The organism is Methylorubrum suomiense (genome assembly GCF_022179765.1).
Classification (GTDB): Bacteria; Pseudomonadota; Alphaproteobacteria; order Rhizobiales; family Beijerinckiaceae; genus Methylobacterium; species Methylobacterium suomiense.
In genome coordinates this window covers 114,503-171,823 of record NZ_BPRE01000007.1, presented here as the reverse complement: position 1 = coordinate 171,823, position 57,321 = coordinate 114,503, and the positions used below count along the sequence as shown (strand labels likewise).

Genomic DNA, 57,321 nt, shown 5'->3' with positions numbered 1-57,321 from the left:
CCCACGCCGAGGCCAAGGACGTGCTGGCCGGCGCGATGCTCAAATTCGCCCGCGGCGAGGCCGAGCAGGGGCCGGTCCAGGCGCCCCGCGGCGGCCGGTCCGAGCGCCCGAGCGTGGCGCTTCTCGGCGAGATGTTCCCGGCCGATCCGGTGGTGATCGGCGGCCTCCTCGAACCGCTCGGGCTCGCGGCCGGGCCGGTGGTGCCGACGCGCGAGTGGCGCGAACTCTACGGCGCCCTCGATGCCGGTGCCGTCGCGGCGATCCATCCGTTCTATACGGCGAGCATCCGCGAATTCGAGGCGGCCGGCCGCCCGATCGTCGGCTCCGCCCCGGTCGGCCATGACGGAACCGCCGAGTGGCTCGCCGCCATCGGTCGAGCCTGCGACGTGCCGTCGGAGACGATTGCGGCAGCGCAGAACCGGCTGCTGCCGGCCATCCGCGGCGCGCTCTCAGCCATGCCGATCAAGGGCCGCATCACGCTCTCGGGCTATGAGGGCTCCGAGCTTCTGGTCGCCCGCCTCCTCGTCGAGAGCGGGGCCGAGGTGCCTTACGTCGGCACCGCCTGTCCGCGCACGCCCTGGTCCGAGCCGGACCGGGTCTGGCTTGAGGCGCGCGGTGTCACCATCCGCTACCGGGCTTCGCTCGAAGACGATCTCGCGGCCTTCCACGAATTCCGGCCCGATCTCGCCATCGGCACGACGCCGGTGGTGCAGCATGCCAAGGAGCGCGGCACGCCGGCCCTCTACTTCACCAACCTGATCTCGGCCCGCCCCCTGATGGGGGCCGCCGGTGCCGGCTCGCTCGCCCGGGTGATCAACGCTGCGCTCGCCAACAAACCGCGCTTCGACGCCATGCGGGACTTCTTCGAGGGCGTCGGCACCGGGCACGCCGCCGGCATCTGGCAGGAGATCCCGACCCGCAAGGCGTCGCCGAAGGCCGCCGCGCCCCTGAAACCGATCGGGGAGATGGCCTGATGCTCGTCCTCGATCACGACCGCGCCGGCGGATATTGGGGCGCCGTCTACGTCTTCACCGCGATCAAGGGGCTCCAGGTCGTCATCGACGGCCCGGTGGGCTGCGAGAATCTGCCCGTCACCTCGGTGCTCCACTACACCGACGCGCTGCCACCGCACGAATTGCCCATCGTCGTCACCGGTCTCGCGGAAGAGGAACTCGGCCGCCACGGGACGGAAGGCGCGATGAAGCGGGCGCATGCCACGCTCGATCCGGGCCAGCCGAGCGTCGTGGTCACCGGATCGATCGCCGAGATGATCGGCGGCGGCGTCACCCCGGAAGGCACCGGTCTCCAGCGTTTCCTGCCGCGCACCATCGACGAGGACCAGTGGCAAGCGGCCGACCGGGCGATGTCCTGGCTCTGGCAGGAATACGGCGCGAAGCGCTTCGCGAAGAAGGGCATTCCGGCCCGGCCCGAGCGAAAGCGCGGAGAGAAGCCGCGGGTCAACATCCTCGGCCCGGCCTACGGCACCTTCAACATGGCCTCCGATCTCGCCGAGATCCGCCGCCTCGTCGAGGGCATCGGCGCCGAGGTGAACCTGACCTTCCCCCTCGGCTCGCATTTGGCCGACGTGCCGAAGCTCGTGAATGCCGATGCCAATATCTGCCTCTACCGCGAGTTCGGCCGGATGCTCTGCGAGAGCTTGGAGCGGCCCTACCTGCAGGCGCCGATCGGCGTGCTCTCGACGACCAAGTTCCTGCGCTCGCTGGGGGAGATCCTCGGCCTCGACCCGGAACCGTTCATCGAGCGCGAGCGGCACACGACGATCAAACCGGTCTGGGACCTGTGGCGCTCGGTGACGCAGGATTTCTTCGGGACGGCGAGCTTCGGCATCGTCGCCACCGAGACCTACGCCCGCGGCGTACGGCACTTCCTCGAAGTCGAGATGGGGCTGCCCTGCCATTTCGCGTTCAGCCGAAGCGCCGGCACGAAGCCGGACAACGCCGCCGTGCGCGAGGCGATCCGCACGAACCCGCCGCTCGTCCTGTTCGGCTCCTTCAACGAGCGGATGTATCTCGCCGAGGCGGGCGGGCGGGCGGTCTACGTGCCGGCCTCCTTCCCCGGCGCGATCATCCGGCGGCACACCGGAACGCCGTTCATGGGCTATTCCGGCGCGACCTACCTCGTTCAGGAAGTCTGCAACGCCCTGTTCGACATGCTCTTCCACATCCTGCCGCTCGCCCGCGACATGGATGCGGTCGAGGCGACACCCGCGCGAAGCCATCGCGAATTGCCGTGGGACAGTGCGGCGCGGGAAAAGCTCGAAGCCCTGGTCGAGGCGCAGCCGGTGCTGGTGCGTATCTCGGCCGCCAAGCGCCTGCGCGACGCCGCCGAGCGGGCCGCCCGCCGGGCGGCGGCAAGCCACGTCGCGCCCGCCCATGTCGAGCGGGCCCAGGCCGACCTCACGATGGGGCCGCCGCGTGAGCGCCGCTTCCCCCCTCGCATCCCCCTTTCACCGTCCGGCGCCAGCCAATCCCGGACCCATCGCGGAGAGCCCGTCCATGCAACGCTCCCTGACCGCTCCGTCGCGCCAGCACAGCGAGGCGATCCAGTTCCGGATCATCCTGGCGGCGACCTATCCGTTCTTCCTCGCCGCCGCCCTGGTGCAGCGGGTACTCCCGGGTCACGCGGAGCCGCGGCGCGGCCTGCCCGCGATCCGCCGCTCGGTCTTCAGCGAAGCCAAGGCCATGGCGGTCTCGGCGATCCCCTTCGCCTTCATGGGCTAGCCGCATCGGCCAGACGATCCGACGGGCGAAACACACTTCCGTGCGGTGTCACGGGGGATCCTACGCCGCGATGTCATCGAGTTGCGGCGTCACCCGCTGCGTCCCTCAAGGGCGCGGCCCAACCAGCGGAGGTTCAATCGATGGCCAACGGAGTGACCACCGAAAGACCGAGCAGCCTGTCGGGGCTGACGGAACCGGAAGCCAAGGAGTTCCACGCGATCTTCCTGACGAGCTTCATCATCTTCACGGCGATCGCCGTGGTCGCCCACATCCTCGTCTGGCTGTGGCGCCCCTGGCTTCCCGGGCCGAAGGGCTACGCCATGCTCGACGGCGTGACGCAGGCCGCGCACGGCTTCGTCTCGATGATCGTCTGAGGAGGCTCGCATGCACAAGGTTTGGCTTCTGTTCGATCCGCGCCGCACGCTGGTGGCGCTCTTCACCTTCCTGTTCATCCTGGCGCTGCTGATCCACTTCATCCTGCTCAGCACCGACCGGTTCAACTGGCTGGAAGGCCCGAAGGACGCCAAGGCGGCCGCCGCCCACAGTCTCGTCCTCCCGACCATGCCGGGCTGACACGACACCTCCGCCGCGGACGGGCCTCGCCTGCCCGCGGCATTCCCTCTCCGACCACCCGGGAGGAACCGCCCCATGGCGATGCTGAGTTTCGAGCGCAAATACCGGGTCCGCGGCGGCACCTTGCTCGGCGGCGACCTTTTCGATTTCTGGCTGGGCCCGTTCTACGTCGGCTTCTTCGGCGTCACGGGGATGTTCTTCACGGTGCTCGGCACCGCGCTGGTCATCTACGGCGCCGCCATCGGCCCGACCTGGAACATCTGGCAGATCAACATCGCCCCGCCGGACCTGAAATACGGATTGGCGCTGGCGCCCCTGAAGGAGGGGGGCCTGTGGCAGATCATCACCTTCTGCGCGGTCGGGTCGTTCTCGTCCTGGGCCCTGCGCGAGGTCGAGATCTGCCGCAAGCTCGGCATCGGCTACCACGTGCCGTTTGCCTTCTCGGTGGCGATCTTCGCCTACGTGACGCTCGTGGTGATCCGTCCGTTCCTGATGGGTGCCTGGGGCTACGGCTTCCCCTACGGCATCCTCAGTCACCTCGATTGGGTGTCGAACACCGGATACCAGTACCTGCACTTCCACTATAACCCGGCGCACATGCTCGCGGTGACGTTCTTCTTCACCACGACCTTCGCGCTGGCGCTCCACGGCTCGCTGATCCTGTCCTCGACCAATCCGCCCAAGGGCGAGACCGTCAAGACGCCGGAACACGAGGACACCTATTTCCGCGACACGATCGGCTACTCGATCGGCACCCTCGGCATCCACCGGCTCGGCCTGTTCCTGGCCCTCTCGGCGGGCTTCTGGAGCGCGGTCTGCATCGTCATCAGCGGCCCGTTCTGGACGCAAGGATGGCCCGAATGGTGGGGCTGGTGGCTCAACCTGCCGATCTGGCGCTGAACCGACCTCGTCGGCCGGCGTCCGCGCCGGCCGCTTCATCCGTGGAACGATCGATCGACGGGCACGAGGGTCACCTCGGGCGACCGTAGGTCCAGGGAGGGAGAACCCGTGGCCTACTATCAGAACATCTTCACCGCGGTTCAGGTGCGCCCGCGCGAGCCGGAACACGGCATCCCGGTGGCCGTCGACAACCGCGTCGGCCGACCGTTCAACAGCTACCTGTTCGGCCTCATCGGCAATTCGCAGGTCGGGCCGATCTACGGTGGCTATCTCGGGGCGCTGTCGCTGACCTGCGGGCTCATCGCCTTCGAGATCATCGGCCTCAACATGCTGGCCTCCGTGAACTGGGACCCGATCCAGTTCGTGCGTCAGCTACCCTGGCTGGCGCTGGAACCGCCGCTGCCTAAGCACGGGCTCAAGGTACTTCCGCCGCTGAACGAAGGGGGATGGTGGCTGATCGCCGGCTTCTTCCTCACCGCCTCGATCCTGCTGTGGTGGGTGCGCATGTACCGCCGCGCGAAGGCGCTGGGACTCGGCTCGCACACCGCCTGGGCCTTCGCCGCAGCGATCTGGCTCTATCTCGTGCTCGGTTTCATCCGCCCGCTGATGATGGGCTCGTGGAGCGAGGCGGTGCCCTTCGGCATCTTCCCGCATCTCGATTGGACCGCTGCGTTCTCGCTCCGTTACGGCAATCTGTTCTACAACCCGTTCCACATGCTCTCGATCGCGTTCCTGTACGGATCGACGCTGCTCTTCGCCATGCATGGCGGGACGATCCTCGCGACGAGCCGCTACGGCGCGGAGCGTGAGATCGACCAGATCGTCGACCGCGGCACGGCCACCGAGCGCGCTGCGCTGTTCTGGCGCTGGACCATGGGCTTCAACGCCACGATGGAATCGATCCACCGCTGGGCGTGGTGGTTCGCAGTGCTGACGACGATCACCGGCGGGATCGGCATCCTGCTCACCGGCACGGTGGTCGACAATTGGTACCTCTGGGCGGTCAAGCACGGCGTCGCACCGGCCTACCCGCAGGTCTACGGGCCGATCACCGATCCGCTGAGCACGCCGGGAGGGACGCCATGAAGACCCTGCTCCTCGTCGCGGCGGCGGTGGTCGCCGCGTTCCTCACCATCGCCCAGTTCGGCACCGCCGGCTGGACCCGACCGCCGATCCTGGCCCAGCAGCACGGCTTCCGCGGCACCGGCATGGATCAGATCCAGACCAAGGCGGGGGCGGCCGCGCTCAAGGCCGCCAACGTCGCCCCGGATCCGGCCGAACCGGTGGAGCAGGGCAGCGAGAAGGCCGGGACGACCTACGAGAACGTCCAGGTGCTCAAGGACGTCAGCGTCGAGGAATTCAACCGGTTGATGACCTCGATGACCGAGTGGGTCGCGCCCGAGCAGGGCTGCACCTACTGCCACAACACGGAGAACATGGCCGACGACAGCCTCTATCAGAAGAAGGTCGCCCGGCGCATGATCCAGATGGTGCAGCACATCAACACCAGCTGGAAGGAGAAGCATGTCGGCGAGGCGGGCGTGAACTGCTACACCTGCCACCGCGGACAGCCGGTGCCGAAGAACATCTGGTTCGAGAACCCGGGTCCGAACTACAAGACCGCGTTCACGCCGCGCAACAACGGCCAGAACATGGCGTCACCTTCGGTCGGCCTCGCCTCGCTCCCCTACGACACCCTGAGCGAGTTCTTCGGCAAGAAGGACGTCGACGAGAACCTGATCCGCGTGAACGCCACGACCGCTTTGCCCGAAAGCAAGGGCAAGCCGATCCAGGCCGCGGAGAAGACCTACGGCCTGATGATCCACATGTCGTCGGCGCTCGGGGTGAATTGCACCTATTGCCACAACACCCGGGCGATCTCGAACTGGTCGCAGAGCACGCCGCAGCGCACTCTGGCCTGGCACGCGATCCGGATGGTGCGAGACCTCAACGGCAACTACATCGAGCCGCTGACCTCCACCTTCCCGGCCAACCGCCTCGGACCCACCGGCGACGCGCCGAAGCTCAACTGTGCCACCTGTCATAACGGCCAGAGCAAGCCCCTTGCGGGTGCCCACGTGGTCGAGACCTACCCGGAGCTCACGCAGGTGACGGCCGATGCGGCGGCGACCCAGGAACCCGGCAAGGCTCCCGCCCAGGAGCCGACAAAGGAGCCGTCTCCGAATCCGCCGCAATAGGCAATTCGGCGAATTGAACCAGGCACTCGTTCATTGCGCCGCCGGCCCGTCTCCTCGGGCCGGCGGCATTTTTCATCACACCCAAGCCGCGAAGGCAGACAACTTTCCGTGTTAAGTGGCCACGTGTCACATCACCCGGATCTGTTCAATGGCTTCCTATAGAGCATAAAATCGGTGGACAGCTGGATCGCACTATCCGAATACATAGATCTTTGTTTTTGTTACAAATAAGTATATTTTTTCCAATAGATGTTATCACCAGATTATTGCATAGTCGTGGACGTTCATTGACATATGAGATAAACTAAGACCCTTACACTATATGAAATTATAGAACTCCGCCAAATCAGCTGGATATTTCTATATACAATAAGAATTGTGCCGGTGTGCGCAAGCCTTGATCGCGGCAACATTGCTCATCGGCGCGATACGCAGAGCCATCGCTTAAATTTGGACGCATTTACGAATATGAAGGCTGGACGTCCGAAGCATTTGGGCGGCGCATGCCACGACGGTGGTGGGGCGTACGCCGGAGGACGGGGGGCCAGAGCGGTGAATCGAGGGCGCGACCACAACGAGATCGCTGCCGCATTGAGGCAGTGCAAGGCGGCGTTCATCGGCGTCGCCGTGATGAGCGGCCTCGTCAATATCCTGTACCTCACCGGCTCGTTCTACATGCTGGAGGTCTATGACCGCGTGATCCCGAGCCGCAGCGTGCCGACGCTGATCGGCCTCAGCGTACTCGCCCTCGTACTGTACGGCTTTCAGGGCGTGCTTGAGGCGATCCGCTCGCGCATCCTCGCGCGGATCGGCGCTGCGCTCGATGAATCGCTGAGCGCGAGGGTCTTCGACATCATCGTCCGCGCACCGCTGAAGGGTGCGATACCCGGCGACGGTCTGCTTCCCCTGCGCGATCTCGATCAGATACGGAGTTTTCTATCGGGAACCGGCCCGTCGGCGTTCTTCGACCTGCCGTGGATGCCGATCTATATCGGCATCTGCTTTCTGTTCCATCCCTATATCGGCATCGCGGCGATTGCCGGCTCGCTGATCCTGGCGGGCCTCACGTTCCTGACCGACCGGGCAACCAAGGCCCCGACCCAGGCCGCTACGGGACACGGCCTCCGCCGCAACGGGCTCGCCGATTCGAGCCGTCGCAACGCCGAGGTCTTGGCCGCGATGGGCATGCAGCAGCGCCTGGCTGCCCGCTGGGCCCTCGCCAACCGCGAATACCTTTCCGCCAACCAGACCGTGGCGGATGTCGGCGGCGGATACGGTGCCGGCTCCAAGGTGTTCCGCATGGCCCTGCAATCGGGCGTGCTGGCGCTCGGCGCTTGGCTCGTCATTCATGCCGAGGCCACCGCCGGCATCATCATCGCCGGCTCGATCCTCGTCTCCCGCTCCCTTGCGCCGGCGGAACTCGCCATCGGCAATTGGAAGGGGTTCGTTGCCGCCCGTCAGAGCTGGCGCCGTCTCACCGATCTCTTCGCCAAGCTGCCCGCGACCGAGCAGCCGCATACTCTGCCGGCTCCGACCCAGACCATGGCGGTGGAGGGTGTCAGCGTCGCTCCGCCCGGCACTCCGCGCGTCGTCGTTCAGGATGTCAGCTTCACGCTGGAAGCCGGCCAGGGCGTTGGCGTGATCGGCCCGTCGGCCTCCGGCAAGTCCTCCCTGGTGCGGGCGATCGTCGGCGTGTGGCCGCCGATCCGCGGCAAGGTGCGCCTCGACGGCGCGGCGCTCGATCAGTGGTCGAGCACCGACCTCGGCGTCCATGTCGGCTTCCTCCCGCAGGAGGTGGAGCTGTTTGCCGGAACCGTTGCCGAGAATATCGCGCGGTTCGAGCCGAACGCGCCGTCCGAACTCGTCATCGCCGCGGCCCGCGCCTCCGGCGTCCATGACCTGATCCTGCGCCTGCCCGAGGGCTACGACAGCCGCATCGGCGAGGGCGGAGCCGGCCTCTCTGCCGGCCAGCGCCAACGCATCGGACTGGCGCGCGCCCTCTACCGCGACCCGTTCCTCGTGGTGCTCGACGAGCCCAACGCCAACCTCGACAGCGAGGGCGAGAACGCACTGACCCAGGCGATTCTCAGCGTCCGTCAGCGCGGCGGCATCTGCATCGTCGTCGCCCACCGTCCCAGCGCCTTGGCGGCCGTCGATCTGATCCTGATGCTGGCCGATGGGCGCGCCCAGGCCTTCGGGCCGAAGGACGAGGTGCTGAAGCGCGTGTTGCGTCCGGCGCCCGCGCCGGTGGCGGCACCGGTCGCCGCGCAGCAGGTCGCCAAAGGCAACATTCCCGGCATGCAGGAGAGCGCCTGATGTCCTCGAGCCTCGCTCCGATGGTCGGCCTCAATCCGGCTCTGCCGCGACCGACCGCTCTGGGTTCGATCCGCCGCCATCTCGCGGTCGCCCTCGGCCTCGGCGTCGCCCTCGTCTTCGGCATCGGCGGCTGGGCGACCTTCACCCATGTCTCGGCCGCGGTGATCGCACCGGGTCAGCTCGTCGTCGAGACGGATGTGAAGAAGGTCCAGCATCCGACGGGGGGCGTCGTCGGTCAGCTCCTCGTGCGCGAGGGCCAGAAGGTGTCGGCGGGCGATGTCCTGATCCGCCTCGACGAGACGCAGACCCGAGCCAATCTCGACATCGTCCTGAAGGCCATGGACGAACTCGCCGCCCGCCAAGCCCGGGACGAGGCCGAGCGTGACGGCCACAAGACCATCGCTTTCCCCGATGAACTTCTCTCGCGGCTCAACACCGACCCGACAGTCGCCCGCCTCATCGACGGCGAAACGCGGCTGTTCGTCTCCCGTGTCGCCGGTCGCGAGGGCCAGAAGGCGCAGCTGCGCGAGCGCGTTCAGCAGCTTCGCCAGGAAATTCTCGGCCTCACCGATCAGGCGGCGGCCAAGGACCGTGAGATCGTCCTGATCGGCCAGGAACTGAAGGGCGTGCGCGAGCTCTATTCCAAGAATCTCGTGCCGCTGTCGCGCGTCACGGCGCTGGAGCGCGACGGCGCGCGGATCGAGGGCGAGCGCGGCCAGCTCATCGCTTCGACGGCCTCGGCCCGCGGCAAGATCGCCGAGACCGAGTTGCAGATCTACCAGATCGACCAGGAGATGCGCACCGAGGTCGGCAAGGATCTGGCCGATATCCGCGGCAAGTGGTCGGAACTGCGCGAGAAGCGTGTCGCTGCGGAGGACCAGCTCAAGCGCATCGACCTGCGCGCACCCCAGGACGGTTACGTCCACCAGCTGACCGTGCACACGATCGGCGGCCTCGTGACGCCGAGCGAGCCGGCCATGCTGATCGTCCCCACCGCCGATCAGCTCCTCGTCGAGGTCAGGGTGCAGCCCCAGGATATCGACAATGTCCGTGTCGGACAGAAGGCGACCTTGCGCTTCTCCGCGTTCAACATGCGCACGACACCGGAGGTCGACGGACAGGTCATGCGCGTCTCGGCCGATGTGACCACGGATCCCAAGACCGGGATGAGCTATTACACCGCCCGAATTCGCATCGACGACGGCGAGAAGAACGCTCTCAACGGTCTCCGGCTCGTGCCCGGCATGCCGGTGGAATCCTACACGCAGGTCGGCGAGCGCTCGGTATTGTCCTATCTGGTGAAGCCGCTGACCGACCAGCTGGCGAAAGCGTGGCGCGAGCGCTGAGGCGACACCTTGCCTGCGAAGGCTTTTGTCTGATATGGCGGCGGCCTTCCCGCGATGTCATGAACCGCCATCGCCGGAGTGCCGTCCGCGGCGCTCCGTTCCGAGAAACACTTTCTGACAACAGGCGGCCGGTCTCGATCCGTGCCGACGTGAGACCGATGAAGATTCGCAACTCGCTCAAGTCGCTGCGCGGCCGTCACCGCGACAACCAACTCGTGCGCCGCAAGGGCCGGGTCTACGTGATCAACAAGACCCAGAAGCGCTTCAAGGCCCGCCAGGGCTGATCGGCCGCGCCGCCGCCCGCTGCGGGCGCGGCGCCCGGGCGCGTTGACGCCCCCGGCGACCGGGTGGATGCTGGCGACATGCCTGCCCACCCGCTCCCGAGCCTGACCCTCCTCCTCGCCCTGATCCTGGCGGGGACAAGCGCGTCGGCCGCGCCGGCCAATCCCGAACAGGGCAGGCGAGAGCAAGCGGAGAAGGAGCGCAAGGCGCCACCTCCCGTCAGCCTCGACGATCTGTACAAGCGCTTGAAGGAATCGGACGACGAGGCCGAGTCCAAAGCCATCGCCACATTGATCGAGCGCCGCCTCGGCCGCTCCGGAAGCGCGACGGCCGACCTCCTCTCCGACCGCGCCCGCCAAGCCATGGCCGGCAACGAATTGCCCCTCGCCGTCGAATTGATGGACCGGGCCGTCGCTCTGGAGCCCGACTGGGCCGAGGGCTGGAGCCGTCGGGCCACGTTGTTCTGGCGGCTATCCGATTCGGCGAGTGCCATCGCCGATCTTCAGCGCGCCCTCGTGCTGGAGCCGCGCCATTTCGAGGCCTGGGCGGCCCTCGGCAAGCTCTACCTCGCGGCGGACGACAAAGGCCGGGCCATGGACGCCTTCCGTCGCGCGGAATCGCTCTATCCCCGCTGGGACGTCCTCAAGAAGGCGATCGACCGCTTGCGGCCCGAGGTGGATGGTCGCGACCTCTGATCCGGTCGCCGTGATCCGTGTCTGACCCCTTCGTCATCCTGCGCTTCGCCGCCGGCTTCCTGGCCTTGGCCGCCGGCCTAATCATCCTCGTGCTCGGTCTTGCCGCTGCCGCAACGCTGCTGATCGCCGCCAGGGTCGAAGCGCGCCATCCGCCGGCCGTGCATCGGATTCCCGTTCCAGGCGGGTCGGTCGCTTATCTCGAGGATGGCCCGCGAGACGGCCCACGGGCAACGATCGTGCTGCTGCACGGCGCATCGGCCAATGCCCACGACCCGATGGAAGGCGTCGGCCGGCACCTTGCCGCTGCCGGATTCCGCGTCGTCTCCTTCGATCGTCCCGGCTATGGCGGCAGCGATCGGCTTGCCGGGGCCGAGGCCGCGACGCCGGCCTTCCAGGCCAGAATGCTGGCCGACGCCATCGACCGGCTCGGCCTCGGACCGGTGATTCTCATGGGCCATTCATGGTCCGGGGCACTGGCTCTGCGGATGGCCCTCGATCGGCCGAAGGGCATCGCCGGTTTGGTTCTCGTCGCACCGGTCGCCATGCCGTTCCCGCCGATGCCCCTCCCGTGGTGGGCCGACCTCGCGCTGAAACCGCCGGTGACATGGCTGCTGACCCACACAATCGCGGTACCCCTCGGCCTGTATTACCTGCCCGGCGTTGCCCGTGGGGTGTTCCGGCCCGAGCCGCCGGTGGAGGATTATGTCGAGAAGAGCCGCGCCGCGCTGATCCTCAGACCGGGATCAGCGCTCGCCAACATCCAGGATCTGGCCGGCCTGCCGGCGGCTCTGGCGCAGCAGGCGCCGCTTTATGCCTCGCTCCGAGTACCGACCGTGATCGTGACCGGGGAGGGCGATCCGGTCGTCGTCACGGCGAAGCAGGCGGAGCCGTTGAGCCGTGCCGTGCCCGGCGCGCGCCTCGTGGTGCTGCCGGGCGCAGGGCACATGATCACCTACACCGCCCCCGACGCCCTGGTACGGGAGACGGAGGCGCTGCTCGAGCGGCAGTGAGGTTTACGCCTGTTCGGCGTGCTCCCGGGTCACAAAGGCGATGCGCACCATGTTGGTCGCGCCGGGAATGCCGAAGGGCACGCCCGCGACGACGATGACCCGGTCGCCGAGTTCGGCAAAACGTTCGCGCACGGCGAATTTCGCCGCCCGGAACGCCATGTCGTCGATGTCGCTCGCATCCTTGGTGACGATCGGGTGCGTGCCCCAGACCATGGTGAGCCGGCGGGCCGTCTCGCGCTTCGGCGTCAGCGCAATCACACTGGCATTCGGCCGCGAGCGGGCGAGGCGCTGGACCGTCGAGCCCGAATGGGTCCAGGCCATGATGGCGCGCAGGCCCAATGCTTCGACGATCTGGTGGGCGGCCGCCGCGATGGCGTCCGAGGCGGTCGGCTCGGGGGCGGTGCGCTGCGCCGTCAGGATCGACCAGTAGAGCGCGTCCCGCTCCACCTGCTCGGCGATGCGGCTCATGGTGGTGATCGCCTCGACCGGGAAGGCGCCGGCTGCGCTCTCGGCCGAGAGCATCACGGCATCCGCGCCCTCGTAGACGGCGGTGGCGACGTCCGACACCTCGGCGCGGGTCGGCACGGGCGCGGTGATCATCGATTCGAGCATCTGCGTCGCGACGACGACCGGCTTGCCGAGACGACGGGCGCCGCGGGTGATGCGCTTCTGCACGCCCGGCACCTGCTCCAGCGGCATCTCCACGCCGAGATCGCCGCGGGCGACCATGATGCCATCGGAAATCTCGATGATCTCGTCGAGGCGTGTGAGCGCCTGCGGCTTCTCGATCTTGGCCATGACCAGGGCGCGGCCAGCAGCGACCTTCTTGACCTCGGCGACATCCTCGGGACGCTGAACGAAGGATACGGCGATCCAGTCGGCACCCGCGGCGAGGCCGGCTTCGAGGTCCGCCCGGTCCTTGTCCGTCATCGCCGGCACCGGAATGACCGTCTGGGGCAGCGACACGCCCTTGCGGTTCGAGATGCGGCCACCGACCTCGACGCGCGTGACCGCACGGCCCTCGCTGACCTCCGTCACGATCAGGCGCAGCTTGCCGTCGTCGATCAGGATGGTGTGCTCGGGCTCGAGCGCCGAGAGTATCTCCGGATGGGGCAGGAAGACGCGGTGCACATCGCCTGGGGTCGGATCGGAATCGAGCACGAAGCTCTGCCCGTTCTCCAGCTCGGCCGCGGTATCGACGAAGGTGCCGAGCCGCAGCTTCGGGCCCTGGAGATCGACCAGGATGCCGATCGGCCGCTTCGCTTCACGCTCGATCGTGCGGATCACCTCGATCCGCTCCGGCAGCTTGGCGCGGTCCAAGTGGCTCATGTTGATGCGGAATACGTCCGCGCCGGCCTGGAACAGCTTGGTGATCATCTCCGGCGTGTCGGAGGCCGGCCCCAGGGTTGCGACGATCTTGGTACGGCGCGAGCGCTTCAATCCAGCCTCCATGACCCGCTGGACCCGCCGGTCGCGGGAGCGCGAGGGCGGGAACGGCCCGGCTGCCGCGCGGCGAGATGGGGCGCTGGCGGCCGGACGGGGGCTTCCGGCGCCAGAAGCATCCCTGAGCCCTACAGGTCAAGGTCGTCCTGCCAAGCGCAACGGCCGCCCATTTTGCCAGTCATCGGCCGCCGACAATCGGCAGTCGAAACATTCGAATGTTCAGCGTCCTGGCCGGTGGGACCGGCGTGCACCGCAACAAGAGGCAGGCGGTCGCTGCGTGTTGCTTCGTTGCCATAGGCAGCGTGGCCGTAAGGCTGCTACGGTTACGCTACGATATCAGCTCTGCAAGGCGGCACCTCGTGATCAAAGCTTTCCTCCTCGGCGGCGCAGCGGCGCTCGCGACCTCCGCGGCCCTGGCTGCCGACCTGCCGCGCCGGGCCGAGCCGCCGCCGGTCTTCTCGCCGGTTCCGGTCTTCACCTGGACCGGCTTCTACGCCGGCCTGCATACCGGCTACGCCTTCACCGACAACCCGAACATCCGCACGGTCGGCAATCAGGCCGGCACGGCTCTGAACGTTGCCAACAACTTCCGCCCCGCCTCGCTCAAGAGCGAAGTCGACGGCTTCTCGAAAATCGGCGGCGGCTTCGGCTATAACCTGCAGTTCACGCCCGGCTCCGGCTTCGTCGTCGGCGCGGCGTTCGACATCACGTGGACGGATCTGGAGAAGAACCGCGGCTTCCTCGGCTCGCCGAACACCGTCGGCGGCCTGTTCCCGGCCACGCCGAACGCCAGCGTCTACACGCAGAACCTCGACTATCTCGGCACCGTGAACGGCAAGATCGGCTACGCCTTCGATCGGTTCCTCGTTTACGGGACCGGTGGTCTGGCCTTCGGTCAGGTTGCCTACGGCGCCTCCTTCTTCGGCACCGCCGCGCAGGGCCAGCCTCTGCAGTTCGTCGGCGGCTACGACAAGCAGTTCGAGACCGGCTACAACTACGGTGGCGGCATCGAATACGCCATTCCGGCCGAATCGTTCCTCAACTACTTCGCATTCGGTCGCTTCCTCGGCATCAAGTCCGACGTGACGATCAAGGCGGAATACATCCGCTACGATCTCGGCGGCCGCAGCATCGTCGTGCAGGGCGTCCTGCCCGGCAACGCCGCCACCAGCTACACCTCGACCTTCAAGACCGAAGGCAGCCTGATCCGCGCCGGCTTCAACTACAAGTTCAGCGCCTACTGATCGGCTTCCGCTTATTCAGCGAGAACGAACGGGCGCCCCTCGGGGCGCCCGTTCGCGTTTCAAGGGGACTCGCCTGGATCGAACGGACAGGGTGAATTCGCGCGCCCGTCGATGGCAAGGTCAGCGCCGTTTGTCCGCTGAAGCTATCCCGAACAGCGTGCCTGGGGCTTCGGCGCCGCCATCCCTCATGGCTTCTTCTTCTTGTTCTTCTTCTTGGCGCCGTCCTTCCGTTCCTTCTTGCCCTCAGCCTTCGTGTCCGCGGCGGCAATCTTCGTCTCGACCGGCGCATCGTGATCCACCCCGTCCCACGTCGCGGCGAAGGGGCGGCTCACGAGGGCCCTGGGTGGCGGGGCCGGAGGTGAGGTGGGCTCGGTTGGAGCGGTCTCGCCGCGGCGCAGCGGTGCTTCCCCGGCCGCAAGCGCGGCGAGGCGACGACGGTGCCAGCCGGGCGTTGCCTCTTTCAAAGTCGGATGATGGGGATCGAGGCGGGTGACCACCGCCTTCACCTCCGCATCGGTCAGGCCGTCGGCGATCAGGGCGAAGGCTTCCGTACCGATCACGTCCCGGATGAGGCGAAGTGCCGGGACCTTCAGGGTTCGGGCCTTGAGCTGACGCATCACGAGGGAACGGGCGGCCTTCGGCACCTCGGCGCGGATATCGGGGAAGGCTTCCGGTGCCGAGGCCATGGCCTGCAACACCGCGTATCCGTCGACATCAAGCGCCATGGAGGATGTCCTTCACTTCCGCGACGAGGGGGATCAACACGTTCGGCACATGCGCGCCGTACTTGGCCGAGAAGGTCGGCGGCGTCCCGCCGACCGGGACAAGGGCATCGGCGAGTGCCGCAGCCTGGGGTATGCGGGTATCCAGCAGGCGAAAGCCTGCATCCGCCGCCGCCGCCTCGGCGACGAGCCGGGCGAGCGTCTGCTGATGCTGGCGCACCTGCGCCTGATAGCGGGTGACGAGCACATATGGCTCGCTCTTGGGGCGGATATGGCTGCCCTGGCGTCCGCTCCGCCGCCAGATCGTCTCTACGAAGGCGTTCAGGCCGTAAGTCGAGAGGAAATCGGGGATCGATGTGACGAGGACGAGGTCGGCGGCGCGCACCGCGACCTCGGTCATCGGCGAGATGCCGGGCGCACAATCGAAGAAAACGTAATCGTAATCCTGAACCAGCGGCGCGAACTCGTCCTGGAACAGCGTCCAAAGCCGAGCCTCGATGTCGTGCATCGAGAACTTCCGCTCGGTCAGCTCGTACAGGATCTCCCGCTCGACCAGTCGCAGATGCGGACCGGAGGGTAGCAGCGCGAGTTCCAGCGGCCGGTTCTTGTGCATGGTCAGGCTGACGCCGGGCTGAATGCGGGCGCGCAGATCGGGCTTGTGCCGGGTGATGAGCTTGAGGGCGAGATAAGCCTCGAGCGTCCGCCCGCGGCCGATCATCTGCGCCAGCAGGTCGTCGCCCGCGAGACAGACCGAGACGGAGGCCTGCGGATCGAGATCGACCACGAGAACCCGGGCCCCGTCGGCGGCAAGCGCCTCGGCCAGCATCACGACCGTCGTCGTCTTGCCGACGCCGCCCTTCATGTTGGCGACCGCGATCAGCTTGCCGCTCACGAACGCGCCCTCCCACGTTTCTCGGTGCCGACATCGGCGCAAGGCAAGACAGACATATGTCAGCCTTCGTCTTCACGCAGCGATGCAGAGCCCGACCGATCTCGATCAATCCACAGCGGCATCCCCCCGCGACCGGCGCAGATCAACACGTTGACGTGCGCAGGCGGGGGGGAACTACTGAGACCGGGGCCGATTGGTGCCGTGATCGGCATCTTGGCCGAATCGCGACGGAGACCGACGCCTGTGATCTTTCCGGCCACCACCGCCTTCTATGCCGGCCTGCTCGGCCTGATCTATGCCGGGATGTCCGGCTGGGTGATCGGTGGACGGCTGACCGGCAATGTGTTGTTCGGCGATGGTGGACAGGACAGCCTGCAGCGGCGCATCCGCTCCCACGCCAATTTCATGGAATACGTGCCGATTACCCTTCTGCTGATCGCCCTCTACGAGGCGGGCGGGGGCGCGCAAGGTTGGGTACGCGGCCTCCTGATCGTGCTGGTGATCGCCCGAATCCTGCACCCGATCGGCATGTTCGCCGCCGCGAACACGCCGCGCCAGTTCGCCTGCCGCGGCGTCGGCATCCTTGCAACGCTCGCGGTCATGACGGTCGCTTCGATTCTGCTGTTGCTGCGGACCGCCTGAGGCTCTCTCGGTCTCGCCCCTGCCATGCTGGGCTGAGAATGACCGCGGCTTTCGTGCTGCCGCCTGGTCCGCGCGCCTCGCTCGGCCAAGGCGTCACGCAACGCGTCTAGGCAAGATCGCCGGCGGCGCCTCGTCGGTAGTCAGGATCAGATCGGCCTTCGCCCCAATCCGGTGCGAGGTATGATCGCCACCCGACAGCTTAGGCGTGAGTTGCCCATCCTGGCGGAACTGTTCCGATCAGCGACGGGCACTGGAGACGCTGACACCGAACCAGGCCGCCGTCGAGCGGCTTCCGCTGGCTCATCCAGATCGTCTTCGGCCTGTCGATCGCGTTCGCGGCCAGCTCCTTCTTCCTGTCGTTCTTCTTGTTCGGCGATGGGGCACTGATCTGATGGCCGGCGCGGTGCCGGGTTTCGCCGTCCCCGTCCACCGCGCGCTGACCGAGCATATCCTGCTCGGCGGCTTCTCCGCGGACTCGCCATCCTCAACGGAACACCGGGGGCGGCGCTCGGCCTGCGCCGCTGGCTGGTCGGCCTTGCCGTCTGGGCGGGGTCGGCCATGTCGCGGCGGTGTGGGCGGGAAAGCGCGACCCGTTGTTCGTCGATGTGGTGCGGCGGCATCTCCACATCCCCGGCTATCTCGGGGGCTAACCATGCTTGTCTTCGATCACGCTTGCCGGTCGCGTTCCGGTAACCTCTACGAACCGCAAGAGGTAGCCATCGGGGTCCTGCACGAGCACTTCGATCTGACCGTGCTCGATGTCGCCATCGCGATACCAGGCTTCACTGGCTTCGCGGAAAGGGCGGATACCGGCAGCTTCCAGACGACCGAGAATCGCAGCGATGTCCGCTACCTCGATCTGGAGGTTCAAGCCCCTACCGAATGGGGCATGAAGGGGTCCCGTGATCCAGCACTCCGCATGCCGCTCTTCAAGCATGAGTTGCGCGCCGTCGAGATCAAGATAGACGAAACCATCCTCCGGTCTGGCGAAGCGAACCGAGAACCCGATCAGGTCGCAGTAGAAATGCTGACTTCGCGCGAGGTTCTCGCATATGAACTCAGGCACCAAAGGCGCCCATCCCTTATCGTTCACGACCACTCCCCGTCCCACGTGGGGAGCGGAGTATGCTGAACCTGCGGGAGCTCCGAAACCGGGCACAGCGCCTCGCCAACTTCCTTCCTTGGTTGGCGCTAGAGCTGCACCCGAGCGTGTTGGGGCGGCTCGGGGTATGACGCATACTTCAATCCCATCGAGCAAATCTTCGCCAAGTTGAAGGGCCTGCTCCGAACCGCTGCGGCCCGCCCTGGCCCAGATCTGTGGTACACCATCCAGCAGGCCTTCACTCACTTCACAGCTGCCGAATGCCGCAACTGCATCGCTGCCGCCGGTTACGATACCGACTTGGCCTTTGCTACGTGAGCGGGCACGGCTCTAGTGGCTTGACCGGGGTCGTCGAGTTGCACGTGGCAATGAGATCATCGTTAGACCGCGGGTTCAGAGAGACGGCTGACGGCCCGCCCTACTCGGCGCCAGCGAACATCTCGTCAAACGAGTAGCCGGACCCGCGCACGGTCCGAATCGGATCGCTCTGGCGGGGACGGTTGATCGCCTTGCGCAGGCGGCCGACATGCACGTCGACGGTGCGCTCGTCGATATAGACGTCGTGGCCCCAAACGCCGTCGAGCAATTGCTCCCGCGAGAAGACCCGGCCGGGGCTCTGCATGAGATATTCGAGCAGCTTGAACTCGGTCGGCCCGAGATGGATCTCGCGCCCCTGGCGGCGGATGCGATGGCTCACCCGGTCGAGCTCGATATCACCGGCGGTCAGCATGTCGGCGACGTGGGTGGGCTTGGAACGGCGCAGGAGCGCGCGCACCCGGGCGAGCAGTTCCGGCACCGAGAACGGCTTGACCACGTAATCGTCGGCTCCAGTCGACAGGCCGCGCACCCGGTCGGCCTCCTCGCCGCGGGCGGTGAGCATGATGACCGGGAGCCGTTCGGTCTCGCGGCGGGCACGGATGCGCCGGCACAGCTCGATCCCCGACAGGCCGGGCACCATCCAATCGAGCAGCACGAGATCGGGGGTGGTCTCGTGCAAGCGAAGATCGGCCTCCTCGCCGCGGCTCGCGACATCCACCACGAAACCTTCGGCTTCGAGGTTGTAGCGCAGAAGCGTGGTCAGCGATTCCTCGTCCTCGACGATCAGGATGCGCGCGCTCGTCATCGCCCGTCTACCCATTCGCATGCATCGCCTCGGGCCTTGTCCGTCACCGTGACGGTGCCGGAGCGGCGCGCGGGAATCCAGTCCCGCCGCAGGGTCATGCCCTGCGAAGACGATTCTTGCCTCATTCTACATTCCAACCGGTCGCGGGTTCAGGCGCCCGGCACGACCGTCGCGTAGTTCGACGCGTCATTCTTGGGTCGCTCACCGGCGGGGGCCTCGCCGGTGGCGAGATAATGGATGGTCTCGGCGACGTTGGTGGTGTGGTCGCCGATGCGCTCGACGTTCTTGGCGCAGAACAGCAGATGCGTGCAGAACGAGATGTTGCGCGGATCCTCCATCATGTAGGTCAGGAGTTCGCGGAACAGCGAGTTGTAGAGCGCGTCGATGGCACCGTCGCGCTCCCACACGTCGTGCGCGGCGGTCGTGTCTCGGCTCGAATAGGCATCGAGGACGTCCTTGAGCTGTTCCTGCACGAGGTCGCTCATGTGCTGGACGCCGAGCACGATCTTCTGCGGCTGGGCCTGATCGCTGATCGCGACGACGCGCTTGGCGATGTTCTTGGCGAGATCGCCGATCCGCTCCAAGTCGGCGGCGACGCGGATGCCGGAGATGGTCTCGCGCAGGTCGATGGCCATGGGCTGACGCCGGGCGATCAGCAGCACCGAACGCTCCTCGATCTCGCGCTGCAACACGTCGAGGCGCTTGTCGGCGGCGATCACCGCCTGGGCGAGGGCGGTATCCCGGCGCACCAGCGCCTCCGTGGCCTCCGAGAGCATCTTCTCGGCCACGCCCCCCATCTCGGCGATGGAGCGGCGCAGGTTCTCGAGGTCGTTGTCGTAGGACGAGACGATATGTTCGGACATCTTCGGACTCTCCGGTCGGGCGTTGCCGCCCGTCGCCTGGTCGATGGGTTGCGCGGGCGGGCCGGTCAGCCGAAGCGGCCGGTGATGTAGTCCTGCGTCTGGCGCTTGGCCGGGTTCATGAAGATCTTCGAGGTCGCGTCGAACTCGATCAGCTCGCCGAGATACATGAAGGCGGTGAACTGTGAGATGCGCGCGGCCTGCTGCATGTTGTGCGTCACGATGACGATCGTGAACTCGGACCGCAATTGCTCGATCAGCTCCTCGATGCGGCCCGTCGAGATCGGATCGAGGGCCGAGGTCGGCTCGTCGAACAGGATGACCTCCGGACGCTGGGCCACGGTGCGGGCGATGCAGAGGCGCTGCTGCTGACCGCCCGAAAGGCCCATGCCGGACTGCTTGAGCTTGTCCTTCACCTCGTCCCACAGCGCGGCCTTCCGGAGCGACTGCTCGACGCGCTGGTCGAGTTCCGCCTTCGGCAGCTTCTCGTAGAGCCGAAGGCCGAACGCGACATTGTCGTAGATCGACATGGGGAAGGGCGTCGGCTTCTGGAAGACCATTCCGACCCGCGAGCGCAGCTCGTTGAGATCGATCTTGGGGTCGAGGACGTTCTGCCCGTCAAGCAGGATCTGACCCTCGGCCCGCTGCTCCGGATAGAGGCTGTAGATCCGGTTGAAGGTGCGCAGCAGCGTCGACTTTCCGCAGCCCGAGGGGCCGATCAGCGCGGTGACCTGCCGGTCGCGGAAGTCGAGATTGATGTTCTTCAGGCCGTGGAACTGGCCGTAATAGAAGTTCAGGTCCTTGACGGCGATGCGGACCGCCGCGGCGTGATCGGCCGGGTTGCGGCCGTCGAGCTGGCTGCGGATCGCGGGGGAGGCGCTCATCGGAGGTCTCTCGTGGGGTAGGAGGTCGGGACTGTGGCCGCGCGACGGTCAGCGCTGCCGCTGTTCCTTGATCACGAAGCGGGCCGTCACGGAGAGGGCCAGGATGGTGACGGTGATGAGCAGCGCCCCGGCCCAGGCGAGACTCTGCCAGTTCGGGTAGGGCGAGAGGGCGAACTGATAGATCATGACCGGCAGGTTCGGCACGCCGCCGAGCAGATTGGCGTTGAACCACGAATTGTTGTTGAGCGCGGTGAAGAGCAGCGGGGCGGTCTCGCCGGCGATGCGGGCAAGCGCCAGGATGATGCCGGTGACGATGCCCGCGGAGGCCGCCCGCCAGGTGATCGCCCGGATCACCAGGGAGCGGGGGGCACCGAGCGCCGCACCGGCCTCCCGCATCGGACCCGGCACGAGGCGCAGCATATCCTCGGTGGTACGGACGATGACCGGCACGGCGATGATGGCGAGCGCCACCGCGCCGGCCCAGCCGGAATAGGTCCCCATCGGCCGCACCATCAGGGTGTAGACGAACAGGCCGATCAGGATCGACGGTGCCGAGAGCAGCACGTCATTGAGGAAGCGGATGACGTCGGCGATCTTTGAGGTCTTGCCGTACTCGGCCAGGAACGTCCCGGCCATCAATCCGATCGGCGTGGCGATGACGATGCCGATGAAGGTCATCACGAGGCTGCCGAGGATGGCGTTGGCGATGCCGCCGCCTTCCGAGCCGGGGCCGGGGGTCGGCGCGGTGAGGAGGGTCGGGGTGAAACCCTTCACACCCTCGACGATCAGCATCAGCAGGATCGAGCCGAGCACGACGATGCCGAGCAGGGTGGCGAGGGTGCTGGCCACGATCAGGATCCGGTCGGCGACCCGGCGGCTCGAGCGCACACGACTGACGGCGGGCGTCCGGCCGGTCGCGGTGATGGGGTTGGTGGCGTCCATGGTCGGCGCTCGTCCCGCTTGAGGCTCAGGCGATATCGGTTCAGGCGACCTTCGCGCGCCGCACCAGCAGGCGCGCAATGATCAGCACGAAGAAGGTGATGATGAAGAGCAGGCAGCCGAGCGCCATCAGCGAGGAGAGCTGCAGGCCGTCGGCCTCGTTGAACTCGTTGGCGATGCGCGAGGCGATGGTGGAGCCGGGATCGAAGATCGAGGCGGAGAGGCGGTTGGCGTTGCCGATCACGAAGGTGACCGCCATGGTCTCGCCGAGCGCACGGCCGAGGCCGAGCATGATCGCGCCGATGATCGACACGGAGGCCTGCGGCACGAGGACGTGGCGGACGACCTCCCAGGTGGTGCAACCGATCCCGTAGGCGCTCTCGCGCAGCACGGTCGGGATCTGATCGAGCATGTCACGGGTGATCGAGGCCACGAAGGGCACGATCATGATGGCGAGGATAATGCCCGCGGTCAGCACGCCGACGCCGGAGGGGATGCGGGCGTAGAGGATGGTGCCGACGATCGGCATGCCCTCGACGAGGTTCGACACCGGAACCTGCACGAAGCGGGCGAAGAGCGGGGCGAACACGAACAGGCCCCACATGCCGTAGATGATGCTCGGCACCGAGGCGAGGAGCTCGATCGTCATGGCGACGGGCTTGCGCGCCCAGCCGGGGCAAAGCTGCGTGAGGTAGATCGCGATTCCGAGGGAGATCGGCACGCCGATGACGAGGGCGAGCAGGGCCGCGGCCACGGTGCCGATGATCGCGGGCAGCGCCCCGAACTGCTCGGTGCCGATGTTCCAGGCCGACGAGGTGAGGAAGCCGAAGCCGAATTCCGTGAAGGCCGGCCACGCGCCGTAGATGATGGAGCCGAGGATGCCCGCGAGCACCAACAACACCAGCAGCGCCGAGGCGTAGGACAGCCCCTGAAAGAGCCGGTCTCCGGTCTTGCTCGGGGCGGTGCGGGGGGCCACGCCGCTCTCGCGGGCCAGGGCGACGGATTGGGTCAAGGCGGTCATCCGCGAATGCTCATCGAGTGCGAGGCGTGTAGCGCGCTCGTGGGCGCGAGGCGAGCCGGCGCGAAAAGGGCCCCTTGGAAAGGGGCCCCGGTGACGCCTCACATGCTGCCGAAGACTGGCTTGCCGTCCTTGCCCTTGATGGTCTTCCACTCCTCGTGGATCAGGCCGACGACGTTGTCGGGGAGCGGCACGTAGTCGAGCTCGGTCGCGAGCTTGTCGCCGTTCTTGTAGGCCCAGTCGAAGAACTTGAGCACGTCGGCGGACTTGGCCGGATCAGCGGGCTCACGGTAGACCAGGATGAAGGTCGCGGCCGTGATCGGCCACGCGTCGTCGCCGGCTTGGTTGGTCAGGGCGATGCCGAAGCCGGGGGTCGACTTCCAGTCGGCGCTGGCCGCGGCGGCTTGGAAGGCCTTGTCGTCGGGCTGCGGGAACTTGCCGGCCTTGTTCTGGATCAGGGCGTAGGCCAGCTTGTTCTGCTTGGCATAGGCCGACTCGACGTAACCGATCGCGTTCGGCACCTGCTTGACGGTGGCGGTCACGCCCTCGTTGCCCTTGCCGCCCTGGCCGACCGGCCAGCTGATCGTGGTGGCGGCGCCGAATTCCTTCTTCCAGCTCTCCGAGACACCCGAAAGGTAGGTGGTGAAGATGTTGGTCGTGCCGGAGGCGTCGGAGCGGTAGATCGGGGTGATGTTGGCCTCGGGCAGCTTGAGGCCCTCATTCAGCTTGGCGATCTTCGGGTCCGACCACTTCTGGATCTTGCCAGCGTAGATGTCGGCGACGATCTCGCCGGTCAGCTTCAGCTTGCCGGGCTCGAGGCCGGCGATGTTCACCACGGTGACCACACCGCCCATGACGGTCGGGAACTGGACGAGACCGTCCTTCTCCAACTGAGCGGGCTTGAGCGGAGCGTCGGTGGCGCCGAAATCGACGGTCTTGGCCTGAATTTGCTTGATGCCGCCGCCGGAGCCGATCGACTGATAGTTCAGGCCCGTTCCGCTGTCCTTGCGGTAGGCCTCGGCCCATTTCGAATAGACCGGGAAGGGGAAGGTGGCACCGGCGCCGGTGATGTCGGCGGCGAGCGCCGAGGTCGCGAGCTGAGCGGCGGCGAGGCCGACGGCCAGGGCGTAAGCGAAGGGTTTCACAAGCATCTCCGTAACGGGTCGGGCGCTGCCGGAGGCGGAGAGCGATCCCGGGCGTCCCCACCCGTCAAGAACCGGCCTCCCGCCACGACGGAACAGCCTTAGCCAGCCGACGCGCCGCCTCTATGACGGCCACATGACGGGGACATGACAGCGCCGGCCACTCCCATGCCTTCGCCGAATTTCGCTGCGGATGGGACCGCTTGGCGGCTTTCGGGCGTTGAGGGAAGTCGGGGCGCTCCGGCCCGGTTCCGGTCGGGTGGGCTGCGTAGGGTCCGACACCGCAGGAGGACGACAGCGTGGCGGAGCCATCCCGCAGAAACGATCGCCCGGGCGATCCGACGCCAGGCGACCCGCAGACTGAGGATACGACCGAGGCGCTCGATCCGCAGGAGGCGGTCTATCGCGCGCTGCATAGCGAGCGTGATGCGCTCGAACGTGCCCTTACCCTGGCCCAGCAGACTCAGCGATTCGGTGAGGCGGACGACGTGGAGGCAGCCCGCCACAACGAGGTGGCCCTGCTGAAGGACCTCGACCGGGTGATGACCCTGATCCGCGCCGCGGAGATCCGGCGCAGCCAGCCGCTGGCGCGACGCTGGCAGTAGCGCCCGATTCGGCGATCACACGCCGCGGCGGCGATCCCGTTCCTTCTGGCGCAGCCGGAGCAGCAATTCGACTTGCACGTCGGTGATCGGCCGCGACTCGCAGGTATCGACGTAAGCCTCACGGAGCGCGTGACCGAGACGGTCCCGCGTCTCGTCGCTCAAGCCCGGCATGGCCGCTTGTGTGAGGGTCTCGGCGGCATAGTCCGTCGCAAGATGTGCCATGGAGGACCGAAGCGATGATGAATGTTCCGTCACCGCAGGGATGCGGATCTGCAACCGAGAATGAAACCTGCCGCAAGATGGTTAACAAGAGTTTAACATTCCCGGTCCGATCAAGAAATCTGACCGCCGGAGCGACTAATTGAATCCCCGTCGCGTTCCGTCGAACGCGACGAAGGATGAGATTTGGTCAGCCGATCAGGAGCAGATCGAGCAGGACCGCGGCGATGCCGCCGGCGACAGCGATTCCGAGCAGGACCACGCTGCTGACTTGATCGACACTGTTCACGTCATGACCGACGCGATGGGGGAAATCGTTGGCGGACAAGAGCGGCTCCTTACTTCTGCCTCGGCCGACAATCGCCGAGGGCGCCTTTCGGTTTCAGCCCATGACGCTCGGTGCCCCTGCGGCGTTCATCCCGTGGAGGCCGATTTGCGGATCTGCTCGATCGCTGCGTCCCGGTCGAAACCGGGCGACAGCAGCTCGTCGAGGGTGAAGGGGGATTGACGCGGCAGGGTGAGATTGACCCGCCCTTCCAAAGGTTGAAGGTCTGGTGACTCCGCCATTTGGATCGCGAGAGTCCAGGCGCCGTCCATGCGGAGTTCGGCCGGATTCGGAGGATCCTCGCGCAACTCCGCCAAACCGGTCCCCGCCGCCTTACGGAAGGGAAGCCCTTGGTGATCATCCGAGATCAGGGCCGCCTTGATCAACGCGGCCAGGACATCCCTGACCCGATTCACGCTCTCGTTCATCCGTCCCTCGTGTTCGAGCATCGCCTATAGGGGGCAAAGGCAATGCCAAGGGATCAGTAAGGCGTTCCGGTCGCGCGCTTCGCCCGCAACGCCTCGGCGTACCACGTGAGCTCGTCGAGGAACTTGTGAGCGGCCTTGGGCAACCACTCCTCCGTAGGTTCCCCGGTCTCTGTCAGTGCCTTGTGCACGCGCGGGATCGGCAACAGCGACGGGATGCTTGGGGCACCGAGTTCCGCCATCATCGCCCGCAACTGCATCGCCGCACGCACGCCGCCATATTGACCGGCGGAGTAGCAGCAGATGGCGGAAGGGCGCCAGTAATACTCCTCCAAGAAATAATCGAGCGTGTTAGAGAGAGCTGGCGGGATCGAATGATTGTACTCGGCCGAGATGACGATGAAGGCGTCGCAGCTCCGATAGAGAGCAGCCAGCCGCTCCAGAGGCTCGGGCGCTTCGCCCTTCGGGTATTCCTTGTACATGCGATCGAGGAGCGGAAGGTCGAGTTCGGCCGGGTCGACCAGCGGCGCCGCATGACCGCGCGTCTCGATCTGCGCGACGAGGAAGCGGGCGGCGCGCAGACCGTTGCGGTCCGCCCGCACCGAGCCGAGAATCACGGGGATCGTCAGGGACATGGTCGGGCCTCGGCTTTCGGAACGAGCCCGAGACTATACGAGTCGGACCGTCGCCGTCAGGCCGCCGCCGGCTGCCCCTCTCGCCCTTGATGCTTGATCATCCCCGGACCGGAAGCGGCATCGAAAGCGGCGATCGCCTCCGCCGGCATGGGTCGTTGGAACAAGTAGCCCTGCATCGATCGACAGCCGACCGATCGCAGCAGTCGTTTCTGCTCGACGGTCTCAATTCCTTCCACGACGCAGTCGAGGGCGAGGTGGCGGCAAAGGTCGAGGATTGAGCGGATGATGTTGAGAGACGTCTCGTCCTCGGTGCAGCGGGAGATGAAGCTGCGATCGATCTTGAGCCGATCCACCGGCAGACGCTGGAGATAGCTCAAGCTCGAATATCCGGTGCCGAAATCGTCGAGGGCGATGCGAACGCCGAGTGCCTTGAGCGAGGTCAATGCCCGCCGGGCATCGACGAGATCGCGCATCAGGCCGCTTTCGGTGACCTCGAAGACGATCCGGCTCGGATCGATCTCGCTCGCCACGACCAGGGTGGTCAGTGCGTCGACACCCTCGGGGCCGGCGATGTCGTGGGCCGAGAGATTGAACGACAACCGACGCTCGACCGGCCAGCCCCGCATCGTGTCCAAGGCTTTGGTGAGTAGAATCCGGGTCAAGTCCCGGATCAGGCCGCTGCGCTCGGCCACCGGGATGAAATCAGCGGGCGAGACCGATCCGAGGGTCGGACTGTTCCAGCGGGCCAGCGCCTCGTACGCCTCGACGCGTCCGTCCGCGACGTCGATGATCGGTTGATAGAGCAGGTGAAACTCGGCGGCCAAGTCAGCCCGTCGCAGCGCCTGCTCGACATCGGCATGACGGCGCAACTCCGCCTCGTGCTCGGGCGCGAAGCAGGTGGACGAGCCCCGGCGGCGGGCCTTTGCGTGATAGAGGGCGAAATCCGCCCGATCCACGAGCGTCTCCACACGCGTCGCCGCGTCCGGGAACACCGCGAACCCGATGGAGGCCCCGATCTGCGCCTGTCCTTCCCGCAGATGATAGGGTCTGCCGAGATCAGCGCAGATCCGACGTCCGATTTCATCCAGATCGATCCCGCCCTCGACGATCAGCCCGAACTCGTCTCCGCCGAGACGCGCCGGCCAGCCGAGGCCGACCGATTCAAGCCGCCGGGCGACTTCGCGAAGCACCGCGTCCCCTGCGCCGTGGCCGAGGCTGTCATTGACCGGTTTGAACCCGTCGAGATCGATAACGCCGACGCCGAAACGCCCGCCCTTCGCAAGGGCGGTCTCCACGGTCTCTTCCAGTCGCGCCACGAAGGAACGGCGGTTCGGGAGACCGGTCAAAGGGTCGGTATGGGCGAGGCGACCGTTTTCCTCCGTTAGACTCACCAGATCACAGAAATCGCGATACGCGAACTGATGCATGACCAGAGAGCCTAACAGCACTACAACGTAATTCACGACCGTCATTTTGACCAACGGCTCGCCGATGGCGACATAGTAGACACAATAGGGAAGGGCGACTGTCGCCAAAATATAAGAAGCGCTACGCAGTTGCGAGAGGCACTGCATGCAGAACATCACCGTGATGCCCAGGAAGAAGAGGATATGGATGTCGTTCGCAGGATTGCCCCTGCCGAATAAGGTCGTCGCCCATATTGCAATAGATAATGCGAGCAGGAAGGCGAAAAAGTTTACGATTCGTAAGCTGACGAATGCGTCCTCTCCCTGAGGTGGCCGTCGCGCCATGTGCAACCAGACCGCCGCACTGATCACGATCACCGTGATGAGGACCGCGGGCGGCCCGACAATCGACCAGAAGGGCGCCTGCCCGTAATGGGCATAGGCAAGCCCGGCAAGATTGAAGCTGAGAACCGCGTAGAGAATCAGGACCTGGCGGGCGAAGGCTCGGAATTGTGCCTCCGCCAGAACCGGGTCGTTCTCGCGGATGTCGTAGAGGCCCAGGAGGTGCCGGAGCCCCGGGATCGTCATGGTCGCCTCGCCCTCAACACGTCGGAGACCCGATAAAAACTATCATCTGTTAAAAAATAGAGACTTCGTTCCCCCGCGATCAGTTGGACCCCCGCAGAATCCCGAGGATGATCACATCGCTTTTGGGAAGGGCAGGATAAGTCGGTCAACGGACATCGGCCGCTGAACCGATCCGGGCCGGCGACGGGATCTTCCGGTAGGACAGCAGGCCCTCGTATCGGCGGGATGTAGGTGCCGCCACACCACTACGGCATCACCACAGCCGGACATCGAGGTCGGCCCCGAAACCGAAACGCCGGCACCTCGGACAAGGCACCGGCGCTGCAGCAGGGTTTTCGGAGAGGCAAGACGGGCCGGAAAGTCGGCCCGCTCAGCTCTCAATCAGAGAGAGTAGTACTGCACGAACTCGATCGGATGCGGGGTCATCTCGTAGCGCAGCACTTCGGTCATCTTCAGCTCGATGAACGAATCGATCTGATCATCCGAGAACACCCCGCCGGCCTTGAGGAAGGCGCGGTCCCGGTCGAGATTCTGCAGCGCCTCGCGGAGCGAACCGCAGACAGTCGGAATCTTCTTCAGCTCGCGCGGCGGCAGATCGTACAGGTCCTTGTCCATCGCCGGACCCGGGTCGATCTTGTTGATGATGCCGTCGATGCCGGCCATCAGCAGGGCGGAGAAGGCGAGGTAGGGATTGGCCATCGGGTCGGGGAAGCGGACCTCGACGCGCTTGGCCTTCGGGTTCGTCGTCCACGGGATACGGCACGAGGCCGAGCGGTTGCGGGCCGAGTAGGCGAGCAGAACCGGCGCCTCGTAGCCCGGGACCAGGCGCTTGTAGGAATTGGTGGACGGGTTGGTGAAGGCGTTCAGCGCCTTGGCGTGCTTGATGATGCCGCCGATGTACCACAGGCACTCCTGGCTCAGATCGGCATACTTGTCGCCGGCGAAGAGCGGCTTGCCGTTCTTCCAGATCGACTGGTGCACGTGCATGCCGGAGCCGTTATCGCCGTAGACGGGCTTGGGCATGAACGTCGCGCTCTTGCCGTAGCTCTGGGCGACGTTGTGGATGCAGTACTTATAGATCTGCATGTGGTCGGCGAGCAGCGTCAGCCGGTCGAACTTCATACCGAGTTCGTGCTGGGCCGAGGCCACCTCATGGTGGTGCTTCTCGACCTTCACGCCCATCGACTGCATGGCGGCCAGCATCTCGCCGCGCATGTCCTGGGCCGAATCCTGCGGTGGAACGGGGAAGTAGCCGCCTTTGGTCTGGACCCGGTGGCCGAGGTTGCCGCCCTCGTAATCGGTGAAGCCGTTGGTCGGCAGCTCGGTGGAATCGAGCTGGAAGCCAGTATGGTAGGGATCGGCGCCGAACTTCACATCGTCGAACACGAAGAATTCGGCCTCGGGGCCGACGAAGATGTCGTCGCCGATCCCGGTCGAGCGCAGATAGGCCTCGGCGAGCTTGGCGGTGCTGCGCGGGTCGCGGGAATAGGGCTCGCCGGTGGACGGCTCGAGCACGTCGCAGACGATCGACATGGTCGAGGCCGAGAAGAACGGATCCATGCAGGCCGTCACGGGATCGGGCATCAGCAACATGTCGGACTCGTTGATCGCCTTCCAGCCGGCGATCGAGGAGCCGTCGAACATCGTGCCGTCGGTGAAGATCTCCTCATCGACGAGGGAGACGTCGAAGGTCACGTGCTGCCACTTTCCACGGGGGTCGGTGAACCGGAAATCGACGTATTTCACGTCGTTGTCCTTGATGGCCTTCAGCACATCAGCGGCCGTTTTCATCGTAAGCGTCTCCTCGGTCGTCTCAAAAGCGGAGCGGCGCAGAATGCCGTCCGGGGCCGGGGCTGATCCCGGCCGGTCCGTCGGATCGATGGAGGGGGGAGGGCGTTCGCCTCAGAGGCCCGCGCGCCTTCGGCGTGGCACGGATCCTGAAGCGGACATCCTCCTCGCGCCCCCGGGTCGATCCGGCCGACGGGCGCGGACGATACTGCCCGTGCCCCACGGTTGCCAGCCATCCTGAGACAAAAATCTCCACCGAAGCGGGTGTCTGACGGGTCAAACGGCCTCCGGGCGGCTCCTCAAGACCGCGGCGGATTTTCGCGGGAAGACATGGCGCGTTTGTGGGCAGTTTGGCACGCCGCATGCTAGAGGGCTGGCCGGAGCGATCGGTATGGGCCCGACGCTTCGAGGGTTGGGCGAAAGCCGTGCCCGCCGGCGTATCGGCGCCCGCTTGACGGCAGGGATATCCGCCGGAGGCGACGATACGGACCGGAGGGGAAGGCGGACAGGGCGCCGGACCTTGAGGGGCTGCGTCAGACGGAATTCGTCGATCAGGAACGAGAGACTCGAAATGACAAAGTATAAGCTCGAGTACATTTGGCTCGACGGGTACACCCCGGTTCCGAACCTGCGCGGCAAGACGCAGATCAAGGAGTTCGACAGCTTCCCGAGCCTTGAGCAGCTCCCGCTCTGGGGCTTCGACGGCAGCTCGACCCTGCAGGCCGAGGGCTCGTCGTCGGATTGCGTGCTCAAGCCGATCCGCCACTTCGTCGATCCGGCCCGCACCAACGGCGTGCTCGTGCTGTGCGAAGTGATGATGCCCGACGGCAAGACTCCGCACCCGTCGAACAAGCGCGCCACCGTGCTGGACGATGCCGGTGCGTGGTTCGGCTTCGAGCAGGAGTACTTCCTCTACAAGAACGGCCGCCCGCTCGGCTTCCCTGAGTCCGGTTACCCCGCCCCGCAGGGCCCGTATTACTGCGGCGTCGGCTCCTCGAATGTCGGTCCGGTTGCCCGCAAGATCGTCGAAGAGCATCTCGACCTGTGCCTGGCCGCCGGTATCAACCACGAGGGCATCAACGCCGAAGTGGCCAAGGGCCAGTGGGAATTCCAGATTTTCGGCAAGGGCTCCAAGAAGGCCGCCGACGAGATGTGGATGGCCCGCTACCTGCTGCAGCGCCTGTGCGAGACGTACGAGATCGACATCGAGTACCACTGCAAGCCGCTCGGCGACACCGACTGGAACGGCTCGGGCATGCACTGCAATTTCTCGACGACGTTCATGCGCGAGACCGGCGGCAAGGAGTACTTCGAGGCCGTGATGGCCCAGTTCGAGAAGAATCTCGACGACCACATCGCCGTCTACGGCCCGGACAACCATATGCGGCTGACCGGCAAGCACGAGACCGCCCCGTGGAACAAGTTCTCCTACGGCGTGGCCGACCGTGGCGCCTCGGTGCGCGTGCCCCACTCCTTCGTCAACAACGGCTACAAGGGCTACCTTGAGGATCGCCGCCCGAACTCCATGGGCGACCCCTACCAGATCGCCAGCCAGGTCCTGAAGACGATCACCGAGGTTCCGCTCCCGGGCGAAGCCGCCGCGAAGGCCGTCGCCTAAGGATCTCCGAGGTCGATTGACCGTGTGCAACAGCCGCTCCCGTCACCAGACGGGGGCGGTTCTTTTTTGGGTCGGTCTCTTTCCTCACCCGTCGATAGCTGCGCCTAATGGGGTACCTAGGAGAGCTTCCGGAGAGCCGCGCACTTCGACCGAACGCACGTTGAGACGGTCGCTCAGCGCCATGGCCATGAGGAACTGAGGTATAGGGCGCCTCGGCTTCAGGTACCGAAAATCGACCAGCCGGTCCGTTTCACCAGCATCTCCAGGGCGATGCGCCCGAGATGCGAGTTGCCGGCAGCGTCCAGCCCTGGCGACCACACGCAGATTGAGGCTTTCCCCGGCGCCACCGCCAGGATGCCGCCGCCGACCCCGCTCTTGCCCGGAAGGCCGACGCGATAAGCGAAATCGCCCGAGCCGTCGTAATGCCCGCAGGTCAGCATGATCGCGTTGATGCGACGCGCCCGCTCTGCCGAGATCACCGAATGACCGGAAAGCGGATTGCGCCCGGAATAGGCCAGAAACAGCCCGGCGGTGGCGAGCTGACGGCACGTCATGGCGATGGCACAGTGGTGAAAATAGACGCCCAGCGTGTAGTCCACCGGGTTCTCGATCACGCCGAACGAGCGCATGTAGTTGGCGAGCGCCGCGTTGCGGAACCCGGTGCGCTTCTCCGAAGCCGCCACCGTCTCGTCGATGGTGATGCCGGAATCCTGCGCCAGGAACTGCAGGAAGCGCAGGATTTCGCCGAGCGCCTCCCGCGGCTGGTGCCCAGACAGGATCACGTCGGTCACCGCGATGGCGCCCGCGTTGATGAAGGGATTGCGCGGGATGCCCTGCTCGCGCTCCAACTGGACGATGGAATTGAAGGGGCTGCCCGAGGGCTCGCGGCCAACCTTGCGCCAAAGCCGGTCGCCGACCATGCCGAGCGCCAAGGTCAAGGTGAATACTTTGGAAATGCTCTGGATCGAGAAGGGCGTATCGGCGTCGCCGCCCGCCGCGACGCGCCCCGCTCCGTCGATCACGACGAGGCCGAATGCCCGGGGATCGACCCCTGCCAATTCGGGGATATAGCTGGCGACTTCGCCGCGATCGGGCCGGGCCCGCATCTCGTCGGCGATCTCTTTCACGATGAGGTCGAGATCGGGCACAAACTTGCTCGCGTCGCCGCCGCGCCTCGTCGGACGCGCAGCCGCCCGTTCACGAAGCGCGCCAAAGTCGTTCGTTGTGGGGGAAGGAGCGTAGAGCTGCCGAAAGGGCCGCCCTGTTAGATCGCGTCAGCGCCGGTTTCGCCGGTCCGGATGCGGATGGCTTCCTCGATCGTCGAGACGAAGATCTTGCCGTCTCCGATACGCCCGGTCTGAGCCGATTTGCGGATCGCCTCGACGGCGCCCTCGACCATCGCATCGGACAGAACGATCTCCAGCTTCACCTTCGGCAGGAAGTCGACGACATATTCCGCGCCCCGATAGAGCTCGGTATGTCCCTTCTGCCGCCCGAAGCCCTTCGCTTCGATGACGGTGATACCCTGGAGGCCAACTTCCTGGAGGGCCTCCTTCACCTCGTCGAGCTTAAATGGCTTGATGATCGCCTCGATCTTCTTCATCCCGGCTCGACCCGATCCACACGTCGTCACTACGTCGCAGGTGTATCATCGCAGGGGCGTGACCGCCACGGCGATTTGCGATGCCGGCTCGGTATGCTGCGCATCACGCAGGCACAAACTGCGGATTATGTAGGCATATGCGGCTTTTTGGATGAATTTATAGGCACATTGTGAGCGCGATGCATGCATGATCCGTCCGCCGCCGAGAGCGCGAACCTGGCACTGCTTACCGTTCAGGCGATGCGCCGGGTCGATGCGGCGGCCATCGGCTCCGGTACATCCGGTCTGACGCTGATGCAGAGAGCCGGTGCCGCCGTCGCCGACAGAGCCCTGGCCATGGGCGGAGAAAAGATTTTAGTCCTATGCGGACCGGGCAACAACGGAGGCGACGGCTTCGTCGCCGCCCGATTGCTGGTGGATGCTGGACGTTCGGTCGAGCTGCAATTGCTCGGTGATCGGGCATCCCTGGCTGGCGACGCCGCTCTCGCCGCAGCCGAGTGGCCCGGGCCGGTGGGCCGAGCAAATGCGTCATTGCCGGATTGCGACCTCGTGATCGATGCCCTGTTCGGGGCCGGTCTGTCGCGTGACTTGGAAGGGAACGCCCGCGCCCTGGTCGAGGCCGTGAATGAGGCCGGGCAGCCCGTGCTGAGCGTCGATGTTCCGAGTGGTCTCGACGGTGACACCGGCCGTATCCGCGGCGCGGCGATCCGGGCGCAGGAGACCGTGACATTCGTCGCCCTCAAACCCGGCCATCTGCTTCAGCCTGGCCGGTCCCTGTGCGGGCACATCACCCTCGCCGATATCGGCACGGGGCCCGCCGCGCTGGGGGCCGGATTGGCGGGTGCGCCGAGACTGTTCCGCAATGCGCCGGGCCTGTGGACGCTGCCCGCCCTGAGCGCATCGAGCCACAAATACACCCGCGGTCACGCCCTGGTTCTTTCCGGCCCTGCCTTTAAAACCGGCGCCGCACGTTTGGCTGCGCGCGGCGCGCTGCGGGTCGGCGCGGGACTCGTCACCATCGCCTCGCCCGCCTCGGCGCTCCCGGAGAACGCGGCCCATCTCACCGCGATCATGCTTCGCCCGTGCGAGACCGCCGACGATCTCGACGATCTGCTCGTCGATGACCGCCTCAACGCCCTTCTGCTCGGCCCCGGCCTCGGGACTGGCCCGGCGACCTGCGAGCTGGTGGCCGTCGCCGCCTCCGCTGGACGCGCCCTGGTTCTGGATGCCGACGCCCTAACGAGCTTTCGCAGCGAGCTTCGCACGCTCGCCCGCCATCTCCGCGACGGCGAAGCCCGGGCGGTGCTGACGCCGCATGAGGGGGAGTTCGGTCGCCTGTTTTCCGGCACCGAGGTGCTGGCGCAGGATTTGACCAAGCCGGAACGCACCGCGCGGGCGGCACATCTCGCCGGCGCGGTCGTCGTGCTGAAGGGTGCCGATACGGTGATTGCCGCGCCCGACGGGCGGATCGCAATCAACGACCACGGCTCGCCCTATCTCGGCACGGCCGGCTCCGGCGATGTGCTCGGCGGACTGATCTGTGGGCTGTTGGCGCAGGGCCTGGAGCCGTTCGAGGCGGCTTGCGCGGCCGTCTGGCTCCACGGCGATGCGGGCCTGCGCCACGGGCCGGGCCTCATTGCCGAGGATATCCCGGAATTGATGCCGGCAGTCCTGCGCGATCTGGCTCCCAGCGTCAGCTGACCTCGAAGCTCGTCCACAATCCCGTATCGAACCGCTCCAGCACCGTCGAGGACAGGAGCCAGCGACCGGGATTGTCGGCGACGAAGGCGATCTGGGCGTGCCGATTCTCCGGAATCTGCATGGTATCGAGCCAGTAGGGCTCCCAGCCGTCATCGAGGAGATGCAGCAGGCGGAAGACATGGCCGTGCAGATGGAGAATCTGAGGAAAGCCGGTGTCGTTGCGGATCGTCAGGACGACGACTTGTCCGCGCTTGACGGTGAACAGGGGAGGGGCGCCGGACGCGCCACTCGCGCCGTTCACCTGCCAGATCTTCGCGGGGTCGCCGACATAGGGCGTGTCGTCGCCTGGCTTGGCGCGGTCGGGTTTGACGCCGCCGGTCAGAACGAGATCGCGGCGAAACGCAGTCTGCAGCCGGATCTCATCGGGAAGGCGCTTGTTCTCGGGAATCGACGCGATCGGGCTGCGACCCGCCTGCGTGACCGGGTCACCGGCGACGATCAGGTTCGCCAAAGGCAAGCCCTGTCCGAGGAGGGCCATGATCGCACCGGCCGGGCCGGACTGTGTCGGCAGGTCGAGGAGCAGATCGTAGCGCGTGCCCGGTGCGAAGGGCAGGGTGGCCTTGAGCGGCTCGAACGTGTCGGCGGGCTGCCCATCGACGGCGGCGACATAGACCTTCACGCCGTCGAAACGGATGCGGGTCGCGCGGGCGTTGCACGCATTCGCCAGACGGAGACGCAGGCGGCTGCCGGGACGCCCCTCCAGCTTCAACGGGATTGCCTGGCCGTTCAACGTCACGGCGCTTCCCAGGCGTCCAGCGGAGGCGGCGAACGCCACTTGGCCGAACGGAAGCAGGGCTCCGGCCTCGTCGAGGCGCCAATCCTGAAGCAGCAGCGCCACGTCCTGCTCGACCGGGGGCGGGGACCTCTCCTCGACGACCAGAAGGCCGGCCAGCCCGCGGCCCGACGGTTCGCTCGCCCCGCCGATCACGAGGGGACGGATCAGGAACGTGCCGGCATCCGGCGGCGTGAACTCGTAGGTGAAGTCCTGTCCAGGGCCGATCGGAGCCTGGGTGACGCCACCGACACCGTCCATGGGATTGCGATTGCGCACACCGTGCCAATGCAGGGAGAGCGGCTTGTCGGTGCCGTTCTCGAGCCGCAGACGCACCGCCTCGCCGAGCTTGATCCGTATGACCGGCGGTGCGGCGCCGTCGCCGAGGCGCCACACCTGGGTCTCCGCGGCGGGCTCCGGCCTGAGCCGGGCTTGAGCCGGACCCGCCTTGAGCGACATCGTCTCCGACGGTTTGGCTTCGGGAACGGGCGCGTCGGCGGGCTTGGCCGCCGGAGCCGATTTGCGAGCCGGCGACTGGGCCGGGGCGGGGAGGGGTGCGAGCATGAGCGCCGCACTTCCGACGATCAGCGCGCGGCGGGACAGATCGCCCGCTGTCCGCGCATCCTCCCGCATCGGCTCGTTCGGGGCCTCGGGGGCGGACATGCGCATGGGGGCTCGTGCGGCTGGTGGGGCAGTGGCCCGCGTTGTAGCTGCGCCCTTCAGCGGGCGCCAATCGTCCCTCAGGATAAAAGCGGCGCGAGCGATCATCGGCGCGGATAGAAACGGGGTCGTACGCCTGGACGCAAAGAGCGCTCCCCGGCTGGGCTCGACGAGGACACAGCGTCTCGTGGTGTGCGGCGCCAAAGCCGCAGGCGCGGTTGACGGCGTTTGAGGTCGACCCCGAACAAATTTTTGCTGCGGCCCCGAACGCGCGTGCTATAGACGCGCGCTTCGAAGGCCCGGACAGGGCCATGTCGCTCAAGCGCTCGCGGGCGTGGCGGAACTGGTAGACGCGCTGGATTTAGGTTCCAGTGTCGCAAGACGTGGGGGTTCGAGCCCCTCCGCCCGCACCAAGTCCGCATCGGGCCGGCATCGGGACCGGACCGGTTCCTGCCGGGCCTTGCGCTGTTTGGGCTCCCGCCAGGGTTTCCCACGGCGCCGCGGCATCGAGGACGAGATTGCGGTTTTTAAAAAAAGCGGACGAACGACGATGCAGGTGACCGAGACGACCTCCGAGGGGCTGAAGCGCGAGTTTCAGGTACTCCTCCCCGCCACCGAGCTTGAGGATCGCCTCAACACCGAGCTCTCGAACATCAAGGGCAAGGTTCAGATCAAGGGCTTCCGCCCCGGCAAGGTGCCGGTCGCGCACCTGCGCAAGGTGTACGGCAAGTCGGTGATGGCCGACGTGCTGCAGAACGCCGTCAACGAGGCCAACCAGCAGATCGTCGCCGACAAGGGCCTCAAGCTGGCTCTCGAGCCGCAGATCGAGTTCCCGAAGGACGAGGAGCAGAACATCATCGAGCGCGCGCTCGATGCCAAGGGCGACCTCGCCTTCAAGGTGAAGCTCGAGGTGCTGCCGAGCTTCGAGCTCGCGGACCTTTCCGACGTCTCCATCAAGAAGCTCGTGGTGAAGCCCTCCGATGAGGAGATCACCGAGGCGCTGGAGCGCATGGCCAAGGATGGCCGCTCCTTCGAGGATCGCGACGAGGGCGCCGAAGCGCAGTCCGGCGATCAGGTCGTGATCGATTTCGTCGGCCGCATCGACGGCGTGGAGTTCGAGGGCGGCAAGGGCGAGGACGTACCGCTGGAACTCGGCTCCAACACGTTCATCCCCGGCTTCGAGGACCAGCTCGTCGGCACCAAGGTCGGTGACACCCGCCTCGTGAAGACCGCCTTCCCCGAAGGCTACCAGGCCGAGCAGCTCGCCGGAAAGGACGCCGAGTTCGACGTGACCGTCAAGGCGGTCAAGGCGCCGGGTGAAGCCAAGATCGACGACGAGCTCGCCAAGCGCTTCGGCATGGACGACCTGGAGAAGCTCAAGGAGGCCGTCTCCAAGGCGATCGGCTCCGACTACGAGGCGCAGTCCCGCCGCAAGCTCAAGAAGGAGCTGCTCGACGCCCTCGACGGCAAGTACGCCTTCGAGCTGCCCCCAAGCCTCGTTCACCAGGAGTTCGCCGCGGTGTGGGCCCAGGTCGAGCAGGATCTAAAGAATCGCGGCAAGACCTTCGAGGAGGAGGGCACCTCCGAGGAGAAGGCGCAGAGCGAGTACCGCAAGATCGCCGAGCGTCGCGTGCGCCTCGGCCTGGTGCTTGCGCAAGTCGGCGAGACCGCCGATATCAAGATCTCGGATGACGAGGTCAACCAGGCCCTCTTCGCTCGGATCCGGCAGTTCCCGGGTCAGGAGAAGCAGGTCTACGACTTCTACCGCAACAATCCCCAGGCGCTCGCCGAGCTTCGCGCGCCGCTGTTCGAGGAAAAGGTCGTCGACCACGTCCTCGGTCAGGTCCAGGTCGTCGAAGAGCCGGTCTCGAAGGAGACGCTCTTCGCCGAGGACGACGAGGCCGACGCCGAGGGCGCGTCGAAGGCTGACGAGCCCAAGGATGTGACGAAGAACGAGGCGGCCGCCGAGACGGCTGCCGGCTGATCGACGCCTAGCGGCTCCGCGGCGGGCGACGATCGTAACGTGATCTTCACGGGGCGCCTGCCACGCGGGCGCCTCGCGAAGCACTGAGGATCAGACGGCGTTAAGGCGCGCCGTGTTCGCTGTAACCACCGGCCCCGGACGATTCGTCCGAGGCCGGATTCCGGAGCCGAGGGCTGTCATGAGAGATCCGGTCGCATATTTTCATAATTCGCTCGTCCCGATGGTGGTCGAGCAGTCGAGCCGCGGCGAGCGCGCCTTCGACATCTATTCCCGGCTGCTGCGCGAGCGGATCATCTTCCTGACCGGACCGGTCGAGGACCAGGGCGCCTCGCTCATCGTCGCCCAGCTCCTGTTCCTGGAAGCCGAGAACCCGAAGAAGGAAATCTCCTTCTACATCAACTCGCCCGGCGGCGTCGTGACCTCGGGCCTGTCGATCTACGACACCATGCAGTTCATCCGCTGCCCGGTGACGACGCTGTGCGTCGGCCAGGCCGCCTCGATGGGCTCCCTGCTGCTGGCCGCCGGTGAAGCCGGCCACCGCTTCGCCCTGCCGAATGCCCGGATCATGGTCCACCAGCCCTCCGGCGGCTTCCAGGGGCAGGCGACCGATATCCTGATCCACGCGCGCGAGATCGAGGCGCTCAAGAAGCGCCTGAACGAGATCTACGTGAAGCATACGGGTCGCGAGTACGAGACCATCCACCAGGCGCTGGAGCGCGACAACTTCATGACCGCCGACGCGGCCAAGGAGTTCGGCCTCATCGACGACATCCTCCACAAGCGCCCGGAGCCCGCCGCCGCCTGACGCGGACGGTTCGGCCCGTGATCCGGGGCGCCTCGGGTGAGGCGTTCCGGGCACGCCCGTTAGCCATGCGGCCTTTCGGCGCTTCGCCGACCCCCGGGACTGGTTGATCCCGAGACGGCAGCATGGTTGCATCGGGATTCGAGCGCCTCACTCCCGACGCATCCGCGCGGTGTGACTGTTTCTTTAGGCGGATGCGCTTACATCCTATGACGAAGCGCGTGCCCTGCTGGCTGGGGCTGCGCCCGCGAACCGGAGACCGACATGAGCAAGACAGGCGGCAACGACTCGAAGAGCACGCTGTACTGCTCGTTCTGCGGCAAGAGCCAGCACGAGGTCCGCAAGCTGATCGCGGGCCCGACGGTGTTCATCTGCGACGAGTGCGTCGAGCTGTGCATGGACATCATCCGCGAGGAATCGAAGTCCTCGCTGGTGAAGAGCCGCGACGGCGTGCCGACCCCGAAGGAGATTCGGCGGGTCCTCGACGATTACGTCATCGGCCAGGACTTCGCGAAGAAGGTCCTCTCGGTGGCGGTGCACAACCACTACAAGCGGCTTGCCCACGCGACGAAGCACAACGACGTGGAGCTCGCCAAGTCCAACATCATGCTGATCGGGCCGACCGGCTCGGGCAAGACGCTGCTCGCGCAGACGCTCGCCCGCATCCTCGACGTTCCCTTCACGATGGCGGACGCGACCACCCTCACGGAAGCCGGTTACGTCGGCGAGGACGTCGAGAACATCATCCTCAAGCTACTCCAGGCCTCCGACTACAATGTCGAGCGGGCGCAGCGCGGCATCGTCTACATCGACGAGATCGACAAGATCTCCCGCAAGTCGGACAATCCGTCGATCACCCGCGACGTGTCGGGCGAGGGCGTCCAGCAGGCGCTCCTGAAGATCATGGAGGGCACCGTCGCCTCCGTGCCGCCGCAGGGTGGCCGCAAGCACCCGCAGCAGGAATTCCTGCAGGTCGATACCACGAACATTCTGTTCATCTGCGGCGGCGCCTTCGCGGGGCTGGAGCGGATCATCTCTCAGCGTGGCAAGGGCACCTCGATCGGCTTCGGCGCCAGCGTCCAGGCCCCCGATGACCGCCGCACCGGCGAGATCTTCCGCTCGGTCGAGCCGGAGGATCTGCTGAAATTCGGCCTCATCCCCGAATTCGTCGGCCGTCTCCCGGTCCTGGCGACCCTCGAGGATCTCGATGAGGAAGCCCTCAAGAAGATCCTGCAGGAGCCGAAGAACGCGCTGGTGAAGCAGTACCAGCGGCTGTTCGAGATGGAGAATGTCGAGCTGACCTTCCAGGACGAGGCGCTGAGCCTCGTGGCCCGCAAGGCGATCGAGCGCAAGACGGGCGCCCGCGGTCTGCGATCGATCCTGGAAACCATCCTCCTCGATACGATGTACGATCTGCCCGGTCTCGACTCGGTGGAGCAGGTGGTCATCGGCCCGGAGGTGGTCGACGGAAAGTCGAGGCCACTCTTCATTCACGGCGACCGCAACAAGGACGCCCCGGCAAGCGTCAGCGCCTGACGGGTATGAAGTGAGGGCCGCCCGGCCATGCCGGCGGCCCTCTCTCGTTCCGGGGTGTCGCGCTTGAAACCGCGCCGACGAAGGACCAACTCAGGTCCATCGCAGCCGGCACGCTTTCACCCCTCTACAAGGTGCGAGCTGCGCTACCAGCCGCAGACGTATCATTCGCCTCCGACCCTTCGCGGCCCGGTCGGCACCTGGCAGGATGCTTGCTCGATTCGAGGAGCGTATGCCCGGCGTCAACAGATAAGGGAAACTCCATGACCCAGTCGAAATCGCGCCAGCCGGTCGTTCCCGGTTCGACGGGCTCCTACGCCGTCCTGCCGCTGCGCGACATCGTCGTCTTCCCGCACATGATCGTCCCGCTTTTCGTCGGTCGGGAGAAGTCGATCCGCGCGCTCGAGGAGGCGGTGCGTTCGGATCGCCACATCCTGCTCGCGACGCAGATCAACGCGAGCGACGACGACCCGGCGACCGACGCGATCTACAAGATCGGCACGCTCGCCTCCGTGCTTCAGCTCCTCAAGCTGCCCGACGGCACCGTGAAGGTGCTCGTCGAAGGCGCTGGTCGCGCGCAGATCGAGGAGTTCGTCCGCTCCGACGAATTCTACGAGGCACGCGCGCTGACCCTCGACGACGACCTCGGTGATCGCGTCGAGGCCGAGGCCCTCGCCCGCTCGGTGATCTCCGAGTTCGAGAACTATGTGAAGCTCAACAAGAAGATCTCCCCCGAGGTCGTGTCCGCCGTCACCCAGATCGACGAGCCCTCGAAGCTTGCCGACACCGTCGGCTCGCATCTGGCGGTGAAGATCGCCGACAAGCAGGCGATCCTCGAAATCCCCACGGTGGCGGCACGCTTGGAGCGTGTCCTGTCCCTGATGGAGAGCGAGATCTCCGTGCTGCAGGTGGAGAAGCGCATCCGGACCCGCGTCAAGCGGCAGATGGAGAAGACCCAGCGCGAGTACTACCTCAACGAGCAGATGAAGGCGATCCAGAAGGAACTCGGCGACGAGGACGGTCGCGACGAGCTGGCCGAGCTGGAAGAGAAGATCGAGAAGACCAAGCTGACCAAGGAGGCCCGCGAGAAGGCCACCGCCGAGCTGAAGAAGCTTCGTCAGATGTCACCGATGTCGGCCGAAGCGACCGTCGTGCGCAACTATCTCGACTGGATGCTCGGCATCCCGTGGGGCAAGCGCTCGAAGATCAAGAAGGATCTGCTCGGCGCCCAGGCGATCCTCGATTCGGATCATTTCGGCCTCGACAAGGTCAAGGACCGGATCGTGGAGTACCTCGCCGTCCAGCAACGGACGAACCGCCTCACGGGCCCGATCCTCTGCCTCGTCGGCCCGCCCGGCGTCGGCAAGACCTCGCTCGGCAAGTCGATCGCGAAGTCCACGGGCCGGGAGTTCGTCCGGATGTCGCTCGGCGGCGTGCGCGACGAGGCCGAGATTCGCGGTCACCGTCGGACCTATATCGGTTCGATGCCCGGCAAGATCGTCCAGTCGATGCGCAAGGCCAAGACCTCGAACCCGCTCATCCTGCTCGACGAGATCGACAAGATGGGCATGGATTTCCGCGGCGATCCGTCGGCGGCCCTCCTCGAGGTGTTGGACCCGGAGCAGAACGCGACCTTCAACGACCATTACCTCGAGGTCGATTACGACCTGTCGAACGTGATGTTCGTGACGACCGCGAACACGCTCAATATCCCTGGGCCCCTGATGGACCGCATGGAGGTGATCCGCATCGCCGGCTACACCGAAGAGGAGAAGCTGGAGATTGCCCGCCGCCACCTGATCCCCGAGGCAATGAAGAAGCACGGGCTCGGGACCGACGAGTGGTCGATCACCGATGACGGTCTGATGATGCTCATCCGCCGCTACACGCGGGAGGCGGGCGTCCGCAACCTCGAGCGCGAGATCTCCAACCTGATCCGCAAGGCGGTGAAGGAGATCCTGATCACGAAGGTGAAGCAGGTCGAGGGCAACCCCGACACCTTGCCGGTCTTCCTCGGACCGCCGAAGTTCCGCTACGGCGAGATCGACGCAGACGATCAGGTCGGCGTGGTGACGGGTCTGGCCTGGACCGAGGTCGGCGGCGAGTTGCTGACGATCGAGGGCGTCATGATGCCCGGCAAGGGCAAGATGACGGTCACGGGCAACCTTCGCGACGTCATGAAGGAGTCGATCTCCGCAGCGGCCAGCTATGTCCGTTCGCGGGCCATCGATTTCGGCATCGAGCCGCCGCTGTTCGAGCGTCGGGACATCCACGTCCACGTGCCAGAAGGGGCCACCCCGAAGGACGGGCCGTCGGCGGGTATCGCCATGGCCACCGCGATCATCTCGACGCTCACCGGCATCCCGGTGCGTCGCGAGGTGGCGATGACCGGCGAGGTGACCCTGCGGGGTCGCGTCCTTCCGATCGGTGGCCTCAAGGAGAAGCTGCTCGCGGCGCTCCGCGGCGGGATCAAGACGGTTCTCATCCCTGAGGAGAACGCCAAGGACATCGCCGAGGTGCCCGACAGCGTGAAACAGGGGCTCGAGATCATCCCGGTCTCCCGGATGGATCAGGTTCTAACGCACGCCCTCGTGCGCCAGCCCGAACCCATCGAGTGGGACGAGCCGCTCCCGGCCAAGACCCCGGCGCGGGACGACGACGGGGCGACCTTGATCGCTCATTAAACTCGATCGAGTCCGACTGATTGCGAAAGGCCCCCGACGCTCAGCGCCGGGGGCCTTTTTCGTGCTGGAGATCGCAGGAAATCGAGCTTGAGCCTTGCGTGTCCAGCCCCGCTCTCGTAACCCTGCGGCGCAGGCGAGCGGGCGGTTAGCTCAGTTGGTAGAGCGTCTCCTTTACACGGAGAGGGTCGGGGGTTCGAGTCCCTCACCGCCCACCAATATTATCAATATGTTAGACTGCCTCAGGAGATTAGGGACCACCCGTCTCCCTTTTCACTACACAAGAATGCTTCCCTCATTGTTGCACTGAGCCTCCCGGGGCACGTGCCTGCCGTTAGCTTAGAGCGTCTAACAGAACGGGCACGGAACGGTTGGGCGTGCGTTGGTTGTGATGGCTCGTCCGCTTCTGCCGCCGCCCCGGCCACATCCGAAGGGCGGGCGGCGCCCGATCGAGAACCGGGCGGCGCTGACCGGGATCCTGTCGTGCTGCGCTCAGGTCTGCCCTGGGAGATGCTGCCCGCCGAGATGGGCTGCGGCTGCGGGATGAGTGGTTGGCGCCGCCTGAGCGACTGGCAGGAGGCCGGCGTCTGGGCGCGGCTGCATCAGGTGCTGCTGGAGCGCTTGCATGCAGCTGAGCAGATCGACTGGAGCCGGGCGAGCCTGGACAGCGCGTCCGTCCCGGCCAAAAAGGGCGGCCTGCCACCGGCCCGAACCCGACGGATCGGGGCAAGCCGGGCACCAAGCGCCACCTCGTCACCGACGCGCGCGGCACGCCGCTCGGCTTCTGCCTGAGCGGGGCCAACCGGCACGACAGCGTGATGATGGCCCAGACCCTCGAGGCCATCCCGCCCCTGCGCAACGGCCGGCGCGGACGCCCACGACACCGACCCGACAAGCTGCACGCCGACAAGGCCTACGATGCCAAAGCACGCCGCCAGGAGTGTCGGGCGCGCGGGATCGTGCCGCGCATCGCCCGCAAAGGCATCGAGTGCAGCCAGAGGCTCGGCCGCCATCGCTGGGTCGTCGATCCTTCGACAAGCTCAGGATGAGGGCACCCACGCTTGGTTCAATCGTTTCCGCCGCCTGCCCATCCGCTACGAGCGACGCGCCGACATCGACGAGGCCTTCACCAGCCTCGCCGCAAGCCTCATCACCATCAACCAGATCAGACGGTTCTGTTAGGCGCTCTATATCTTGAAGGAGGGGGGATGCCATGCCTCGCAAACGCTTCATGAACAAACAGATCACCTTTGCCCTGCGGCAAGCGGAGAACGGCGCGAAGGTGGACGAGGTCTGCCGGACGATCGGCGTATCCGAGTCGACCTTTGATCGCTGGAAGAAGCAGTTCGTCGGCATGGGCGTGCCGGAGATCCGACGGCTCAAGCCACTGGAGGACGGGAACAGCAAGCTGAAGCGGCTGGTCGCCGATCTGACGCCGGACCGCTTCATGCTGCGGAACGTCCTCAAACGAAAGTGGTGAGGCCTGCCGCTCGCCGTGAGGTCGTTGGTCAGCTGCAGGGGGCCTACGAAATTAGCGGGCGTCGGGCCTGTCTGGCTACCGGCTTCGGCCGTTCGTCCCAGCGCGACAGGAAGCGCTTGGACCTTCAGGCGGGTTTGCGCATGCGGCAGACGGAATTGGCTGCCGCACGGGTGCGCTACGGCTACCGGCGGCGGCACATCCTGTTGCGACGGGAGGGCTGGGAGGTGAACCATCAGCGCGCCGACCGGATCTACCGCGACGAGGGGCTCTCGATCCGGTCCAAGATGCCTAAGCGCAAGCGAGCCCGGCGCTCTAGCTAGGGACGACCGGCGATCGGTGGAGCCAACGAGGTCTGGGCCATGGACTTCATGTCCGACCGCCTGTTCAACGGGCGTCCGTTCCGGATCCTGACGGTGGTCGATTGCCACACGCGAGAGGCGCTCTCACTGATACCGAGAGCCAACTTCCGCACCTTCCAGGCGACCGAGGCTCTGGACGCCTTGGTCGGGCTGCGAGGTTGGCCCAAGAGCCTGCGGGTGGATACTGGACCGGAGTTCGCCGGGCGCATGCTCGACCGATGGGCCTCCCTGAACGGGGTCGAGATCGACTTCTCCCGACCGGGCAAGCCGACCGACAACGCCTGTATCGAAGCGTTCAACGGCCGTCTTCGAGTGGAGTGCTTGAACGCCTCGTGGTTTCTGTCGCTGACAGATGGCCGTGAGCGCATTGATGACTGGAGGTGCCACTCCAACGAAGATCGACCTCACACGGCCTTGAGCTGATTGACGCCTCGAGCCTTCGTCGAACAAGCTGTCATAGCCCGATAACTTGCATGGGCCGTGGAATACAAACCGGGGCAACTCCAAATGCCCGAAAAACTTGCGCTCAGCGCGGATCAGTTTGGTGGGTCAGGGTCAGCTCCCTCGTAGCTCACAACTTCGGACCGGATGAGCGCCTCGGCGACGCTCTTCTTCGGCAGGGCTTCCTCGCGGCGCCGGAGCTGTCCTTCCGTTAGGGCATGCAAAAGAAAGACAGTCATCCAAGTTACTGCGCACGCTCATAAGGTTTGAGCATGCCACCGCATCACATGCATCCGACCCAGCGGCACGGAAGGCCACCGCAGAGGCGCGGATGGCTGCAGGCATTGCGATCGCATCGTTGTGGACAATAGAGAACGAATTGAATTTTATTATCTGAGAGTCGGCACAATTTCGCATCTCTTAGGCAGCCGGACACCGGCGATTGGCACTCGATGTTGAAAACAAACGTGCCGATTTGCAGGATTACTTTCGAATTCGCTTCGTTCATAACGAGAGCGAATTCGCGAGGCGACGTTGCAGGTTATCCCGATAGACGATCTTTCAGTCTGGGACGCGGCGGTGTGGGCGCATGCAAGCGGCACAATCTTCGCAGCTGCGGGCTGGGGTACCTACAAGGCACGATGTGGCGCGGACATCGCCCGCCTAGGCGTTTCCGACGAGAATGGCGATCTACTTGGCTTAGCGCAGATGCAGGTCCGCGCTCGCGGCCCGGCGCGGCAGATATACGTCCAGGGCGGACCGCTCCTGACCGACAAGGGTGAGCGTCATGGCGAGGCCGTCATGCGCGCGCTTCTCACATACCTTGCGCTCGGGCCGCTCGATCTCATGATCGTCGATCCCGCACGAGCGGAGAGCCCTGGCGCGGTGCTCGGTCTCCTGGCAGCCGGCTTCGCGCCTGTCACCGCGGCTGGTCGCCATACCCTCGAGGTTGATCTCACCCACGGTCTCGAGAAGGTGCAGGCTGAGATGGAACAACGATGGCGCAAGGCTTTGCGAAAGGCCCAGCGCAACACAGAGCTCAGCTTGCACTTCCTCGATACGGTGAACGAGCGGCTCGCCGCCTTCGACGCTTTTGCGGAGATGTATAAGGCTCTGAAGCTACGGAAGGGCTTCTCGAACAACTTCGACGCTTCCGCTTATCGCGACCTCGCAGCAAACGATCCGCATCTCGTTATGCTGGAAGTCCGAGATGGTGGCGAGCGGTGCTTGGTTCGCATCGCGCATGTGAGCCGCAATCGCTTCACGGATTTTTTCACCGCCTCGACCGAGCGAGCCAAAGTGAACGCTGCCGCCTACTTGGCAGTATGGGGCTTCATCTGCCGTGGGGCAGAGGAGGGCTGCCGAGTATTTGATTTTGGCGGGATCGATCCGGCGAACAATCGCGGTGTTTATGATTTCAAGCGCGGACTGACCCGCAACGTCGTTCCAAGCAGCTCACTCTGGCTCTACAGCCGCACCCGCACCGTCAGGGCGGTAGCCGGGACTTTGCTGTCAAGATGAGCAAGCCCTGAGTTCCTCGATTACAGCCAGCACTGCACCTCAACAATTCTTCTTAAATGGCCACGGACAGCAAGGCATTAACATCGTGACGTTCGCAATCTTGATGGCAGCAGCTGCTTCATCGCTGAAAGGGCTGTCATCGCGTGCGTCGGGAGAAGCGATCTATGTGCGTCGAGTCAGCAAGACGATCCGATGGGACTGGTCGATGTGCTAAAGGTTCACGGTGCATCGAGCCCAGCAATCGAACCCAAATTAAGGCCACCTCTGACTCGTCGTATTGCGTGATGATCGGATATTCAACGGGAACGCACCAAACTGCCGACTTCGACTGAAAGTGGGGGTTCGGAAGGTCTAGTTTAAGGCAGCGAGTCGAGCCTCAGCTGACACCGGATCCATCATAGATCTTAACTTCTTATTGGGTGCGAAATCAGTCCACCATGCCCAATCTTCCCGGAAGATCACCGGTATAGGCAGATGCGGCGGTGTCTCATGAAACTTCCGCCTGATGATCCGGCACACGGCGATGTCCAGGATCCTTAGTCCCACCGACTTGTGCAGGACGAACCGGGTGCCCTTGTTTGCCGCCTCCAAAGACAGACTTGTGGCGACGCAGGCCAACGACAGCACCACGAACAAGAGGAGCGTCGCGGGCCAGTGCATGACCCGCGCGACGCCGCCTGAGCAATAGAATTCGAGGCGGTTGGGTTGGACATGACGGCCCAACAGGATCCCAACTGACTCCATCGGGTCGGTGCGGCGGCGAGTCCCTCGTGGCACGCCACCGGCATGCTCTCGGGACAGGCATGGCCAGTGCACGCGTCAGGTTGTCGACTGCGACTCGGCCAGATGCTGTTCGATCAGGTCATCGAAGCGCGCATCGCCCTTGAAGCCCAGATCGAGCGCGCGGCGTGTGTCGAAAGCCTCCGGCCAAGTCTCGACGATCGCCTGGATTGCCGGGTTCGGCTCGCGCCGGATCAGCGCCACCGCCGCGTCGCCGCCCACCCGGCGCAGGGCCTCGATTTCGTCGGCCACCGTGGCCGAGAGGCCGGGCATCGTCAGGCTTCGGCGCAAGCCCAGGGGACTGAGGTCGATGCGGGCGGCGTGCAGGAGGTACTCGGTGGCCGAGCGCGGGCTCGCGAACCAGTGGCGTACGGTGTCGGGGACCGGAAGGATGGCCTCCTGGCCGGCCAGCGGCTCCCGGATGATGCCCGAGAAGAACCCGGAGGCCGCCTTGTTCGGCTTGCCCGGCCGGACGCAGATGGTGGGCAAGCGAAGCCCGATGCCGTCGAAGAAGCCACGCCGCGTGTAGTCGGCGAGGAGAAGCTCGCCCATGGCCTTCTGCGTGCCGTAGGAGGTGGCCGGCGTGAGGATCATATCGTCAGGAATGACGCCCGGCAGCGGCGGCCCGAACACGGCCAACGACGAGGTGAAGATCACCCGTGGGCGATAGCCCTCGGCGACATGGGCATGCCGGATTGCATCGAACAGGAGGCGCGTGGCGTCGAGGTTGACCCGGTAGCCCTTTTCCAAATCGGCCTCGGCCTCGCCCGAGACGATTGCCGCGAGGTGGAAGATCACGTCCGGCCGGCCGATCAGCGCGGCTTCCGCCGCGCCCGGACTCGAGAGGTCGGCGGCCGCCGTGACGACCGAGCCAGAAAAGCCCGCCGGCGCCGTCGGCTCCACCACGTCGACGAGCGTGAGGGCGCGGGCATCGCCCTGCGCGGCGAGAGCATCGGCAAGACGCCGGCCGATCATGCCGGCGGCGCCGAGGATTAGGGCATGCATGGATTGTCTCCCTCCAGGACGGGATTCAGAGCATCAGGTCGAGGGCGCGGGCGAAGAAGTCGCGACCGCCGAAATTGCCCGATTTGAGAGCGAGCAGCATGGGATCGCCCTGTCCCAGGGTCCGCAGCACCGGCACCCCGGCGGCGATCTCCGGCCCGAGTTGGAAAGCCCTCAGCCCGAGCCGGTCCACGACGGCCCCCGAGGTCTCGCCACCCGCCACCACGAGACGGCGCACACCGCGCGCATTGAGGCCCTCGGCGATGCGGGCCAGCGCATCTTCGAGGGCATGGCCGACCCGGTCGCCGCCGTAGCGGGCCTGGAGCGTCCGCACGGTCTCGGGCTCGGCGCTGCTGGCAATGAGGATGGGGCCCGTCCCCACGCGCTCGCCGGCCCAGGCCAGGGCGGCCTCGATCTCGGCATCGCCCGCGAGCACCCGCTCGGGGTCGAGGCGACGCACAGGCATCACGGCTTCGGCCGCCGCGATCTGGCCGAGGGTCGCCTGGGAACAACTGCCGGCCAGGCAGGCCGCAAGCCCCCCGACCGGGGCGCCGACATCGGCGGCGCTGTCCGGCGCACAGGCGCGCCCGGCCGCGACCAGGGCGCGGGCGAGACCGAGGCCGAGGCCCGAGGCGCCCACCGAGACCCGATGGGCGAGGGCTGCCCTGCCGAGGGTTTCGAGGTCGGCCTCCGTCACGGCATCGGCGATGGCGGCGCCCACGCCTTCGGCGGCGAGCGCGTCGAGGCGCTTGGCCACCGCCTCGTGGCCCCGGACCACAGTAGCGAAATCCACCAGCCCCACGGGCGAAGCGCTCTGGCGCGCCAGCACCCGCACGAGGTTGGCGTCCCGCATCGGATTGAGGGGATGGTCCTTGAGCGGGCTCTCGTTCAGCGGGACCGCGCCGACGAAGAGGTTGCCTTGGTAGACCGTGCGCCCCGTCTCCGGGAAGGCGGGGGTGACGAGGGCGATGGCTTCACCGGCCTCGCCGCGCAGGGCGTCCATGACGGGACCGATATTGCCCGCGTCGGTGGAGTCGAACGTCGAGCAGATCTTGAACAGGACGTGGGCGGCGCCGCGTCCGCGCAACCAAGCCTCCGCCGCGCGGGAGCGCGACACGGCCTCTCCGACCGGGATGGAGCGGGTCTTGAGGGCGACGACGACGGCGTCGATACCGGCCAGATCCAGATCGTCGGCGGGGATGCCGATGGTCTGCACCGTGCGCAGACCGCCCTTGGTGAGCGTGTTGGCGAGGTCCGAGGCGCCGGTATAGTCGTCGGCCACCGATCCGAGGGCGAGGCTCATCGGCCGACCTCCCCGATCTGAGCGGCGCGATAGGGCTCGAACCAGCCGAGGCCTGCCTCCGTGCCGGCGGCCGGGTTGTACTCGCAGCCGACGAAGCCCGCGTAGCCGAGGCGGTCGAGTTCGGCGAACAGGAAAGCGTCGTTCATTTCGCCCGTGCCGGGTTCGTTCCTTGCCGGAACGCTGGCCGTCTGGACGTGACCGATCATCGGCATCAGGTCGCGAAGGCGGGTAGTCACGTCCCCGTGCAGAATCTGGCAGTGATAGAGGTCGAACTGCAGTTTCAGGTTCGGCAGCGCCAGCTCCGTGATCAGGCGGGCGGCGGCGCCGAAGTCGTTGAGGAAATAGCCTGGCATGTTGCGGGCGTTGATCGGCTCCAGCACCAGATCGAGGCCTTCGCGCCCGACGCGCTCGGCCGTCCAGGCCACGGCCCGGCGATAGGCCCGCCTCGCCTCGGGATCGTCCGCCGCGGCCATGCCGGCCATGAGGTGGAGCCGGGCGACACCGGTCGCCTCGGCGTAGGTCAGCCCGGTCTCGACGCCCGCCTGCAATTCGGGGAAGCGGTCCGGCAGGGCGGCAAGACCGCGCTCGCCCGACGCCCAGTCGCCCGGCGGCAGGTTGAACAGCGCCTGGGTCAGCCCGTACCGCGCCAGGCGCTCGGCGATGGCCTCGGGCGGATGGTCGTAGGGAAACAGGAATTCGACCGCGGTGAAGCCCGCGGCGGCGGCGGCGGCGAAGCGGTCGAGGAACGGCCGTTCCGTGAACATGAGCGTGAGGTTGGCGGCGAAGCGCGGCATGGGCGCGGTCTCCCTTCAGTCCTTCGGCGACGGCAGGACGGCGCCGGCCACCTGCGCGTAGAGGCGGGCCACAGAGGCGTCGTCGTCCCGGCCCATGCCGGAGCCCGAGGCCATCAGGAACATCTGCAGCGCGGCGGCGGCCACCGGCACGGGGTATTTCTCGGCCCGCGCCATGTCCTGCACGATGCCGAGATCCTTGACGAAGATGTCGACGGCGCTCTTGGGGCTGTAATCGCCCTCCAGCACGTGCGGCATCCGGTTCTCGAACATCCAGGAATTGCCGGCCGACGCCGTGATCACCTCATAGACCTTGTGCAGATCGAGGCCTTGCTTGGCGGCAAAGCTCATCGCCTCGCTGGCCGCGGCGATGTGAACCCCGGCAAGCAGTTGATTGATCATCTTGAAGGCGGCGCCCTGCCCAGCCGCATCGCCGAGTTCATAGAGCTTGCCCGCCATGGCCTCGAGCGCCGGCCGGGCCGCGTCGAAGGCGGCTTTGGTGCCGGAGGCCAGGAAGGTCAGTTCGCCCTCCGCCGCTCGGGCGGCCCCACCGCTCATCGGCGCATCGAGGTAGTGGCGCCCCGTCTCTTCGAGTCGAGCCGCGAGGCGCCGGGCGATGGCCGGGTCCATGGTCGCGGAGGACACGAACACGGCGCCCGGCGGCATCGCGGCGGCGGCTCCCTCGGGGCCAAACAGGACGGCCTCCGTCTGTGCCGCGTTCACGACGACGCAGACCACGACGTCGACACCGTTCGCGGCCTGGGCCGGGGTCGCGACCCCGCGCCCGCCCGCAGCTTCAAAGCGGGCCACCGCCTCCGGATCGACGTCGCAGGCGGTGACCGAGAATCCCGCCCGCAGGAGCGAGCCGGCCATGCCGGCACCCATCGACCCGAGGCCGATCACCGCAACGCGACCTGTCTGAGGGGTGATACTCATCGTGTAGGATCCATTCTCTGAGATCGAAGCAGCGAGATTGGCGGTCTCGCCGCCGCGGACGGGGTATCCCTTGCAGCCGCGGGGGCCAGGCAGGGCGACGGTCGAAAGACGCGCTAGCGGTTCACGAGCCGCTTCGGCGTCAGGAACACGCAGACGGCGCCGACCACCAGCATCCCGGCCAGGGCGTACATGCCGGCTGCCGTGCTGCCCGTGGAGTCTCGCAGCGTCCCAATCACGTAGGGGCTGGCGAAGCCCGCGAGGTTGCCGACCGAGTTGATCAGCGCGATGCCAGCCGCCGCGCCGGTACCGGTGAGGAAGGCGGTCGGGAGCGACCAGAACAGCGGCGCGCAGGTCAGCACGCCGCCCGCCGCGACCGAGAGGGCTGCCACCGCGACGACGGTGCTGCCGGTGCTCGCCGCGACGATGAAGCCGACCGAGCCGAAGAGCGCCGGCACGATCAGATGCCAGCGGCGCTCACGCATCCGGTCGGCGCTGCGGCCGAGCAGGATCATCACGAGGACGGCAAACAGGAACGGGATCGCGCTGACGAGACCGATGTTGAAATTGCCTTGGATCCCGGAGGCTTTGACGATCGTCGGCATCCAGAACGTCAGGCCGTACTGTCCGGTGACGAACGCGAAGTAGATCAGGCTCATGAACCAGATCCGTCCGTTGCGGAACACGCTGGTGATCGAGTGCGGGCTCTCGACCTTGCTCGCGCGCTCGGCCGCGATGTCGCGCTCGATCACCGCCTTCTCGGCCGGAGAGAGCCACGCCGCGTCGGCCGGGCGGTTGTCGAGGTAGAGGAACACGGCCACGCCCACGAGCACGGCGGGAATGGCCTCGATCAGGAACATCCACTGCCAGCCGGAGAGGCCGTAGGTCCCGTTGAAGGCATCCATGATCCAGCCCGAGAGCGGGTTGCCGAAGATGCCGGAGACAGGAATCGCGGACATGAACACTGCGATCACCCGCGCGCGGCGATGGGAGGGAAACCACGCCGTCACGTAGAGGATCACGCCCGGATAGAAGCCTGCCTCGGCCAACCCCAGCAGGAAGCGCATGATGTAGAACGAGGTCGCCGAGTTCACGAACATGAACGCCCCAGAAATGATCCCCCAGGTGATCATGATCCGGGCGATCCAGACCCGAGCACCGACCCGGTCCAGGATCACGTTCGAGGGCACCTCGAACAGGAAGTAGCCCACGAAGAACAGGCCTGCGCCGAAGCCGTAGACCGTGTCGCTGAACTGCAGCTCCTGCGACATCTGAAGCTTGGCGAAACCGACGTTCACCCGGTCCAGGTAGGCGATCACGTAGCAAAGCATCAGGAACGGCACGAGGCGCCAGAACACCTTCGTGTAGGTCTGCTCGACGAATTCGTTCGGCGGCGCGGCGGCCCCCGAGAGTGCGGCGGCTGGCGTGGTCATGGGCGTTCTCCCGGCTGCCCGTCCAGGCGGGCGGCCTATCGGCACCACTCGAAGTGGCAGTGCTCGAATCGATACGTATGATGTTTTGGCAGCGCTGCCAATTTATATTTGGCAGCGCTGCCAAAATCGGTTGTGATAGGCAGGCCCGGTTGTTATGCAGAACCTCAGCCGGAGGGAGCAGGCATGACCCTTCACCAGGTGCCGGGCCGCCTCGTGACGATCGCCGATGTCGCCCGCGAAGCGCAGGTCGGCGAGAGCACGGTCTCCCGCGTTCTGCGCGGCCAGGGTTCCTACTCGAAGCGGGCAGGCGAGCGTGTGCTGGAGGCGGCCGCCCGGCTCGGCTACGTTCCGAACCGGCTCGCCGGCTCTCTCGCGGGCAACGCCGATTCGGTCGGCTCGCAACTCGTCGGGGTCGTGATCCCGTCGCTCACCAACATCGTTTTTCCCGATCTGCTCCGCGGGCTTACCGGTGATCTGGATACCACCGGCTTCCAGAGCGTCATCGGGGTGAGCGACTACGATCCCGCCCGCGAGGAGACGCTGGTCGAAAGCCTCCTGTCCTGGCGCCCGTCCGCCCTCGTGCTGACCGGGCTGGAGCACACGGCGCTGACGGTGACCCGTCTGCGAGCCGCCGGCATCCGGATCGTCGAGATGATCGACACGGATGGGCCGGGTCTCGATATCGTCGTAGGTTTCTCGAACCGCGCCGTGGGGCATGCCAGCGCCCGTCATCTGATCGAGCGCGGCTACCGGCGCATCGGCTATGTCGGGCACGACTTGAGCCAAGATTTGCGAGCCGCGAAGCGGTTCGCCGGTTTCGAGGCGGCACTCCGCGAAGCAGGGCTCAGCCTGCACAGCCAGGAACTCGTGTTCGATCGTTCGTCAGCCGCCGTCGGCCGCGCGGCTCTGGAGGCGCTGATGGCGCGGGCGCCGGACACGGACGCGGTCTATTTCTCGAACGACGACATGGCGCTCGGCGGCTATTTCGGCTGCCTCGGACGCGGTTGGGCCGTGCCCGGGCGCGTCGCCCTGTTCGGCTGCCACGCCCTCGACATCACGGCCGCGATGCCGCAGCCGCTCTCCACGATGCGGACGCCACGCCTGGAGATCGGCCGTGCGGCGGCCCGGAGCCTCGCCGACGGCGCGCCCGCGGGGACGATCGATCTCGGCTTCGAACTCTGTCAGGGGGCAACCGCATGAGGACTTCGGAATGAGCAGCTCGGACGGCAAGCTGCGCGAGGAGATCTGCCGCTACGGCCGCTCGCTCTTCGAGCGGGGTCTGACGCCGGGCTCGTCGGGCAACATCTCGGTCCGTCTCGACGACGGCGGCTGGCTGGTCACGCCGACGAACGCCTCGCTCGGCTTCCTCGATCCGGCCCGGATCGCCCGGCTCGATGCGGCGGGCCACCTCCTATCCGGCGACAAGCCGACGAAGGAGATTCCGCTTCACGCCGCCCTCTACGAGAGCCGGACCGAAGCACGGGCAATCGTGCATCTGCACTCGACCCATGCGGTGGCGGTGTCGATGCTGCCGGAAATCGATCCACGGGCGGTGCTGCCCCCGTTGACGCCCTACTACGTGATGCGGACCGGCGGCACGGCCCTGGTCCCGTATTTCCGACCGGGCGACCCGGCCGTCGCGGACGCGATCCGTGGGCTCGCCGGGCGCTACAGTGCGGTGCTGCTGGCCAATCACGGTCCGGTGGTAGCGGGCGACAGCCTGGAAGGCGCGGTCTTCGCAACGGAAGAACTGGAGGAGACAGCCCGGCTCTACCTGCTTCTGCGCAATCTCAATCCCCGCGCGCTCTCACCGGCCCAGGTCGACGACCTCGTGGCACATTTCGGCCTGACGCTGCCGGATCACCGCGGTGATTGCGGATGATCCGGCGCGGTCCGCGCGGGAGGAACGCGCGCAGGGCGCTCCCGAATGGCCGGCAGACGGTCTGCGCGTCGTGGCGCTGCCGTGGGGACCAAAGCCGAAGACGTCATCCATTCGAGCGAGTTTCGGCTGACATCCTCGCCGTGGGCTCAAGATAAAACCAAATACAACAAGATAAACAACGGGAGGAATATCATGCGCACGAATATGGCCGTTGCCGGCGTGCTCGGCTACGCACTGTGCCTCACACCTGCACAGGCACGCATCACGAGAATCGACATTGCCTCAGTCGAGCCATTCGCGGACGGCGCCGAGTTCGGAACCGCCGGGAGCTACGAGCGTGTGATCGGCACGGCCCGCGGCGAGCTCGATCCGTCCGATCCTGCGAATGCCGGCATTGTCGACATCGCGCTGGCGCCCCGCAACGCCCGCGGCATGGTCGAATACAAGACCGACCTGTTCATCCTTCGCCCGAAGGATCCCGCGCGTGGGAACGGCACGCTGCTGTTCGAAGTGCTGAATCGCGGCCGCAAGTTCCTGTTCAACTGGGTTCTCGATGCGCCCGCCCAGGCGGTTCAAGCCGTCAACGACCCAAAATCCGCGGCCGATGCCGGGACCGGTCTCGTCCTGCGTCGCGGCTACACCCTGGTCTGGTCGGGTTGGGAGGCGGACGCGCTGCGCCAGCAGGGCGGCATGGCGATCGATGTGCCGGTGGCGACCCGCTTCGGCCAGCCCATCGTCGAGACCGTGCGGGACCAGCTCGTGAGCGCCACACGCGGTCCGCCGGAAGCGCCGTTTTTCCTCACCTTCAAGACGGCGAGCCCGGACAAGGACAATGCCCGCCTCACGGTTCGGCGCCGGGAATCCGATCCGCCGCGACCGGTGCCCGCCGAGGCATGGCACTACGCCACGCCGCGCCAGATCGAGTTGCTGCCCAAGGGCACCAAGCCGCTGCCCGGCTCACTCTACGAGTTCACCTATCAAGCCACCGAGCCGAAGGTGCTCGGCATCGGTTTTGCCGCCACGCGGGACGTGGTGGCGCATCTGCGGACTGAGGCCTCTGGCGATGCCAACCCGGCCGGAGGCAGCATCAAGCAGACCCTCGCGCTCGGCATCTCGCAGAGTGGGCGCTACCTGCGTGATTTCATCCAGCAGGGCTTCAATCGCGACGAGGCTGGGCGGCGCGTGTTCGACGGCGTCCTGTCGCACATCGCCGGCGTGGGCGGGGTGTTCCTCAACGCCCGCTTCGGCCAGCCGTCGCGCACCAACACGCAGCACGAGGATCACCTCTACCCGGAGAACGCGTTTCCGTTCTCGGCCGCGGCCCAGCACGATCCGGTCACGGGGCGGACGGGCACGATTCTGCGCGGCGACGGCTTCGATCCCCTCCTGATCGAGATGAACACCGGCACCGAGTACTGGCAGAAGGGCGCTTCCCTCCTGACCACGGATCCGATCGGACGCCGCGACGTCGCGCTGCCGGACACGGCGCGGGCCTATCTCGTGTCGAGCGGCTTCCATTACGGGCGCGCCGGCATGACCTCGACCAAGGGCCCCTGCGCGAACGAGCGCAGCACGCTGAACCCCGCACCCGCGATCCGGGCGCTGCTCGTCGCACTCGAAGAGTGGGTGAAGGAGGGCAAGGCCCCGCCGGAAAGCCGCGTGCCACGCATCTCGGACGGGACCCTGGTCGAGGCGGCCGAGATCGGCTTTCCGTTCATGGTCGGCGTGCCCGTGCCGACGGCACCGAACGCCATCGCCCGGTTCGGCACCTACGTCGATCCGCGCCCCGAGGCTGGGCCGCAGTACCGGCCGCTGGTCCCGCGGGTCGATGCGGATGGCAACGACGTGGCGGGCATCCGCCTGCCCGCCATCGCCGCCCCCCGCGCGACCTATACGGGCTGGAATCTCTACGCCGATCC

The 57,321-nt window shown here is 66.3% G+C and carries 49 protein-coding genes, 2 tRNA genes and 6 pseudogenes (2 of these 57 only partly in view); 33 read left to right on the top strand and 24 right to left on the bottom strand.

The genetic code is table 11. The annotated features are described in order from the left end of the window. From bchY to MFF26_RS12920, 13 genes and pseudogenes are all read left to right on the top strand, one after another. Positions 1-974, top strand: the 3' portion of a protein-coding gene (gene bchY, locus MFF26_RS12980) for a chlorophyllide a reductase subunit Y (protein WP_137828904.1). 556 nt of this gene lie to the left of the window's left edge; the window shows 974 of its 1,530 coding nt (coding positions 557-1,530); the start codon falls outside the window, past its left edge; the stop codon is at positions 972-974. Beyond that, positions 974-2,428, top strand: a pseudogene (gene bchZ / locus MFF26_RS12975) (chlorophyllide a reductase subunit Z); the annotation flags it as partial. The gene bchY and the pseudogene bchZ, both read left to right, overlap by 1 nt. 88 nt (positions 2,429-2,516) lie before the next feature. Continuing rightward, on the top strand, positions 2,517-2,741 hold the full coding sequence (locus tag MFF26_RS12970; protein ID WP_137828902.1) for a hypothetical protein: 225 nt from the start codon (positions 2,517-2,519) through the stop codon (positions 2,739-2,741). A gap of 140 nt (positions 2,742-2,881) precedes the next feature. Beyond that, on the top strand, positions 2,882-3,115 hold the full coding sequence (pufB, locus tag MFF26_RS12965; RefSeq protein WP_137828901.1) for a light-harvesting antenna LH1, beta subunit: 234 nt from the start codon (positions 2,882-2,884) through the stop codon (positions 3,113-3,115). A 10-nt stretch (positions 3,116-3,125) separates the two neighbouring features. Further along, positions 3,126-3,314 carry a light-harvesting antenna LH1, alpha subunit gene (gene pufA / locus MFF26_RS12960; RefSeq protein ID WP_137828900.1) on the top strand — a complete coding sequence of 63 codons (189 nt, stop codon included), beginning with the start codon at positions 3,126-3,128 and terminating at the stop codon, positions 3,312-3,314. Between the two features lie 75 nt (positions 3,315-3,389). Beyond that, the gene (gene pufL, locus MFF26_RS12955) at positions 3,390-4,214 is read left to right on the top strand and encodes a photosynthetic reaction center subunit L (RefSeq protein ID WP_137828899.1); all 825 of its coding nucleotides are present in this window, start codon (positions 3,390-3,392) and stop codon (positions 4,212-4,214) included. A 108-nt stretch (positions 4,215-4,322) separates the two neighbouring features. Next, a complete protein-coding gene (gene pufM / locus MFF26_RS12950) occupies positions 4,323-5,300 on the top strand; it encodes a photosynthetic reaction center subunit M (RefSeq protein ID WP_137828898.1) in 978 nt (325 codons plus the stop codon). Beyond that, the gene (pufC, locus tag MFF26_RS12945) at positions 5,297-6,412 is read left to right on the top strand and encodes a photosynthetic reaction center cytochrome PufC (RefSeq protein WP_238308083.1); all 1,116 of its coding nucleotides are present in this window, start codon (positions 5,297-5,299) and stop codon (positions 6,410-6,412) included. Before pufM ends, pufC begins: the two co-directional genes overlap by 4 nt. Positions 6,413-7,003: 591 nt before the next feature. Further along, entirely contained in the window at positions 7,004-8,728 is a 1,725-nt protein-coding gene (locus MFF26_RS12940; RefSeq protein ID WP_373324469.1) for a type I secretion system permease/ATPase, read from the top strand. Next, positions 8,728-10,074: an HlyD family type I secretion periplasmic adaptor subunit gene (locus MFF26_RS12935; protein WP_137828895.1), complete on the top strand. Its 1,347-nt coding sequence runs from the start codon at positions 8,728-8,730 to the stop codon at positions 10,072-10,074. Before MFF26_RS12940 ends, MFF26_RS12935 begins: the two co-directional genes overlap by 1 nt. A gap of 158 nt (positions 10,075-10,232) precedes the next feature. Further along, a complete protein-coding gene (gene ykgO / locus MFF26_RS12930) occupies positions 10,233-10,358 on the top strand; it encodes a type B 50S ribosomal protein L36 (RefSeq protein ID WP_003601867.1) in 126 nt (41 codons plus the stop codon). A gap of 78 nt (positions 10,359-10,436) precedes the next feature. Then, positions 10,437-11,051, top strand: coding sequence for a tetratricopeptide repeat protein (locus tag MFF26_RS12925; RefSeq protein WP_137828894.1), 615 nt, complete (start codon positions 10,437-10,439; stop codon positions 11,049-11,051). A gap of 17 nt (positions 11,052-11,068) precedes the next feature. Beyond that, positions 11,069-12,061 (top strand): alpha/beta fold hydrolase, encoded by a 993-nt coding sequence (locus MFF26_RS12920; protein WP_137828893.1) that lies wholly within the window; start codon positions 11,069-11,071, stop codon positions 12,059-12,061. A gap of 3 nt (positions 12,062-12,064) precedes the next feature. Here the strand turns inward: MFF26_RS12920 and pyk are convergent, their stop codons facing one another. Then, positions 12,065-13,501, bottom strand: coding sequence for a pyruvate kinase (pyk, locus tag MFF26_RS12915; protein ID WP_137828892.1), 1,437 nt, complete (start codon positions 13,499-13,501; stop codon positions 12,065-12,067). A 362-nt stretch (positions 13,502-13,863) separates the two neighbouring features. Here pyk and MFF26_RS12910 point away from each other — a divergent pair, with 362 nt between their 5' ends. Continuing rightward, on the top strand, positions 13,864-14,748 hold the full coding sequence (locus tag MFF26_RS12910; protein ID WP_137828891.1) for an outer membrane protein: 885 nt from the start codon (positions 13,864-13,866) through the stop codon (positions 14,746-14,748). Positions 14,749-14,933: 185 nt separating this feature from the next. On the opposite strand, the gene MFF26_RS12905 is transcribed toward MFF26_RS12910, so the two are convergent. Further along, on the bottom strand, positions 14,934-15,473 hold the full coding sequence (locus MFF26_RS12905) for a hypothetical protein (RefSeq protein ID WP_137828890.1): 540 nt from the start codon (positions 15,471-15,473) through the stop codon (positions 14,934-14,936). Further along, positions 15,463-16,362, bottom strand: coding sequence for a ParA family protein (locus MFF26_RS12900; RefSeq protein WP_137828889.1), 900 nt, complete (start codon positions 16,360-16,362; stop codon positions 15,463-15,465). Before MFF26_RS12900 ends, MFF26_RS12905 begins: the two co-directional genes overlap by 11 nt. A 243-nt stretch (positions 16,363-16,605) precedes the next feature. Between MFF26_RS12900 and MFF26_RS12895 the strand changes: the two genes are divergently transcribed. From MFF26_RS12895 to MFF26_RS12885, 3 genes and pseudogenes are all read left to right on the top strand, one after another. Beyond that, a complete protein-coding gene (locus MFF26_RS12895; RefSeq protein WP_137828888.1) occupies positions 16,606-17,004 on the top strand; it encodes an MAPEG family protein in 399 nt (132 codons plus the stop codon). Between the two features lie 281 nt (positions 17,005-17,285). Next, positions 17,286-17,396, top strand: a pseudogene (locus tag MFF26_RS12890) (TrbC/VirB2 family protein); the annotation flags it as partial. After that, positions 17,396-17,654 (top strand): annotated as a pseudogene (locus tag MFF26_RS12885) (VirB3 family type IV secretion system protein). The pseudogenes MFF26_RS12890 and MFF26_RS12885, both read left to right, overlap by 1 nt. Here MFF26_RS12885 and MFF26_RS12880 read toward each other — a convergent pair. Continuing rightward, a complete protein-coding gene (locus MFF26_RS12880) occupies positions 17,651-18,097 on the bottom strand; it encodes a bleomycin resistance protein (RefSeq protein ID WP_137828887.1) in 447 nt (148 codons plus the stop codon). The pseudogene MFF26_RS12885 and the gene MFF26_RS12880 sit on opposite strands and share 4 nt — an antisense overlap. A 135-nt stretch (positions 18,098-18,232) precedes the next feature. On the opposite strand from MFF26_RS12880, the pseudogene MFF26_RS12875 reads away from it, so the two are divergent. After that, a pseudogene (locus MFF26_RS12875) lies at positions 18,233-18,424 on the top strand (IS630 family transposase); the annotation flags it as partial. Positions 18,425-18,524: 100 nt separating this feature from the next. On the opposite strand, the gene phoB reads toward MFF26_RS12875, so the two are convergent. The 6 genes from phoB to pstS all read right to left on the bottom strand — a co-directional run bounded on the left by phoB (position 18,525) and on the right by pstS (position 24,075). Continuing rightward, a complete protein-coding gene (gene phoB / locus MFF26_RS12870) occupies positions 18,525-19,229 on the bottom strand; it encodes a phosphate regulon transcriptional regulator PhoB (protein ID WP_137828920.1) in 705 nt (234 codons plus the stop codon). 149 nt (positions 19,230-19,378) lie between these two features. Beyond that, entirely contained in the window at positions 19,379-20,092 is a 714-nt protein-coding gene (gene phoU / locus MFF26_RS12865; RefSeq protein ID WP_137828886.1) for a phosphate signaling complex protein PhoU, read from the bottom strand. A 65-nt stretch (positions 20,093-20,157) separates the two neighbouring features. Beyond that, positions 20,158-20,973, bottom strand: a complete 816-nt coding sequence (pstB, locus tag MFF26_RS12860) for a phosphate ABC transporter ATP-binding protein PstB (RefSeq protein ID WP_137828885.1) — start codon at positions 20,971-20,973, stop codon at positions 20,158-20,160. A 48-nt stretch (positions 20,974-21,021) separates the two neighbouring features. Next, positions 21,022-21,915, bottom strand: coding sequence for a phosphate ABC transporter permease PstA (pstA, locus tag MFF26_RS12855; protein WP_137828884.1), 894 nt, complete (start codon positions 21,913-21,915; stop codon positions 21,022-21,024). 40 nt (positions 21,916-21,955) lie between these two features. Then, positions 21,956-22,933: a phosphate ABC transporter permease subunit PstC gene (gene pstC / locus MFF26_RS12850; RefSeq protein ID WP_137828883.1), complete on the bottom strand. Its 978-nt coding sequence runs from the start codon at positions 22,931-22,933 to the stop codon at positions 21,956-21,958. A gap of 98 nt (positions 22,934-23,031) precedes the next feature. After that, positions 23,032-24,075, bottom strand: coding sequence for a phosphate ABC transporter substrate-binding protein PstS (gene pstS / locus MFF26_RS12845; RefSeq protein WP_137828882.1), 1,044 nt, complete (start codon positions 24,073-24,075; stop codon positions 23,032-23,034). A 296-nt stretch (positions 24,076-24,371) separates the two neighbouring features. On the opposite strand from pstS, the gene MFF26_RS12840 reads away from it, so the two are divergent. Next, positions 24,372-24,677 (top strand): hypothetical protein, encoded by a 306-nt coding sequence (locus tag MFF26_RS12840; RefSeq protein ID WP_238308082.1) that lies wholly within the window; start codon positions 24,372-24,374, stop codon positions 24,675-24,677. 15 nt (positions 24,678-24,692) lie between these two features. Here the strand turns inward: MFF26_RS12840 and MFF26_RS12835 are convergent, their stop codons facing one another. The 6 genes from MFF26_RS12835 to glnA all read right to left on the bottom strand — a co-directional run bounded on the left by MFF26_RS12835 (position 24,693) and on the right by glnA (position 30,066). After that, a complete protein-coding gene (locus MFF26_RS12835; protein ID WP_137828881.1) occupies positions 24,693-24,899 on the bottom strand; it encodes a hypothetical protein in 207 nt (68 codons plus the stop codon). Between the two features lie 187 nt (positions 24,900-25,086). After that, entirely contained in the window at positions 25,087-25,224 is a 138-nt protein-coding gene (locus MFF26_RS12830) for a hypothetical protein (RefSeq protein WP_171015446.1), read from the bottom strand. A gap of 86 nt (positions 25,225-25,310) precedes the next feature. Beyond that, complete coding sequence (locus MFF26_RS12825; RefSeq protein ID WP_137828880.1) at positions 25,311-25,649, bottom strand: hypothetical protein; 339 nt, start codon at positions 25,647-25,649, stop codon at positions 25,311-25,313. 53 nt (positions 25,650-25,702) lie between these two features. After that, the gene (locus MFF26_RS12820; RefSeq protein WP_137828879.1) at positions 25,703-26,281 is read right to left on the bottom strand and encodes an NADPH-dependent FMN reductase; all 579 of its coding nucleotides are present in this window, start codon (positions 26,279-26,281) and stop codon (positions 25,703-25,705) included. A 56-nt stretch (positions 26,282-26,337) separates the two neighbouring features. Continuing rightward, a complete protein-coding gene (locus MFF26_RS12815; protein ID WP_238308081.1) occupies positions 26,338-28,275 on the bottom strand; it encodes a putative bifunctional diguanylate cyclase/phosphodiesterase in 1,938 nt (645 codons plus the stop codon). Between the two features lie 381 nt (positions 28,276-28,656). Next, positions 28,657-30,066 carry a type I glutamate--ammonia ligase gene (gene glnA / locus MFF26_RS12810; protein ID WP_137828877.1) on the bottom strand — a complete coding sequence of 470 codons (1,410 nt, stop codon included), beginning with the start codon at positions 30,064-30,066 and terminating at the stop codon, positions 28,657-28,659. Between the two features lie 568 nt (positions 30,067-30,634). Between glnA and MFF26_RS12805 the strand changes: the two genes are divergently transcribed. Then, a complete protein-coding gene (locus MFF26_RS12805) occupies positions 30,635-31,681 on the top strand; it encodes a glutamine synthetase beta-grasp domain-containing protein (protein WP_137828876.1) in 1,047 nt (348 codons plus the stop codon). 218 nt (positions 31,682-31,899) lie between these two features. On the opposite strand, the gene MFF26_RS12800 is transcribed toward MFF26_RS12805, so the two are convergent. Together MFF26_RS12800 and MFF26_RS12795 are read right to left on the bottom strand one after the other, a co-directional pair. Next, positions 31,900-32,829 (bottom strand): glutaminase, encoded by a 930-nt coding sequence (locus tag MFF26_RS12800; RefSeq protein ID WP_137828875.1) that lies wholly within the window; start codon positions 32,827-32,829, stop codon positions 31,900-31,902. A 116-nt stretch (positions 32,830-32,945) separates the two neighbouring features. Next, positions 32,946-33,284 (bottom strand): P-II family nitrogen regulator, encoded by a 339-nt coding sequence (locus MFF26_RS12795; protein ID WP_137828874.1) that lies wholly within the window; start codon positions 33,282-33,284, stop codon positions 32,946-32,948. Between the two features lie 183 nt (positions 33,285-33,467). Between MFF26_RS12795 and MFF26_RS12790 the strand changes: the two genes are divergently transcribed. Then, entirely contained in the window at positions 33,468-34,985 is a 1,518-nt protein-coding gene (locus MFF26_RS12790; RefSeq protein ID WP_137828873.1) for an NAD(P)H-hydrate dehydratase, read from the top strand. Here MFF26_RS12790 and MFF26_RS12785 read toward each other — a convergent pair. Next, positions 34,978-36,486 carry a multicopper oxidase family protein gene (locus tag MFF26_RS12785; protein ID WP_373324467.1) on the bottom strand — a complete coding sequence of 503 codons (1,509 nt, stop codon included), beginning with the start codon at positions 36,484-36,486 and terminating at the stop codon, positions 34,978-34,980. The two genes, MFF26_RS12790 and MFF26_RS12785, sit on opposite strands and share 8 nt — an antisense overlap. Before the next feature lie 319 nt (positions 36,487-36,805). Between MFF26_RS12785 and MFF26_RS12780 the strand changes: the two genes are divergently transcribed. The 9 genes and pseudogenes from MFF26_RS12780 to MFF26_RS12740 all read left to right on the top strand — a co-directional run bounded on the left by MFF26_RS12780 (position 36,806) and on the right by MFF26_RS12740 (position 47,278). Next, a tRNA-Leu gene (locus MFF26_RS12780) sits at positions 36,806-36,890 on the top strand. Between the two features lie 137 nt (positions 36,891-37,027). After that, complete coding sequence (gene tig, locus MFF26_RS12775; RefSeq protein ID WP_238308080.1) at positions 37,028-38,461, top strand: trigger factor; 1,434 nt, start codon at positions 37,028-37,030, stop codon at positions 38,459-38,461. 178 nt (positions 38,462-38,639) lie between these two features. Beyond that, positions 38,640-39,266, top strand: a complete 627-nt coding sequence (locus tag MFF26_RS12770) for an ATP-dependent Clp protease proteolytic subunit (RefSeq protein ID WP_137828871.1) — start codon at positions 38,640-38,642, stop codon at positions 39,264-39,266. Positions 39,267-39,527: 261 nt separating this feature from the next. Then, complete coding sequence (clpX, locus tag MFF26_RS12765; protein WP_137828870.1) at positions 39,528-40,799, top strand: ATP-dependent Clp protease ATP-binding subunit ClpX; 1,272 nt, start codon at positions 39,528-39,530, stop codon at positions 40,797-40,799. A 260-nt stretch (positions 40,800-41,059) separates the two neighbouring features. Beyond that, on the top strand, positions 41,060-43,480 hold the full coding sequence (gene lon / locus MFF26_RS12760; protein ID WP_137828869.1) for an endopeptidase La: 2,421 nt from the start codon (positions 41,060-41,062) through the stop codon (positions 43,478-43,480). Between the two features lie 139 nt (positions 43,481-43,619). Next, a tRNA-Val gene (locus MFF26_RS12755) sits at positions 43,620-43,695 on the top strand. Between the two features lie 173 nt (positions 43,696-43,868). Beyond that, positions 43,869-44,659 (top strand): annotated as a pseudogene (locus tag MFF26_RS12750) (IS5 family transposase). A 31-nt stretch (positions 44,660-44,690) separates the two neighbouring features. Further along, a pseudogene (locus MFF26_RS12745) lies at positions 44,691-45,739 on the top strand (IS3 family transposase). 552 nt (positions 45,740-46,291) lie between these two features. Next, positions 46,292-47,278, top strand: a complete 987-nt coding sequence (locus MFF26_RS12740; RefSeq protein WP_137828868.1) for a lipid II:glycine glycyltransferase FemX — start codon at positions 46,292-46,294, stop codon at positions 47,276-47,278. Between the two features lie 819 nt (positions 47,279-48,097). On the opposite strand, the gene denD is transcribed toward MFF26_RS12740, so the two are convergent. The 5 genes from denD to MFF26_RS12715 all read right to left on the bottom strand — a co-directional run bounded on the left by denD (position 48,098) and on the right by MFF26_RS12715 (position 53,520). After that, entirely contained in the window at positions 48,098-49,063 is a 966-nt protein-coding gene (gene denD / locus MFF26_RS12735) for a D-erythronate dehydrogenase (RefSeq protein WP_137828867.1), read from the bottom strand. Between the two features lie 25 nt (positions 49,064-49,088). After that, positions 49,089-50,363 carry a 3-oxo-tetronate kinase gene (gene otnK / locus MFF26_RS12730; RefSeq protein ID WP_137828866.1) on the bottom strand — a complete coding sequence of 425 codons (1,275 nt, stop codon included), beginning with the start codon at positions 50,361-50,363 and terminating at the stop codon, positions 49,089-49,091. After that, entirely contained in the window at positions 50,360-51,157 is a 798-nt protein-coding gene (otnI, locus tag MFF26_RS12725) for a 2-oxo-tetronate isomerase (protein WP_137828865.1), read from the bottom strand. The genes otnK and otnI overlap by 4 nt, the downstream gene beginning before the upstream one ends. Positions 51,158-51,172: 15 nt before the next feature. Then, positions 51,173-52,090: an L-threonate dehydrogenase gene (gene ltnD, locus MFF26_RS12720; RefSeq protein ID WP_137828864.1), complete on the bottom strand. Its 918-nt coding sequence runs from the start codon at positions 52,088-52,090 to the stop codon at positions 51,173-51,175. A gap of 113 nt (positions 52,091-52,203) precedes the next feature. Then, on the bottom strand, positions 52,204-53,520 hold the full coding sequence (locus tag MFF26_RS12715; protein ID WP_137828863.1) for an MFS transporter: 1,317 nt from the start codon (positions 53,518-53,520) through the stop codon (positions 52,204-52,206). A 183-nt stretch (positions 53,521-53,703) separates the two neighbouring features. Between MFF26_RS12715 and MFF26_RS12710 the strand changes: the two genes are divergently transcribed. The 3 genes from MFF26_RS12710 to MFF26_RS12700 form a co-directional block, all read left to right on the top strand. Then, entirely contained in the window at positions 53,704-54,720 is a 1,017-nt protein-coding gene (locus MFF26_RS12710; RefSeq protein WP_137828862.1) for a LacI family DNA-binding transcriptional regulator, read from the top strand. 10 nt (positions 54,721-54,730) lie between these two features. Further along, positions 54,731-55,402, top strand: a complete 672-nt coding sequence (gene otnC, locus MFF26_RS12705) for a 3-oxo-tetronate 4-phosphate decarboxylase (protein WP_137828861.1) — start codon at positions 54,731-54,733, stop codon at positions 55,400-55,402. Between the two features lie 192 nt (positions 55,403-55,594). Beyond that, positions 55,595-57,321 carry the 5' portion of an alpha/beta hydrolase domain-containing protein gene (locus tag MFF26_RS12700; RefSeq protein WP_238308079.1) on the top strand. It continues 235 nt past the right edge of the window, so the window shows 1,727 of its 1,962 coding nt (coding positions 1-1,727); its start codon is at positions 55,595-55,597; its stop codon lies beyond the right edge, outside the window.

Excerpts from the sequence above, each read along its gene's own strand:
- MFF26_RS12970 (WP_137828902.1), top strand. The coding sequence starts at position 2,517 with ATGCAACGCTCCCTGACCGCTCCGTCGCGCCAGCACAGCGAGGCGATC.
- pufB (WP_137828901.1), top strand. The coding sequence starts at position 2,882 with ATGGCCAACGGAGTGACCACCGAAAGACCGAGCAGCCTGTCGGGGCTG.
- pufA (WP_137828900.1), top strand. The coding sequence starts at position 3,126 with ATGCACAAGGTTTGGCTTCTGTTCGATCCGCGCCGCACGCTGGTGGCG.
- pufL (WP_137828899.1), top strand. The coding sequence starts at position 3,390 with ATGGCGATGCTGAGTTTCGAGCGCAAATACCGGGTCCGCGGCGGCACC.
- pufC (WP_238308083.1), top strand. The coding sequence starts at position 5,297 with ATGAAGACCCTGCTCCTCGTCGCGGCGGCGGTGGTCGCCGCGTTCCTC.
- MFF26_RS12935 (WP_137828895.1), top strand. The coding sequence starts at position 8,728 with ATGTCCTCGAGCCTCGCTCCGATGGTCGGCCTCAATCCGGCTCTGCCG.
- ykgO (WP_003601867.1), top strand. The coding sequence starts at position 10,233 with ATGAAGATTCGCAACTCGCTCAAGTCGCTGCGCGGCCGTCACCGCGAC.
- MFF26_RS12925 (WP_137828894.1), top strand. The coding sequence starts at position 10,437 with ATGCCTGCCCACCCGCTCCCGAGCCTGACCCTCCTCCTCGCCCTGATC.
- MFF26_RS12905 (WP_137828890.1), bottom strand. The coding sequence starts at position 15,473 with ATGGCGCTTGATGTCGACGGATACGCGGTGTTGCAGGCCATGGCCTCG.
- phoB (WP_137828920.1), bottom strand. The coding sequence starts at position 19,229 with ATGACGAGCGCGCGCATCCTGATCGTCGAGGACGAGGAATCGCTGACC.
- phoU (WP_137828886.1), bottom strand. The coding sequence starts at position 20,092 with ATGTCCGAACATATCGTCTCGTCCTACGACAACGACCTCGAGAACCTG.
- pstB (WP_137828885.1), bottom strand. The coding sequence starts at position 20,973 with ATGAGCGCCTCCCCCGCGATCCGCAGCCAGCTCGACGGCCGCAACCCG.
- pstA (WP_137828884.1), bottom strand. The coding sequence starts at position 21,915 with ATGGACGCCACCAACCCCATCACCGCGACCGGCCGGACGCCCGCCGTC.
- pstC (WP_137828883.1), bottom strand. The coding sequence starts at position 22,933 with ATGACCGCCTTGACCCAATCCGTCGCCCTGGCCCGCGAGAGCGGCGTG.
- MFF26_RS12835 (WP_137828881.1), bottom strand. The coding sequence starts at position 24,899 with ATGGCACATCTTGCGACGGACTATGCCGCCGAGACCCTCACACAAGCG.
- MFF26_RS12825 (WP_137828880.1), bottom strand. The coding sequence starts at position 25,649 with ATGAACGAGAGCGTGAATCGGGTCAGGGATGTCCTGGCCGCGTTGATC.
- MFF26_RS12820 (WP_137828879.1), bottom strand. The coding sequence starts at position 26,281 with ATGTCCCTGACGATCCCCGTGATTCTCGGCTCGGTGCGGGCGGACCGC.
- MFF26_RS12815 (WP_238308081.1), bottom strand. The coding sequence starts at position 28,275 with ATGACGATCCCGGGGCTCCGGCACCTCCTGGGCCTCTACGACATCCGC.
- glnA (WP_137828877.1), bottom strand. The coding sequence starts at position 30,066 with ATGAAAACGGCCGCTGATGTGCTGAAGGCCATCAAGGACAACGACGTG.
- MFF26_RS12805 (WP_137828876.1), top strand. The coding sequence starts at position 30,635 with ATGACAAAGTATAAGCTCGAGTACATTTGGCTCGACGGGTACACCCCG.
- MFF26_RS12795 (WP_137828874.1), bottom strand. The coding sequence starts at position 33,284 with ATGAAGAAGATCGAGGCGATCATCAAGCCATTTAAGCTCGACGAGGTG.
- MFF26_RS12790 (WP_137828873.1), top strand. The coding sequence starts at position 33,468 with ATGCATGATCCGTCCGCCGCCGAGAGCGCGAACCTGGCACTGCTTACC.
- MFF26_RS12785 (WP_373324467.1), bottom strand. The coding sequence starts at position 36,486 with ATGCGCATGTCCGCCCCCGAGGCCCCGAACGAGCCGATGCGGGAGGAT.
- tig (WP_238308080.1), top strand. The coding sequence starts at position 37,028 with ATGCAGGTGACCGAGACGACCTCCGAGGGGCTGAAGCGCGAGTTTCAG.
- MFF26_RS12770 (WP_137828871.1), top strand. The coding sequence starts at position 38,640 with ATGAGAGATCCGGTCGCATATTTTCATAATTCGCTCGTCCCGATGGTG.
- clpX (WP_137828870.1), top strand. The coding sequence starts at position 39,528 with ATGAGCAAGACAGGCGGCAACGACTCGAAGAGCACGCTGTACTGCTCG.
- lon (WP_137828869.1), top strand. The coding sequence starts at position 41,060 with ATGACCCAGTCGAAATCGCGCCAGCCGGTCGTTCCCGGTTCGACGGGC.
- denD (WP_137828867.1), bottom strand. The coding sequence starts at position 49,063 with ATGCATGCCCTAATCCTCGGCGCCGCCGGCATGATCGGCCGGCGTCTT.
- otnK (WP_137828866.1), bottom strand. The coding sequence starts at position 50,363 with ATGAGCCTCGCCCTCGGATCGGTGGCCGACGACTATACCGGCGCCTCG.
- otnI (WP_137828865.1), bottom strand. The coding sequence starts at position 51,157 with ATGCCGCGCTTCGCCGCCAACCTCACGCTCATGTTCACGGAACGGCCG.
- ltnD (WP_137828864.1), bottom strand. The coding sequence starts at position 52,090 with ATGAGTATCACCCCTCAGACAGGTCGCGTTGCGGTGATCGGCCTCGGG.
- MFF26_RS12715 (WP_137828863.1), bottom strand. The coding sequence starts at position 53,520 with ATGACCACGCCAGCCGCCGCACTCTCGGGGGCCGCCGCGCCGCCGAAC.
- MFF26_RS12710 (WP_137828862.1), top strand. The coding sequence starts at position 53,704 with ATGACCCTTCACCAGGTGCCGGGCCGCCTCGTGACGATCGCCGATGTC.
- otnC (WP_137828861.1), top strand. The coding sequence starts at position 54,731 with ATGAGCAGCTCGGACGGCAAGCTGCGCGAGGAGATCTGCCGCTACGGC.